Source organism: Proteiniclasticum aestuarii, from assembly GCF_017368455.1.
In the GTDB taxonomy this organism is placed as follows: domain Bacteria; phylum Bacillota; class Clostridia; order Clostridiales; family Clostridiaceae; genus Proteiniclasticum; species Proteiniclasticum aestuarii.
Genome location: NZ_JAFNJU010000005.1, coordinates 57,672 through 112,726, shown reverse-complemented (window position 1 = coordinate 112,726; position 55,055 = coordinate 57,672). Strand labels below are relative to the sequence as shown.

Annotated in this window: 62 protein-coding genes, 1 pseudogene and 1 other annotated feature (1 of these 64 only partly in view); of the genes and pseudogenes, 20 read left to right on the top strand and 43 right to left on the bottom strand. The window is 46.9% G+C overall.

Annotated elements, in window-relative coordinates; all coding sequences use genetic code 11:
* The 3 genes in view from J3A84_RS07850 to J3A84_RS07840 are tightly spaced (at most 28 nt apart) and all read right to left on the bottom strand, a layout consistent with a single transcriptional unit that may run on beyond the window.
* A protein-coding gene (locus J3A84_RS07850) for an N-acetylmuramoyl-L-alanine amidase (RefSeq protein WP_207599463.1) crosses the window boundary here: on the bottom strand, positions 1-875 show its 5' portion. Its footprint begins 313 nt before the window's first position; 875 of the gene's 1,188 nt are visible here — the first part of the coding sequence; its start codon is at positions 873-875; the stop codon falls past the left edge of the window.
* 26 nt (positions 876-901) lie between these two features.
* On the bottom strand, positions 902-1,762 hold the full coding sequence (gene rapZ, locus J3A84_RS07845; protein WP_207599462.1) for an RNase adapter RapZ: 861 nt from the start codon (positions 1,760-1,762) through the stop codon (positions 902-904).
* A 28-nt stretch (positions 1,763-1,790) separates the two neighbouring features.
* Entirely contained in the window at positions 1,791-2,090 is a 300-nt protein-coding gene (locus tag J3A84_RS07840) for an ATP cone domain-containing protein (RefSeq protein ID WP_207599461.1), read from the bottom strand.
* Between the two features lie 257 nt (positions 2,091-2,347).
* Here J3A84_RS07840 and J3A84_RS07835 point away from each other — a divergent pair, with 257 nt between their 5' ends.
* From J3A84_RS07835 to J3A84_RS07820, 4 genes are all read left to right on the top strand, one after another.
* Positions 2,348-2,971 (top strand): 50S ribosomal protein L25, encoded by a 624-nt coding sequence (locus J3A84_RS07835; RefSeq protein WP_207599460.1) that lies wholly within the window; start codon positions 2,348-2,350, stop codon positions 2,969-2,971.
* Between the two features lie 243 nt (positions 2,972-3,214).
* The gene (locus tag J3A84_RS07830) at positions 3,215-4,354 is read left to right on the top strand and encodes a baeRF3 domain-containing protein (RefSeq protein ID WP_207599459.1); all 1,140 of its coding nucleotides are present in this window, start codon (positions 3,215-3,217) and stop codon (positions 4,352-4,354) included.
* A gap of 126 nt (positions 4,355-4,480) precedes the next feature.
* Positions 4,481-5,347 (top strand): Cof-type HAD-IIB family hydrolase, encoded by an 867-nt coding sequence (locus tag J3A84_RS07825; protein WP_207599458.1) that lies wholly within the window; start codon positions 4,481-4,483, stop codon positions 5,345-5,347.
* A 165-nt stretch (positions 5,348-5,512) separates the two neighbouring features.
* Complete coding sequence (locus J3A84_RS07820) at positions 5,513-6,325, top strand: alpha/beta fold hydrolase (RefSeq protein WP_207599457.1); 813 nt, start codon at positions 5,513-5,515, stop codon at positions 6,323-6,325.
* 98 nt (positions 6,326-6,423) lie between these two features.
* Here J3A84_RS07820 and J3A84_RS07815 read toward each other — a convergent pair whose 3' ends face one another.
* The 5 genes from J3A84_RS07815 to J3A84_RS07795 form a co-directional block, all read right to left on the bottom strand.
* Positions 6,424-8,193, bottom strand: coding sequence for a M3 family oligoendopeptidase (locus tag J3A84_RS07815; protein ID WP_207599456.1), 1,770 nt, complete (start codon positions 8,191-8,193; stop codon positions 6,424-6,426).
* A 104-nt stretch (positions 8,194-8,297) separates the two neighbouring features.
* Positions 8,298-9,032, bottom strand: coding sequence for an ABC transporter permease (locus J3A84_RS07810; protein WP_207599455.1), 735 nt, complete (start codon positions 9,030-9,032; stop codon positions 8,298-8,300).
* Positions 9,029-9,949, bottom strand: a complete 921-nt coding sequence (locus J3A84_RS07805; RefSeq protein ID WP_207599454.1) for an ABC transporter ATP-binding protein — start codon at positions 9,947-9,949, stop codon at positions 9,029-9,031. Before J3A84_RS07805 ends, J3A84_RS07810 begins: the two co-directional genes overlap by 4 nt.
* Complete coding sequence (locus J3A84_RS07800) at positions 9,946-11,094, bottom strand: ABC transporter permease (protein WP_207599453.1); 1,149 nt, start codon at positions 11,092-11,094, stop codon at positions 9,946-9,948. The genes J3A84_RS07805 and J3A84_RS07800 overlap by 4 nt, the downstream gene beginning before the upstream one ends.
* Before the next feature lie 26 nt (positions 11,095-11,120).
* Positions 11,121-12,068, bottom strand: coding sequence for a glycine betaine ABC transporter substrate-binding protein (locus J3A84_RS07795; protein WP_207599452.1), 948 nt, complete (start codon positions 12,066-12,068; stop codon positions 11,121-11,123).
* Positions 12,069-12,746: 678 nt separating this feature from the next.
* On the opposite strand from J3A84_RS07795, the gene J3A84_RS07790 reads away from it, so the two are divergent.
* Positions 12,747-13,199 (top strand): GNAT family N-acetyltransferase, encoded by a 453-nt coding sequence (locus J3A84_RS07790; RefSeq protein ID WP_207599451.1) that lies wholly within the window; start codon positions 12,747-12,749, stop codon positions 13,197-13,199.
* A 132-nt stretch (positions 13,200-13,331) separates the two neighbouring features.
* On the opposite strand, the gene J3A84_RS07785 is transcribed toward J3A84_RS07790, so the two are convergent.
* The 8 genes from J3A84_RS07785 to J3A84_RS07750 form a co-directional block, all read right to left on the bottom strand.
* A complete protein-coding gene (locus J3A84_RS07785; protein ID WP_207599450.1) occupies positions 13,332-13,859 on the bottom strand; it encodes a hypothetical protein in 528 nt (175 codons plus the stop codon).
* A complete protein-coding gene (locus tag J3A84_RS07780) occupies positions 13,856-14,560 on the bottom strand; it encodes a permease prefix domain 1-containing protein (protein WP_207599449.1) in 705 nt (234 codons plus the stop codon). Before J3A84_RS07780 ends, J3A84_RS07785 begins: the two co-directional genes overlap by 4 nt.
* Positions 14,544-14,891, bottom strand: a complete 348-nt coding sequence (locus J3A84_RS07775; RefSeq protein ID WP_207599448.1) for a PadR family transcriptional regulator — start codon at positions 14,889-14,891, stop codon at positions 14,544-14,546. Before J3A84_RS07775 ends, J3A84_RS07780 begins: the two co-directional genes overlap by 17 nt.
* A gap of 280 nt (positions 14,892-15,171) precedes the next feature.
* On the bottom strand, positions 15,172-15,423 hold the full coding sequence (locus J3A84_RS07770) for a hypothetical protein (protein WP_207599447.1): 252 nt from the start codon (positions 15,421-15,423) through the stop codon (positions 15,172-15,174).
* Between the two features lie 97 nt (positions 15,424-15,520).
* A complete protein-coding gene (locus J3A84_RS07765; RefSeq protein WP_207599446.1) occupies positions 15,521-16,210 on the bottom strand; it encodes a helix-turn-helix domain-containing protein in 690 nt (229 codons plus the stop codon).
* 4 nt (positions 16,211-16,214) lie between these two features.
* Entirely contained in the window at positions 16,215-16,610 is a 396-nt protein-coding gene (locus tag J3A84_RS07760; protein ID WP_207599445.1) for a DUF3783 domain-containing protein, read from the bottom strand.
* A gap of 41 nt (positions 16,611-16,651) precedes the next feature.
* A complete protein-coding gene (locus tag J3A84_RS07755) occupies positions 16,652-17,164 on the bottom strand; it encodes a peptidylprolyl isomerase (protein ID WP_207599444.1) in 513 nt (170 codons plus the stop codon).
* 324 nt (positions 17,165-17,488) lie between these two features.
* Positions 17,489-17,761 (bottom strand): hypothetical protein, encoded by a 273-nt coding sequence (locus tag J3A84_RS07750; RefSeq protein ID WP_207599443.1) that lies wholly within the window; start codon positions 17,759-17,761, stop codon positions 17,489-17,491.
* Positions 17,762-18,052: 291 nt separating this feature from the next.
* Here J3A84_RS07750 and J3A84_RS07745 point away from each other — a divergent pair, with 291 nt between their 5' ends.
* The 3 genes from J3A84_RS07745 to murI all read left to right on the top strand — a co-directional run bounded on the left by J3A84_RS07745 (position 18,053) and on the right by murI (position 20,894).
* On the top strand, positions 18,053-18,475 hold the full coding sequence (locus tag J3A84_RS07745; RefSeq protein ID WP_207599442.1) for a hypothetical protein: 423 nt from the start codon (positions 18,053-18,055) through the stop codon (positions 18,473-18,475).
* Positions 18,476-18,527: 52 nt separating this feature from the next.
* Positions 18,528-18,779: a binding site (T-box leader), on the top strand.
* 57 nt (positions 18,780-18,836) lie between these two features.
* Entirely contained in the window at positions 18,837-20,027 is a 1,191-nt protein-coding gene (tyrS, locus tag J3A84_RS07740; protein WP_207599441.1) for a tyrosine--tRNA ligase, read from the top strand.
* A gap of 78 nt (positions 20,028-20,105) precedes the next feature.
* Entirely contained in the window at positions 20,106-20,894 is a 789-nt protein-coding gene (murI, locus tag J3A84_RS07735) for a glutamate racemase (RefSeq protein ID WP_242694077.1), read from the top strand.
* A gap of 48 nt (positions 20,895-20,942) precedes the next feature.
* Here murI and J3A84_RS07730 read toward each other — a convergent pair whose 3' ends face one another.
* Complete coding sequence (locus tag J3A84_RS07730; RefSeq protein WP_207599440.1) at positions 20,943-21,548, bottom strand: class I SAM-dependent methyltransferase; 606 nt, start codon at positions 21,546-21,548, stop codon at positions 20,943-20,945.
* A 424-nt stretch (positions 21,549-21,972) separates the two neighbouring features.
* Here J3A84_RS07730 and J3A84_RS07725 point away from each other — a divergent pair, with 424 nt between their 5' ends.
* The 3 genes from J3A84_RS07725 to J3A84_RS07715 are packed head-to-tail and all read left to right on the top strand — an operon-like array spanning position 21,973 to position 23,653.
* Positions 21,973-22,338, top strand: coding sequence for an ArsR/SmtB family transcription factor (locus J3A84_RS07725; protein ID WP_207599439.1), 366 nt, complete (start codon positions 21,973-21,975; stop codon positions 22,336-22,338).
* A 35-nt stretch (positions 22,339-22,373) separates the two neighbouring features.
* Positions 22,374-23,378: a permease gene (locus J3A84_RS07720; protein WP_207599438.1), complete on the top strand. Its 1,005-nt coding sequence runs from the start codon at positions 22,374-22,376 to the stop codon at positions 23,376-23,378.
* 38 nt (positions 23,379-23,416) lie between these two features.
* Positions 23,417-23,653: a thioredoxin family protein gene (locus tag J3A84_RS07715; protein ID WP_207599437.1), complete on the top strand. Its 237-nt coding sequence runs from the start codon at positions 23,417-23,419 to the stop codon at positions 23,651-23,653.
* A gap of 4 nt (positions 23,654-23,657) precedes the next feature.
* On the opposite strand, the gene J3A84_RS07710 is transcribed toward J3A84_RS07715, so the two are convergent.
* From J3A84_RS07710 to J3A84_RS07680, 7 genes are all read right to left on the bottom strand, one after another.
* Positions 23,658-23,852 carry a hypothetical protein gene (locus J3A84_RS07710; protein ID WP_207599436.1) on the bottom strand — a complete coding sequence of 65 codons (195 nt, stop codon included), beginning with the start codon at positions 23,850-23,852 and terminating at the stop codon, positions 23,658-23,660.
* A 111-nt stretch (positions 23,853-23,963) separates the two neighbouring features.
* Positions 23,964-25,709, bottom strand: coding sequence for an arsenical pump-driving ATPase (arsA, locus tag J3A84_RS07705; protein WP_207599435.1), 1,746 nt, complete (start codon positions 25,707-25,709; stop codon positions 23,964-23,966).
* Between the two features lie 39 nt (positions 25,710-25,748).
* On the bottom strand, positions 25,749-26,078 hold the full coding sequence (locus J3A84_RS07700; RefSeq protein ID WP_207599434.1) for a hypothetical protein: 330 nt from the start codon (positions 26,076-26,078) through the stop codon (positions 25,749-25,751).
* Positions 26,079-26,095: 17 nt separating this feature from the next.
* The gene (gene arsD, locus J3A84_RS07695; protein ID WP_207599433.1) at positions 26,096-26,413 is read right to left on the bottom strand and encodes an arsenite efflux transporter metallochaperone ArsD; all 318 of its coding nucleotides are present in this window, start codon (positions 26,411-26,413) and stop codon (positions 26,096-26,098) included.
* 12 nt (positions 26,414-26,425) lie between these two features.
* On the bottom strand, positions 26,426-26,776 hold the full coding sequence (locus tag J3A84_RS07690) for an ArsR/SmtB family transcription factor (RefSeq protein WP_207599432.1): 351 nt from the start codon (positions 26,774-26,776) through the stop codon (positions 26,426-26,428).
* A 187-nt stretch (positions 26,777-26,963) separates the two neighbouring features.
* Entirely contained in the window at positions 26,964-27,776 is an 813-nt protein-coding gene (locus tag J3A84_RS07685; protein WP_207599431.1) for a DUF308 domain-containing protein, read from the bottom strand.
* 27 nt (positions 27,777-27,803) lie between these two features.
* Positions 27,804-28,706 carry an aldo/keto reductase gene (locus tag J3A84_RS07680; RefSeq protein WP_207599430.1) on the bottom strand — a complete coding sequence of 301 codons (903 nt, stop codon included), beginning with the start codon at positions 28,704-28,706 and terminating at the stop codon, positions 27,804-27,806.
* Positions 28,707-28,962: 256 nt separating this feature from the next.
* Here J3A84_RS07680 and J3A84_RS07675 point away from each other — a divergent pair, with 256 nt between their 5' ends.
* Positions 28,963-29,205, top strand: a complete 243-nt coding sequence (locus J3A84_RS07675; protein ID WP_207599429.1) for a hypothetical protein — start codon at positions 28,963-28,965, stop codon at positions 29,203-29,205.
* A 91-nt stretch (positions 29,206-29,296) separates the two neighbouring features.
* Here the strand turns inward: J3A84_RS07675 and J3A84_RS07670 are convergent, their stop codons facing one another.
* Positions 29,297-31,042, bottom strand: a complete 1,746-nt coding sequence (locus J3A84_RS07670; protein WP_207599428.1) for a phosphoenolpyruvate carboxykinase (ATP) — start codon at positions 31,040-31,042, stop codon at positions 29,297-29,299.
* A gap of 214 nt (positions 31,043-31,256) precedes the next feature.
* Between J3A84_RS07670 and J3A84_RS07665 the strand changes: the two genes are divergently transcribed.
* Complete coding sequence (locus tag J3A84_RS07665) at positions 31,257-31,457, top strand: PspC domain-containing protein (RefSeq protein ID WP_207599427.1); 201 nt, start codon at positions 31,257-31,259, stop codon at positions 31,455-31,457.
* 127 nt (positions 31,458-31,584) lie between these two features.
* Here J3A84_RS07665 and J3A84_RS07660 read toward each other — a convergent pair whose 3' ends face one another.
* The 3 genes from J3A84_RS07660 to mgsA form a co-directional block, all read right to left on the bottom strand.
* Positions 31,585-33,240, bottom strand: coding sequence for a cobalamin-dependent protein (locus tag J3A84_RS07660; RefSeq protein WP_207599426.1), 1,656 nt, complete (start codon positions 33,238-33,240; stop codon positions 31,585-31,587).
* Between the two features lie 4 nt (positions 33,241-33,244).
* On the bottom strand, positions 33,245-34,342 hold the full coding sequence (locus tag J3A84_RS07655; RefSeq protein ID WP_207599425.1) for an NAD/NADP-dependent octopine/nopaline dehydrogenase family protein: 1,098 nt from the start codon (positions 34,340-34,342) through the stop codon (positions 33,245-33,247).
* Between the two features lie 320 nt (positions 34,343-34,662).
* Complete coding sequence (gene mgsA, locus J3A84_RS07650) at positions 34,663-35,061, bottom strand: methylglyoxal synthase (protein WP_207599424.1); 399 nt, start codon at positions 35,059-35,061, stop codon at positions 34,663-34,665.
* A gap of 183 nt (positions 35,062-35,244) precedes the next feature.
* On the opposite strand from mgsA, the gene J3A84_RS07645 reads away from it, so the two are divergent.
* Together J3A84_RS07645 and J3A84_RS07640 are read left to right on the top strand one after the other, a co-directional pair.
* The gene (locus J3A84_RS07645) at positions 35,245-36,081 is read left to right on the top strand and encodes an aldo/keto reductase (protein WP_207599423.1); all 837 of its coding nucleotides are present in this window, start codon (positions 35,245-35,247) and stop codon (positions 36,079-36,081) included.
* Between the two features lie 134 nt (positions 36,082-36,215).
* Positions 36,216-36,791: a GNAT family N-acetyltransferase gene (locus J3A84_RS07640; protein ID WP_207599422.1), complete on the top strand. Its 576-nt coding sequence runs from the start codon at positions 36,216-36,218 to the stop codon at positions 36,789-36,791.
* A 68-nt stretch (positions 36,792-36,859) separates the two neighbouring features.
* Here the strand turns inward: J3A84_RS07640 and J3A84_RS07635 are convergent, their stop codons facing one another.
* Together J3A84_RS07635 and J3A84_RS07630 are read right to left on the bottom strand one after the other, a co-directional pair.
* Entirely contained in the window at positions 36,860-37,249 is a 390-nt protein-coding gene (locus J3A84_RS07635) for an arsenate-mycothiol transferase ArsC (protein WP_207599421.1), read from the bottom strand.
* 73 nt (positions 37,250-37,322) lie between these two features.
* A complete protein-coding gene (locus J3A84_RS07630; protein ID WP_207599420.1) occupies positions 37,323-38,216 on the bottom strand; it encodes a tRNA 2-thiocytidine biosynthesis TtcA family protein in 894 nt (297 codons plus the stop codon).
* Positions 38,217-38,450: 234 nt separating this feature from the next.
* Between J3A84_RS07630 and J3A84_RS07625 the strand changes: the two genes are divergently transcribed.
* Positions 38,451-38,771, top strand: a complete 321-nt coding sequence (locus J3A84_RS07625) for a heavy metal-binding domain-containing protein (RefSeq protein WP_207599419.1) — start codon at positions 38,451-38,453, stop codon at positions 38,769-38,771.
* A gap of 51 nt (positions 38,772-38,822) precedes the next feature.
* Here J3A84_RS07625 and J3A84_RS07620 read toward each other — a convergent pair whose 3' ends face one another.
* The 3 genes from J3A84_RS07620 to J3A84_RS07610 form a co-directional block, all read right to left on the bottom strand.
* On the bottom strand, positions 38,823-39,809 hold the full coding sequence (locus J3A84_RS07620) for a ring-cleaving dioxygenase (RefSeq protein WP_207599418.1): 987 nt from the start codon (positions 39,807-39,809) through the stop codon (positions 38,823-38,825).
* Positions 39,810-39,913: 104 nt separating this feature from the next.
* The gene (locus J3A84_RS07615; protein WP_207599417.1) at positions 39,914-40,522 is read right to left on the bottom strand and encodes a flavin reductase family protein; all 609 of its coding nucleotides are present in this window, start codon (positions 40,520-40,522) and stop codon (positions 39,914-39,916) included.
* 73 nt (positions 40,523-40,595) lie between these two features.
* Complete coding sequence (locus J3A84_RS07610; RefSeq protein ID WP_207599416.1) at positions 40,596-41,051, bottom strand: MarR family winged helix-turn-helix transcriptional regulator; 456 nt, start codon at positions 41,049-41,051, stop codon at positions 40,596-40,598.
* A gap of 262 nt (positions 41,052-41,313) precedes the next feature.
* On the opposite strand from J3A84_RS07610, the gene J3A84_RS07605 reads away from it, so the two are divergent.
* Complete coding sequence (locus J3A84_RS07605) at positions 41,314-41,574, top strand: hypothetical protein (RefSeq protein WP_207599415.1); 261 nt, start codon at positions 41,314-41,316, stop codon at positions 41,572-41,574.
* 110 nt (positions 41,575-41,684) lie between these two features.
* Here J3A84_RS07605 and J3A84_RS07600 read toward each other — a convergent pair whose 3' ends face one another.
* Positions 41,685-42,632 (bottom strand): D-2-hydroxyacid dehydrogenase, encoded by a 948-nt coding sequence (locus J3A84_RS07600; protein ID WP_207599414.1) that lies wholly within the window; start codon positions 42,630-42,632, stop codon positions 41,685-41,687.
* 155 nt (positions 42,633-42,787) lie between these two features.
* Here J3A84_RS07600 and J3A84_RS07595 point away from each other — a divergent pair, with 155 nt between their 5' ends.
* Positions 42,788-43,711, top strand: a complete 924-nt coding sequence (locus tag J3A84_RS07595; RefSeq protein WP_207599413.1) for a DMT family transporter — start codon at positions 42,788-42,790, stop codon at positions 43,709-43,711.
* Positions 43,712-43,791: 80 nt separating this feature from the next.
* Here the strand turns inward: J3A84_RS07595 and dhaL are convergent, their stop codons facing one another.
* The 6 genes and pseudogenes from dhaL to J3A84_RS07565 all read right to left on the bottom strand — a co-directional run bounded on the left by dhaL (position 43,792) and on the right by J3A84_RS07565 (position 49,436).
* Positions 43,792-44,415 carry a dihydroxyacetone kinase subunit DhaL gene (gene dhaL / locus J3A84_RS07590; protein ID WP_207599412.1) on the bottom strand — a complete coding sequence of 208 codons (624 nt, stop codon included), beginning with the start codon at positions 44,413-44,415 and terminating at the stop codon, positions 43,792-43,794.
* Between the two features lie 24 nt (positions 44,416-44,439).
* Positions 44,440-45,435 carry a dihydroxyacetone kinase subunit DhaK gene (dhaK, locus tag J3A84_RS07585; RefSeq protein WP_207599411.1) on the bottom strand — a complete coding sequence of 332 codons (996 nt, stop codon included), beginning with the start codon at positions 45,433-45,435 and terminating at the stop codon, positions 44,440-44,442.
* Between the two features lie 320 nt (positions 45,436-45,755).
* Positions 45,756-47,330 (bottom strand): DEAD/DEAH box helicase, encoded by a 1,575-nt coding sequence (locus tag J3A84_RS07580; protein WP_207599581.1) that lies wholly within the window; start codon positions 47,328-47,330, stop codon positions 45,756-45,758.
* Between the two features lie 270 nt (positions 47,331-47,600).
* Positions 47,601-47,852 (bottom strand): annotated as a pseudogene (locus J3A84_RS15300) (type II toxin-antitoxin system RelE/ParE family toxin); the annotation flags it as partial.
* 91 nt (positions 47,853-47,943) lie between these two features.
* Positions 47,944-48,192 (bottom strand): type II toxin-antitoxin system prevent-host-death family antitoxin, encoded by a 249-nt coding sequence (locus J3A84_RS07570; protein WP_207599410.1) that lies wholly within the window; start codon positions 48,190-48,192, stop codon positions 47,944-47,946.
* A gap of 221 nt (positions 48,193-48,413) precedes the next feature.
* On the bottom strand, positions 48,414-49,436 hold the full coding sequence (locus tag J3A84_RS07565) for a polysaccharide deacetylase family protein (RefSeq protein ID WP_207599409.1): 1,023 nt from the start codon (positions 49,434-49,436) through the stop codon (positions 48,414-48,416).
* Positions 49,437-49,693: 257 nt separating this feature from the next.
* Between J3A84_RS07565 and J3A84_RS07560 the strand changes: the two genes are divergently transcribed.
* Positions 49,694-50,701 carry a lactonase family protein gene (locus tag J3A84_RS07560; RefSeq protein WP_207599408.1) on the top strand — a complete coding sequence of 336 codons (1,008 nt, stop codon included), beginning with the start codon at positions 49,694-49,696 and terminating at the stop codon, positions 50,699-50,701.
* 113 nt (positions 50,702-50,814) lie between these two features.
* Here J3A84_RS07560 and J3A84_RS07555 read toward each other — a convergent pair whose 3' ends face one another.
* From J3A84_RS07555 to J3A84_RS07545, 3 genes are all read right to left on the bottom strand, one after another.
* Positions 50,815-52,209, bottom strand: a complete 1,395-nt coding sequence (locus J3A84_RS07555) for an NCS2 family permease (protein ID WP_207599407.1) — start codon at positions 52,207-52,209, stop codon at positions 50,815-50,817.
* 407 nt (positions 52,210-52,616) lie between these two features.
* On the bottom strand, positions 52,617-54,065 hold the full coding sequence (gnd, locus tag J3A84_RS07550) for a decarboxylating NADP(+)-dependent phosphogluconate dehydrogenase (RefSeq protein WP_207599406.1): 1,449 nt from the start codon (positions 54,063-54,065) through the stop codon (positions 52,617-52,619).
* Positions 54,066-54,249: 184 nt separating this feature from the next.
* On the bottom strand, positions 54,250-54,453 hold the full coding sequence (locus J3A84_RS07545) for a helix-turn-helix domain-containing protein (RefSeq protein WP_207599405.1): 204 nt from the start codon (positions 54,451-54,453) through the stop codon (positions 54,250-54,252).
* 156 nt (positions 54,454-54,609) lie between these two features.
* On the opposite strand from J3A84_RS07545, the gene J3A84_RS07540 reads away from it, so the two are divergent.
* The gene (locus tag J3A84_RS07540; RefSeq protein WP_207599404.1) at positions 54,610-54,954 is read left to right on the top strand and encodes a helix-turn-helix domain-containing protein; all 345 of its coding nucleotides are present in this window, start codon (positions 54,610-54,612) and stop codon (positions 54,952-54,954) included.
* Positions 54,955-55,055: the final 101 nt, after the last annotated feature.

The following is a 55,055-nucleotide window of genomic DNA, read 5'->3' as shown; positions in this document are numbered from 1 at the left end:
TTGTCCCTGTTTTCACTTCCATTGGCATGGATTCTGATGAAGACATCGGCCCCCGCCTCATTGGCCATCTCCGCCCTCTCTTTGTTGCTGATGGAGACATCATGGGCGGTCCTTGTCAGGAGCACTTCAAACCCTTCCTCAAGAAGCCTGTCTCTGAGCTTCAGGGAAAAAAGAAGATTCAGTTCATACTCATAGACCCCCGTCGCCACCCCTCTGGTTCCTGAGGAGACTCTATTTTTCAGGATCTCTGAGCCTGGTCCCAGGGGCTCTTTCTCCTTATCCTGCACCGCCTGATGACCTGGGTCCAGCACAACAATCTTTTTCACCGGTTCCGGCTTCTCCGGGTTTTCCCACGCTATGAGATCGGCGAGAAGAGAACTTCTCAGCACTTCAAGCTCCTCCTGGCTGCCCACCATGTCCTGGTACTCATCCAGAACGCTGAGCGCTTCCTCGTACTTCTTCTCCTCACTGAGCTTCTGTACGTTGGAAAGATAGCTGTCCCGAATCTCTTTCTCCAGATCCTCTCTTCTCTCTTGTCCGCCCAGATCTTCCGGATGAATTTCCTTGAGCTGCTCATAGGCACTTCTGAATGCCTCCGTCTTCATGAGTCTTTCCGCCTCCTGAAGATTTTCTCTGGACTTTACCATGTTAATTGAGAACTCATGCTTCTCCATCACGGTGAGGCTGTCCCGGTTCGCATCAAAAAGTTCAGCGAAGTAGGCGGAAGCCTCCTCGAATCTTTCCTCCGCCAGAAGCAGTTCCCCTTCAGCGATCTTTTTGTTGAGCAGTTCTCTGTTATCTGATTTGCAGCCACTCAGCGCCAGGATTCCGGCAAACAGAAGCAGGATCGCAGTCACTTTTCTCATTCCATTCATTGAATTCGTACTTCCTTCATCCTTCTTTATTTACGCTCGATGTCTCTGTGCTGCGTGGCCACATTATATCCCTTTTCACTGAGATGTTCTGCTGTTCTTCTGGCGAAGGATACAGAGCGGTGCTTGCCGCCTGTACATCCGTAGGCGATGACCAGCTGGCTCTTGCCTTCCTCCATATAAAGCGGAACAAGATACAGGATGAGATCGATGAGTTTATCAAACAGCGTTTTGGCCAGGTCCGTCTTCATGACGTAATTGAACACATCATCACTGATGCCGGTCTTATCCCTCAGCTCCGCCACATAGTAGGGATTGGGAAGATATCTCAGATCGAAAACCAGATCCGCATCATTGGGAATGCCGTATTTGTATCCGAAGGAGACGGTCTTGATCTGCATGGTGTGAAAATCTCCCACCGAGAACAGACTGGTCACTTCCTTCTTCAGATTGGCACTGCTGAGATACGTGGTATCGATGATGAAATCGGATTTGCTGCGGATGGTCTCATAAGAGATCCTTTCTATGTCGATGGCCTCTTCCAGCGAAGTGACCTTGCTCCCCATGAGGGGATGCTTTCTTCTGGTTTCCTTGTACCTGTTCAGAAGTGTTTCATCAGAAGCATCCAGAAACAGAATTTTATATCTGAAGCTGTTCTCATCCAGCATGCGGATCTCATCCTGCAGACCTGTGAAAATATCCTTGCTTCTGGCGTCCACCACCAGTGCCAGCTTCTCTTCTCTTCCCTTCGTGCCGATACTGAGCTTGGCAAAGGGCAGTATGAACTGAGGTGGCAGATTGTCCACACAGTAGTATCCCAGGTCTTCCAGAGCATTGATTGCAACGGACTTCCCTGATCCGGACATTCCTGTTACTATTACCAGTTCCATTTAAAACACCTCCATCGTCTATGTCTGTCTAGTCTTTCTTGCCAGGCTCCCGTACCACCTTGGAGTGATTGTAAAAATCCTTGGCGATATTCCGGTAGCCCATGTCTTTCAGCGCACGCACCACCGCACCTCTGATTTCATAGGTGGACGTGATTCCAGTCTCTCCGCGAACCTTCGATATGGTCTTCTCCACCGATCCGGCAATGAGTTTCAGCTCTTTTTCCGTGATCTGGATTTCAGAGTCTCTGGCACTGTTGGCCACAGATGTCTTGATTCGATCCGGATCAAAGTCCACAATTCTTCCATCTCTTTTCACTACTTTCAGCATTGACTTATCCCACCTTTACTTTGATTTCTTTCTATCATTATACTATATCCGCCTGATTTTTACGTCCAATCCCCGGAATTAACCCTGTAAACTTTCAGGAAAGAATTCAAATAAGAAATCATTGTAAACTTTTCGAACCTGTTGTTAACCTGAGAACAATAAGCTTTGAATTTTTGCAAAATTACATCAAATCCCATTTTCTATGCGGTACAATGGAGAAGTCAGATAAATGATATAAAGTATGAGGAGTGATTTTTATGAGTAATACAGTATATCAAATTGCAAGACGTAGAGAGGGTGTCAAAGCCAGGAAGCTGAGACGGGAAGGATTCGTTCCTGCTGTCATCTACGGGAAGGAACACAGAGATTCCGTGCCCGTTGAGCTGACCCTGCAGGAAGCCAACAGGCTTCTTAAGGAAAACACCCAATCATCCATCATCAAGCTGGATGGACTGGACAAGACGACCAGTGTGATTGTGAAGGAAGTTCAGAGAAACGGAGCGACGTTCCTGCCGGAACACATCGATTTCCAATCCATTTCCCTGCGTGAGATCATTCACGTTTCCATTCCGCTGCATATCTTAGGTGAAGATCAGCTGCAGAGAGACCATCTGCTGTTCCAGCCGAATATCACGGAAATCGAGCTGAAGGGACCCGCAGAAGATATTCCGGAGAGACTGGAATTCGACGTCAGCGAGCTGAAGTTCGAGGACAAGGTCTTCCTGAATGAAATCAAGGTGCCAGAAGGAATCGAAGTACTCGGAGAAGATGATGACCTCATCGGTATCGTGCTATCCGCACAGCTGTCCGAAGAGGAACCTGAAGAAACAGAAGTAGACGAAGATGCTGCTGAAGTGCCTCTGGTGGACGAAGAAGAATAATAAGAAGAAAACTGAAAAGATGCAGATTCAAATCAACATTCATATATCTGATAGCCGGCCTTTCGGGGCCGGTTTTAAATTGCTGTGGATTGTGAAGAAATATACCACTCCATTATGTCCTTTGTGTTAATTGTATATTTAAACTCTGTTCAATAATTTATTGTATAATTATTTCACTTACAGAATATGGAAACCCTTATTTTTTAAGTTCAGAAAATTCAAATAATCTAGGAGGTACGTTATATGACTTACATTGTTGCAGAAAGATTTCCACATCCAATCATTGAAAAAGGAGAAGCCCCATTGGTTTCCATCTATCTGCCCACCAGTAGATTAACTACCGAATCAAAAAACAATGAGATTCGTTTCAAGAATCTATTGAAGAAAGTGGAAAGCAGGCTTTCCGACTATCGGGGAAAGCAGGAAGATAAGATCCTGAGCGACCTGAAGAAACTGGAAGAGGACACGAAGTTCTGGGCAAACCAGCTCGATGGACTCGGTGTTCTGGCCACCTCGGAAGACATTGTGGTCTACAAACTGCAGAGAGAGGTCATGGAATATGTGGAGGTATCTGATACTTTCTACATCAAACCCCTTCTGAACGCCTATCAGACGGATGACAGTTTTCAGATTCTCGCTTTAAATAAAAATGACTTCACCCTTTATGAGGGAAACCGGTACGCTCTGAGAAAAGTGGACCTTCCCGAAGAGGAACAGAAGTCTCTGAAAGACGTGGTAGGCTATTTCACTGAGAACAACCACATGCAAGGATCTTCCGTGGGCCTTACAGGCAGTGCAAGATTCGGGTATGGCGGGTCTGCAAGAGATGAAGAAGAAATCGATGTGGAGAAATATTTCAGATGGGTGGACCGTTACATTTACGAGAACCATTCTAAAAGAACGGAAGTCCCCCTGATTCTGGCCACGCTTCCTGAAAATCATACGGAATTCGCCAAGGTCAGCCACAATGACTATCTGACCAAGGAAGGCATCAGAAAAGATCCGCAGTCCCTGGATCAGACGGAACTGAGAAAAATGGCCTGGGATGTGCTGGAACCCGATTTCAACAGCCGCCTTGAAAAACTCAATGATCAGTATGAACTGTCAAAATCAAGAGAACTGGCATCCGAAGACATCAGCGAAATCGCACGGGCCGCCATGGAAGGCAGAGTGGAGAGTCTTATTGTGAATCTCAACAAAACCATCCCCGGCAGAATCGCCCCCGGAAAGGACCCTCTCCTTGTAGAAACGGAGTCCGGCGACATGCTCAATGATCTGACGCTACTTGCACTGAAGCAGAGCGCCAAGGTCTATGTGGTGACCGATGAGAAGCTGTCCCTGGATACCGGTGTGAAAGCCATCTACAGATATCAGAAAGCATAAAAACATAACCGTCAGAGACAGCTGCAGAAAATATTTTGCAGCTGTCTTCAATCCGTTGACCTTGAAAACGATGTCGTGTGATATACTCTGAGTAATAAGAGTAATCACGTTTTGGAGGATTTTTTTATGAAACTATTTGTAACAGATTTGGACGGTACCCTTCTGAACTCGGAGCACAAACTGTCCGAGTTCAGCATGAATGCCATCAAGACTGCCATGGACAAAGGAATTCCCGTCTGCATCGCCACAGGAAGATCCTATAATGACATTCTGGAAATCATCAGCGAACTGGACGTGAAGCCCTACATCATCTCCAGCAACGGGGCCAGTGTATACAACACGGACGGAGAGAAGATGTATTCCATCTCCATCCCCAAAGACCAGGTCAGGGAGATCATCACCTATCTGAAGGCCCAGAATCTGGAATTCGAAGTGGCCGATGATGAGTATACCTACATCACTCAGAAAGGCCTGGATATTCTTCATCAGGAACTGGAAGATGTGGGATCCGTGGACACGAAGAAGAGAGAAGAACTGGAACAGGATGTCTTGGGCCTTGTCCTTTCCCAGGGCAATCTCAAAGTCGTGCCCGACATGGAGGTGCTTCTGGATTCCATCGAAAGCGCCAACAGCGTCTCCTCCATCAGTGCCTACCTCAACAAGATCCATAAAGCCATGGAGCGTTTCACCATGGATAAAAGAATTCTCACCTTCAGCTCCTGGAAATACAACTTCGAGATGACCAGCAGCGACACCTCCAAAGGCATCGCCCTGAAGCATCTTTGTGAGCACCTGGGCATCGGCCTTTCCGATGTGGCCGTCATCGGAGACAACTATAACGATCTCTCCATGATCAAGATTGCCGGCATCAAAGGGGCCATGGGCAATGCCGTGGAAAACATCAAATCCATGGCGGATTTTCAGGCACCCACCAACGATGAAGATGGTGCCGCGAAGTTTCTCTATAAGCTCATGGAAGACATGGGACTTTAGAAAAGAATCGATAAGAACATCATGAAGTATCAGAGTCCGCTATTTAAAGCGGACTCTTTTTCATGCCTTTTCAGCTCCTGACGGATTGACTTTGCAAACGCTTTCAGATACTCTGAATATGAGTGTTGCATCATGTTTTATAGTACTGATTGAAGGAGGATCATAATGTCATTTTTTAAGGTCAACGGAGTCCGTCTTTTTTATGAAATCCGAGGAAAAGAGGATGCGGAAGAAAACATCGTCTTTCTCAACGGGGTCATGGCCAGCACAAACAGCTGGTATGTTCTCTCCAAACCTTTCGAGGACATGGGTTACCGGGTGATTCTGCACGATTTCAAAGGTCAGCTGAAATCCGATAAGCCTGAAGGCCCCTATTCCTTTGAAGAGCATGCAGAGGAGCTGGATGCTCTCCTTGCGTATCTTGGCATCTCATCCGCTCATTTTGTGGGCACTTCCTACGGGGGTGAAGTGGCCATGAAATACGCCACCCTCCATGGGGATCGGATGAAATCCATGGTGATCATCGATTCCACTTCGGAGCTGGACCCGGTGATGAAAGCCTTCATCTCCTCCTGGAAGGTTCCTGCCAGAGAAGGAGACGGAGAATCCTTTTTCAATCTCCTTATGCCCACCATCTACGGAACAAAGTTCATGAGGGAGAACGAGGAATTTCTCAGCGCCCGGGCAAAGGCCACAAAGAACATCGGGGAAGATTACCTGAAGGGCCAGATCACCCTCTACGACACCTTCCTCAGAGACGTGACCATGGTCGACCGCCTGAAGGAAATCCAGGTGAAGACCCTCATCATCTGCGGAGAAGAGGATATTCTGAAGAAGCCCCACCATTCCCTTCGGATCCATCATGAAATCAAGGGATCTGAATATGTGCTTCTCCCTGAGTGCGGACATGTGGCCATCTTCGAAAAGCCTGATGAGATCATCACCCTGCTTCTGGGCTTCATCCTGAAAAACAGATGACGAGAATCCGACTCATAGGAATCCACACTTAGAACCCAATGAAAAGTCCCAGCAGAAGAGCCATTGCGCTTCTGCTGGGACTTATTATATTGATCTACCTATTTCTTCGTTAGGCTCAGGAACTTTTCAATGTCCTTTTCCACGATCTTCAGAGAATCTCTGAAGAAGTCAGGCTTTGTCACATCGATGTTCATCATTTCGGCCACTTCTATGATATCCTTCTTTCCGGTGACAGAGAGAAGCGCATCATATTCGGGAACGAACTCTTCTCCTCTTTTCAGGTATACCGCATAGAGACCCTTGGAGAACAGCAGTCCGAAGGCATAGGGGAAGTTGTAGAAATTCCTTCCTGCGGAGTAGTAGTGGGTCTTGTTGAGCCACATGTAGGGATGCAGCACATCCTCATCCAGCCCTTCTCCATAGGCTTCCTTCTGGGCTTCCACCATATAGCTTTTCAGTTCCTTCACAGAAAGAGGATGATCTTTTCTGGTTTCAAACAGCTTCGTTTCAAAGAGATATCTGGAGTAGATGTCCACGATGACCTGTGTGGCATCGGAGATGGACTGTTCCAGAATGGTCACCGCTTCCCGATCGTCCATTTCCTTCAGCGCCGCATTGACCACGATGGTCTCGCAGAAGATGGATGCGGTTTCCGCGATAGGCATGGGATAGCTGCTGTTTAAGATGGTTTCATCCTTCAGGTTATATCCATGGTATCCATGACCCAGTTCATGGGCCAGGGTCGTCATGTTGCTGAAGCTTCCGTCAAAGTTCGCCATGACTCTGGATTCTCCGATGGCATGGAGGTTGGAGCAGAATGCGCCGCCTCTTTTGCCGTCTCTGGGCTCCACATCCATCCAGTTCTTCTCATAGGCATTTCTGGCATAATCCCCCAGTCTAGTGCTAAAGGTGTTGAAATTCTTCACGATGTAGTCCATGGCTTCCTCGTAGGTGAAATGCAGCTGGCTTTCTCCCATGGGCGCAAAGAGATCGTAGAAGGGAAGTCCCTTCTCATGGCCTAGAAGCGCAGCTTTTCTTTTCAGATACTTTCTGAACATGGGCAGGGATTCCTTGATGGCCGTGAACATGGCATCGAGGGTCTCCTTCTCCATTCTGGACTGAAGCAGCGTCTCCTCCAGAGGATGCGAGAATCCGCGAAGCTCAGATACAGTGAGCACTTCTCCCTTGATTCCATTGAGGGCCGCAGCGGAGGATTCCTCCACCTTCTCATAGGCGGAAAGCTCCGCTTCAAAGGCTTTCTTTCTCACATCCGGATCCTTGTCATAGGCAAGGTTTCTTATGGCAGGCAGAGGCAGCTTCTTCTTCTCTCCCTCCAGCTCGATGTCCACCAGTAGTGTGGAGGTGAGGATATTCTGAAGGTTCGTCCAGGCCTTGGACCCGGTGTTGCTCATCTTGGAAATGAGCATCTCCTCTTCATTGCTCAGGAGATATCTGGCATTCTTTCTGATTTCCTTCAGCATGAACTCATGCTCTTTCAGATAATCACTGGAGTCCATGACTTCCTGCAGATTCTCGATGGCTGCGATGAATCTTGTAAAGAGCACTTCCGCCTTGGTGAGCTCTGACAGGCTCATAGCGATTCTCGCATAGTTCTCCTTGGCCACTTCGTTTCTAGCATCCACTGCCATGGTGAGGCTTGCATAGCTAAGAACCTTTGAAATCAGTTTGGTCAGGGTCTCATCGTAGCGGAGATACTTCTCCGCTTTTTCCTTCGCCCCTTCTGTACTGGTCAGCTCTTTCTCCGCGAAGGTGTTCACCTCGCTGATCATCTCCAGAATTCTCCTGGAATCCGTAGTATATGCTTCTGATTCGAATGAATCATACAGCTCGTTCAAGCTCCATCTCATCTTTTGTTATCCACCTTTCATCATTTTTCTCTATTCTAACATGGGCAGACCTTTCTGTACGGAAGGCGCCTGACCTTCTGTATGAGTGTCTCCCATATCTGTTTTCATTGTGCGTATACTCTTCTTTTCTGCACTTCCTCCAGAATCAGCTCCACAATCACCGCCAGAAGGGTCACCGGGATGGATCCCATGAGGATCAGCACCATGTCGAAGGTCTTCACTCCATTGACCACAAGAACGCCAAGTCCTCCTGCTCCGGCCGCCGCCGCCAGGGTCGCGGCACTGATGTTGATCACTGTGGAGGTTCGGATGCCCCCTAAAATGGCATTCATGGCCAAGGGAATCTTCACCTTACGATAGGTCTCCCATTCACTCATGCCCATGCCTCGGGCCGCCTCCACCACATCTTCAGGCACTTCTTCAATACCCACCACCACATTATAGACAATGGGCATCAGGGCGTAGAGAAACAGGGCAATGAGGGCTCCTTTGATGCCGTAGCCCACGATGGGCACCACCAGCGCGAGAAGCGCGGCGGAGGGAAAGGTCTGTCCCAGATTCACAAGCTTCAGCAGCGATTCCTTGAACTCTGCCCCGGTCTTTGTGGTGAGAAAAACACCCAGAACAAATCCGAAGGCGATGGCCATGGCGCTGGAGATCACAACCATCTCCAGATGCTCCAGAAACAGCACCGGCAGGGGTGTTCTGGAGCCCTGGGTGAACTTCGATGTGAACAGGCCGGCAAGAAGCGTCTCGAACTGCTCTGGAAACAGGAGCATGGCCCCAAGGAGCAGGGCAAGCAGCAGGATAATGAAATACGTCACCCTGATCTTCTTCATTTATGCTCCCTCCTTATGACTTCCATGATGCCCTGAAGGGACAGACTGCCTTTTTCAAGGGGCACCCGATCCACGCCTCTCAAGATCATTTCGGAAAGAGCCTCCTTCAGTGATGCATCATCAGAAAGGGGTTCTCCTTCCGCCTTCTCCGTCTCCTTATACTCTCGGGCTTTGAATCTTGTGAGAAGGCTCAGAGCACCCTCTTTGCCGAAGAAGTCCTGCACAAAGGCATCTTCAGGCTTCAGAATCACCTCTTCCGGCGTGCCCTCCTGAACGATTTCCCCGTCTCTCATGATGCAGATCTTGTCCCCGAGCAGCAGAGCTTCTTCCACATCATGGGTGACGAAGATCACCGTTTTCTTCAGTTTTCTCTGTATTTCCTTGAACTCGTTCTGAAGCCGCAGTCTGCTGATGGGATCCACTGCACCGAAGGGTTCATCCATGAGGAGAATATGGGGATCCGATGCAAGGGCTCTTGCCACGCCTACCCTCTGGGCCTCCCCTCCGGAAAGCTCCTTGGGCAGCTTCTTTCCATAGATCTTGGGATCCAGTCCCACCAGTTCCAGCATTTCTCTGCCTCTTTTTTTTATTCTTTCCGCATCCCACTTCAGAAGAAGGGGGACCGTGGCAATATTGTCTTCCACATTCATATGGGGAAAAAGCCCCGTGCTCTGGATGACATACCCCATTTTCTTTCGCAGGGTCTCCACCTGGAAGCTGTCCACATGCTCTCCCTCCACATAGATGTCCCCGGAGGTTCTGTCCACCATTCTGTTGATGAGTCTCAAGGTGGTGGATTTGCCGCAGCCTGATGGACCCAGCAGCACATAAAGCTCTCCTTCGTTTACATGGAAGGAAATACCTTTCACCGCTTCATATCCTTCGTAATTCTTCACTACATCTACAAGCCTTATCATCTTTTCCTCCTCCTGATTCTCTCTATGAGCAGTTTCAGCACTTTATCCATGGTCAGAGTCAGCAGCACAATGGGTATGACCCCGAGAAGAACCAGGTCCGGTGAAGCTTCCGCCAGCCCCAGGAACACGAAGGTCCCAAGACCTCCGCCACCCACCAGGCCTGCAAGAACCGCACCACCGATGGTCTGGACCAGAGCGATTCGAACACCTGTGATGATGATGGGCAGCGCCAGAGGAAACTCGATCTTTCTGAAGATCTGCTTCCTGCTCATGCCCATCCCCTGAGCTGCCTCAATGACATCTCTACCCACAGTGGAGAAGCCCACCAGGGTGTTTCTTCCGATGGGCAGCAGCGTGTAGAGAGAAAGCGCCACAAAAGCCGGTGCCCATCCGATGCCGCTGATGCCAAGAGCACGGAAGAAATCAATGCGCCCAAGACTTGCCAGAGGCACCAGAAGAATCCCGAAGAGGGAAAGACTTGGTATGGTCTCCACAATGCTTAGGGGTACCATCACAGCGCTTTCCAGGTTCTTCTTCCTGTAGGCCAGATACCCCAGGGGAATGGCCACCAGGCTTCCAAAGGTCACGGATCCCAGGGAGAGGAACAGATGGGTGATGAAGCTGTCCACGAACTGGTTCTTCTTGATCTGATACTCCTTGAGTATGGAAAATTCATCAAAGATTCCCCTATATACCAGCAACGCCAGGGTGAAGAAGATCAGAAGCGACAATGCCTTCTCCAGATTCAGATACGGGTCTTTCCTTGCCATGACATGCCCGAAAAGAAGATAGACCATGACAAGGAGGATATAGAATCCCATGGAAAGGGTCACCCGAATGGAGCTGCTGCCTGTGGCCGCCTCCTGACCGGCTTCTCCCATGAAATAGAGCAAGGCGGTTAAGAGTGCCGCACCTAAAAGGACTGTCATCGGTCCTTTCCATTTACTGGTGGTGATGGATAAAAGCGCAATGAGAAGAAAGCCTGCTCCTATAACAAGGACAGGCCAACCTATGAACTCATATGCGGTGAATCTATCACCACTGGCGATTCGATTGGGCTTTACCTCCACAAGTTTCATGGAGACCAGCGCAAGAAATGCGATGATGCTGTAGACCAGTTGTGGTTTGTCGATGTTCTTTCCCAAAATATTCCTTCTTTCAATACGCAGTATTACTCCAGAATCCCGTTGTCCTTAAGAAAAGTCTCTGCCACGTCTCTTGGTGCCAGTCCATCCACAATGACTTCTTTGTTCATCTGCTGCAGATTCTCCTTATCCAGAAGAGAAAATACATTCTCCACGATTTCCTGAATCTCAGGATATTTGTCCAGAACCTCCGCTCTGATGATGGCTGATGGTTCGTAGACGGGTGGTATGGACAAGGTATCTTCCAGAAGCACAAGGTCCAGATCCGCCAGGGAGCCATCGGTGCCATAGGCCAGGGCCACATTGACGCCATCTGTACCATTGGCCAGAGCTTTCAGGGTTTCTGCGGTATTTCCGTGAGGAAGCAGGATCATCTGGTCGGATTCCAGTTCAAATCCGTAGCCGGCTTCCATCCCCAGAAGTCCGGATTCCTTTTCGGCAAAAAGCTGGGAGGTGATGAGCTTCACCTCTCCGCCGCCGTTGACATACTCGGCGAAGTCCTCCATGGTGGATAGACCGTTGGCTTCCGCAAATTCTCTCTTCACCGCAAGAGCCTCTGTGTTGTTCGCATTGGCTGGCTTCATCCAGATGAGATCGTTGTTCTCCTCATCATAGGCTCTGATGGCTTCATAGCCCGCATCCTTATCTCTCCAGACATCTTCTTCGATGCCTTCGGTGTAGAACTGCCCGTTTCCGGTATAGTCGATGCCCAGGTCCAGTTCTCCCTGAAGAAGCGCATTTCTGTGAACATCCGGTGTCCCGAACTGCACTTTATCCTCGATGAGATATCCCTCGTCTTCCAGTGCCAGGAGAATCATGTTGCCAAGGATTCCTCCTTCGGTATCCACAAAGGATCCCAGTGTGATGGCATCATCGGGATTCTTCACTTCTCCTTCTGTTTCATTTGCTCCACAGGAAGCAAGTATGCTCATTGTAAAAACAGCGATGACTGCTGCGATAATCTTCTTTTTCATTTCATTCATTCCTTTCTCTTCAGATTTTGCAGTCTTCTATACAGAAGATGCTTCATACTACTCATTATATAGCATAGGCCGTTTGCAAATAGAATAATCCATTAAGAAACCACAAATTTTAAGTGAACAATTCACAATGTGGTATATGGAGCCTCCGTCTGCAGGAAAGGAACCCATAGTACATCGCTTTTTTCAGAGCAGCCTGTGTATAAGTTTTCAACTGACAATAGTTATCCATAGAAACGGATAAGTTATCCACATTCTGTGGATAACAAGCACCGGAATATTCTGTCTATATTTATTCTTCCTGAACTTCAATCCGTCTGTTATGCAGAAACACTGTGGTTTTATCCACAGCTTTTCAAGGGTATTGTTGATAAGATGGTTCGATAAGATGAGCGTCTATGGATTTTCGTGGCATCGTCCCTTCTTTTACAGGATGCTCTGATCCTGGTAACCTTCGATCTTCGCATCATACCTGAAGTTATGATTCTGTTGGAAAGAAGCTGAAGATGGATATTTCATAGCGAGTAGGATATACTAAGGCTATATGAAATGCAGCAGAGTCAGTCGTTCTATGCTGTCAGTCCAGGAAATCCGGCTGTATCATAGGATCCGGGTTTTTCTGGTATTGAGGCGTTATTATAGGAATAGTAATTTGATGAGGGAGATTGTCCTATGTATACAATTGTCAGTGCATCGCCTAAGGATGCAGATCTGCTGGCTGCCCTGGAAGTGAGATCGGAATCTTACTGGGGCTACAGCTCCGAATTCATGGAAAAATTCAAACAAATATACCTGATCACAGAAGAATTCATAGCCGATCATCCAACTTATATGTTGAAGGACAATGAGACAATCATCGGTTTTTACGGGATACTTCAAGGTGACCGTGAAAACTCCCTGGAGTATCTGTTTATCGAACCTGCATATATCGGAAAAGGATATGGCAGAATCCTATGGAATCATGCTCTGTCAGAATGCCGAAAGCTTGGCATCAACGAATTCACCATCATAACCAGTCCCGATGCAAGAGGATTCTATTTCCGATTGGGCGCAACGATCTTCACGGAAGTCGATTCTCAAATCGCAGACGGAAAGAAAACACCTAAGCTCATTTACAGGCTATAGTCCTTTCCCTTTGACACTTCAGAATGACGCACTTCGCAATTCTGTTTATAAAACGGCGTAAAAGGAACCTCCTGCGAGGTTCCTTTACTTATATGACTATAACAACAGTATGAATGCACATAACCTTTATGATCAGTAATGTAGTCTCTCTTCCTGAAAAACCATCTTTCCGGCATCGTCATAGGCGATGATCTTCATGAACTCGGATGCGCTCTCCCAGGTGAGCAGGAACAGGTCCTCATGAAACTTTTCCTGAGCGATGACCGTTCCATCCAGGAGATGCACTTCCACCTTTGTGATGCTTTCATCATGACGGATGCCATAGGCTCTGGCATTAGGCTGTCCATACTGGGCTTCATAGTAAATGGGATGGTCATACCTGATTTCTGTTCCAGTGACATAGCTCCCAGCACTCCAGAAGATGCCCATGGATTTCTGCATGATATTGCAGGAAATCCAGCGGTCGTATTTTCCCAGAAAGTATTTCCCGCCGGGAAAATCTTCCACATGAACCACTTCCGAGGGACCATAATGGATACTTCTCTCAGCTCCCCTGTACGCCGCCACCGGGTCTATATAGAACATTCCGGACAGCAAAGCAAAAGAGATGAAAATGGCAATGAAAATAATGTTTCTCAGAATCTTTCTCTTTCTATTCATAGGCCACCTTCTTTCAACGGAATCTCCACTTTATAGTACCTGTTGTAGAAGTCATACTCGATGATGAGTTTTTCCGCATCTTCCGGGAATCCATGGACGGTATGTCGTCCTCTGGAGAGGATGCCGCCGATGGAACCTGACCCCGAGCTGAAGAAATAATCCTGCCCCGTTTCATCCAGGATGGTGCCGATGTTTCCGAAGCTGTAGCCAGAGGTTCCGAAGTCCCTCGTCAGAAGGGTATTGTAGAGGATACTCAGATCCCCGTTTTTCTCCACGATGACTTCATCGAAATAGATGATTCTGTTGTCCATTCTCACTTTTTCATTCACATCAATCCTGTAGAGAACGTCTTCACGCGGAACATCTCCTGATCCGCTGTCAAGGATGGCAAAAATCAGAGTTAGTAGGGCCAGGAGCAGAACGCCCATCGCTATGCCCGCCAGGATACTGGAGAAGAAATGGAGCCAGCCAAGAAGGGGACGATGCTCTCTGTTCAGCGCTTTTCCGATTTCCACAGGATTGCCGAAATTCTCCAGAGCCCTTTCCTCGGCTTCCTTTTTCTCGTATCCTTCAGATAGATAGCCCTCCACCCGCTCTTCCAGATGACCCGTCAGTTCCTGATAGATGGGCTCGTGATCATAGGAGAACTTCACCTGGGACAGCACTTCCCTCAGATACGCTTCTTTACCTTGCCAGCTCATACTGTCCACCAAACACAACCTTCTCCACAGATTCCGTAAAGACCTCCCACTGCTCTTTCTCAAGAGCCAGCTGCTTTTTTCCTTTCACTGTGATCTGGTAGTATTTCCTTGCTCTGCCTGCATCCCCTTTGGACTGGTAGGATTTCAGCCACCCCATGTTCTCCATCTTGTGAAGGACGGGATACAGGGTCCCTTCCTTGAACTGGAAAGAACTGTCGGAGCGAAGCTCCAGTTCTTTGATGATCTCGTAGCCATACATATCCTTACCTGAGAGAAGAGATAACAGCAGCATTCCTGTGGTTCCTCCCAGCAGATTCTTGTCAAAATTCATGGTACAACCTCCCTTTCGTCTATACATAGACCTTCTAGGCTTACAATACATCGAAGCTCTATGTATGTCAAGAAGAAAAAACAGAGGCTTTCCACTCTAAACTGCAGACCCTGTCTCTATTGAGAATTCCTGCCACAACAAAAGACTTCAAGATGAAGTCCCGTCTGTAGATACATTTGAAGTGAAAAAAAGAAAAGCAGCCAAAGTCTTCACTTTAGCCACTTTCTCTACAGTCAGACAGGAGCCTGCATTATGCGGAGCCCTGTCTGTGTTCTATTTTTCATTTCGGTCCCAATACGTTCTGTCCACTTCTTGTACGAAGGACTTCTCTGTCAATGGTAACCTGAGGATCTTCTTCAACCGGCTTATCGTAGGAAATCTTCCTTTTACGATTCATTTTCCTTTCAGGTTTCTTCCCGGAAACCTGATCTATAAAGTCTTTTTTTCTGATCACATCCGCAATGAACGCTCCTGCAGCAATTACAGCGATTAACCCGATCACAAGAAGGTATAACAATGTATCACTGTTCATTTCTTTTCCTCCCACTTCTGTTAAATTGATGCTCCAACTACTGTCACGAACGCATTTTCACGGATAGGTACAGCTTATTTTCTTTTTTGTCTGATGCCTATAACCGGATCTCCACTTTGTAGAGTTTCAGTAGAATCGTCACTTCCTTCAGCGGCACGATCTCCGATCTCTGGGTCTCGTTAAAGGTCAGAAGCTCCACATTTCCATTGTTCAGGTTTCTGATCTTTCTCAGAAGATTCTTCCCTTTATAGGATAAGAGCATCATCTGTGTACCCTGGATCTCTTTGGCTTCCACCCCAGACACCAGGTCTCCTTTCTGAATGCGATATCCTTTGAGATCATCATTTTCCACCTTCAGCATCACAACCTTATCCATGGGATACCCATCAATCTTCTTCTTTTCCACCACATGGCTCTGGTGCCCCAGGGGATTTTTCATATCATACCCGAATATGGGCACATTCTTGATATTTTCACCAAAGGCCTGATTCCAGAGTTCATTCACTGGCGTCTTAGGTGCCACATAGACTTCCTTCTTGATGGTTTCCTTGGTTCTTTCAAAGGATTCCGACTGTGCAGACTCCTCCAGCGATCCCAGCCCCATGGTTCCAACCTTCTTGTTGAAGACTTTGGAAAATCTCTTGATGAGATCCTCATTGACGATTCTTCTGCCCAGCTCCACTTCATTGACGAAGCTTTCGGAAACTCCCAGCTTCTTTGCCACCTGCTTCATGGACATGTTCGCTTCCAGTCTCGATTTTTTCAGTTCTTCACCGACTCTTGCCATTTTCTCACCCCAGATTTTCTGCTAATTTCGCACGTCGTTCCATTTCAATCTGCTTGTTCTCTTCCCGCTCTTCCAGAAGATGCTCGATCATATAGTCGAACTTCCACTTCAGATTGGTTCTTGTGATCACGGCCATGATGGAACCGAAGACATGCTCTTTTCTGATTTTCGAAATGAGGTCCTTCAGCTCATCATTGGTCTCATATCCGCAGAAGATCATGATCTTCACGATGCCAAGGGGGGCTCCCTCATGGGGAATCTCCTTGTTTTCAATGAGCTCTTCCAGTGTTCCACCTGCATTGCCGTTATGAATCTGATGCAGATTCAGTCCTTCGCCCATAAGGCGTTCTTTTTCTTTTTCACTCAGTCCGTAGACGAGTATCTTTCTTTCCTTAGTCATATTTTACTCCTGATTCAAGTATTTAACACACACAGGAATCTTTACAGTACTTCAGGTTCCCCTATGTTTTCCGCATGTTCCACTGTGACCTTTTCCATGACCTGGTCCACCCTTGGCATGTCTCTGTAGTCACGGTCCACCCTGACGATTTCCAGCGCATTGTCGAGGCCTTCTGTGATTTTACCAAAGGCTGCATACTGACCGTCCAGATGTGGAGAGTCCGCCACCATGAGGAAGAACTGACTTCCTGCGGAGTCGTTGTGCTGGCTTCTTGCCATGGAAATGACGCCCTTCTCATGCTTCAGCTCATTTCTGAATCCGTTGCCGGAGAATTCCCCCTTGATCTTGTATCCAGGTCCGCCGATGCCGATGCCTTCCGGGCATCCGCCCTGGATCATGAATCCTGGAATGACGCGATGGAATTTCAGTCCGTCATAGAATCCCTTTTTCACCAGAGATACGAAATTCTTCACCGTATTGGGGGCGATTTCCGGATATAGTTCTACTTTAATTTCTTTTCCTGTTTCCATTTTTATCGTTACAACTGGGTTCATTATATTACTCTCCTTCTCAATTAGAATTTTCTTCTTCATTATACCAATAGTTCCAGATAAAGAAAAATAAATAAATCGTTGACTAGAACGAACGTTTGTATTATACTGAAATCAGAACAAAAGTTCGTAGTGCATCATCACACTATGGGAGTGGAGATTATCTTCCCATAATCAGCCACCCCTGGGCCTATGAGAATCTGCGCGGATTCTTAAAAGCCTTCTATCATATTTCATAACCCCACTTAAGGGGTTTCTTTTTTTTGCCCATTTTCTGTGCTTTCTCATTCCAAGCACTCAAAAAGGAGTCCTTTCGAACTCCCTGTTTCATACTTGAAACATATACGTTTGAACCAGTCTGTAGATACTGAGGAGTATCACCGACACCGAAAGAAAAACAATGCCTTTTGAAACCTTCACTTTCTTTGACTTGTGCTTTTCATATTCCTTCACCAGGCTATGGGACATGAAGCCTATGGCAATAAGGGATCCACTGCTGAGGGTATAGGCCGGATCCAGCAGTCCTATGAGAAAATCCATTAGCACGGATACCACGGTCAGTCTTACAATGACTTTCTTCATCTTCTCTGATTTCTCCACATCATCACTCCATCCGATCTATCCATCTATATATTATGATTATTATAGTGTACTATTATAAAACAATCAATATGAATCCGTACCATCCCCTTCTCCTTGTACTGATTCATAGAATTGCACTTTCTGCAGTGTCATCTGCTTTCTTTCCAGATTAATTTCCCAAATTTCAGCAAAAAATATTTCTATACGGTATAATATGAATAAAATGATTATATCTCACAAATAAGAATCAGAACTGAAAAAGGGGGGAATTTGCGTCATCTTCTCATGGGAGAAGCAGGCGCTTTACGTATGAACAGACAATTCACATCACTACTGAAATACATAGGACTTATGCTGCTGGCCATAGCCGGCGAGCTGATCATGGGCTTAACTTCCGAAAACAGCGCAGACTATTACAGCCTGGGCAGCCTCATTGCGACCATTCTCGTATTCACCCTGTTCGGAGCTGTACTGGGTGGAAGCGATCTTAGTCAGTATCTTTTCTCAAGACTTCGGGTCAGAACCAGTTTCTTCAAACTGTCTCTTGGCCTGGCAGGTCTTACCATCTTTCTCACAGTGGGCATTCTTGCACTCTTTGAACCCGGAAACAATTTCGCCCCCAATGGTGTATTTGAGTTCTTCCTGAAGAGCCCTGTGTTTACACCGCTGTATCTCATTACCTGCGGATACTTCCTCGCCTGGTCCGTGGAAAAATATGACGGCATGTTCTGATCTTGCTGTTGACTTTTCCTCGGCAAGAAGGTAATATAACTCTTAATCAATAAGAAAAGCGTTGATGGGAACGAGTACTCAAAAGTCATGTCTTAAGAGAGTTTCTGGGTGGTGTGAAGAAACAGACAGCTTCTGACGAATACATCTCTGAGCTAAGCACCCAACGGTTTAAAACCAAGTAGGCTGCTTCGGGAAACTGCACCCGTTACAGTGCTAGGGTATGAATGTACCCGATAAGTTTTTCTGCGGTGACGCAGAAGATAAATCAAGGTGGTACCATGGAGCATCAGTCTTCATCCTTTTTACAGGATGAGGGCTTTTTTTATTGAAAAATAGAAGGAAACAGAAGGGATGGTATTTTATGGATATCGAAAAAACAATGGACATCGTAAGGAAAGGAACAGTGGAAATCATCGGAGAAGAAGAGCTCAAAGAGAAGATGCTTTCGGGAAGAGTGCTGAAAATCAAGCTGGGACTGGACCCCAGCGCACCGGACATCCATCTGGGGCATACGGTGGTTTTAAGAAAGCTGAAGGCTTTTCAGGACCTGGGTCATGAAGTCCACATCATCATCGGCGATTTCACCGGCATGATCGGAGACCCCACAGGGAAATCCGCTTCCAGGGTGCAGCTCACAAGGGAGCAGGTCATCGAAAACGCCAAAACCTACACCAGCCAGATCTTTGAAATCCTGGATGAGGAAAAGACCATGGTCCATTTCAACAGCAGCTGGCTCAGGAAACTGACGCTTCAGAATATCCTGGAGCTCACAAAAACCACCACGGTGGCAAGGATGCTGGAAAGGGAGGACTTCAGAAAAAGATACGAATCCCACACCCCCATCGGCATCCATGAATTTCTCTACCCTCTGATGCAGGCCTATGACTCTCTTGCCATAGAAGCGGATGTGGAACTGGGTGGAACCGATCAGACCTTTAATCTCCTCATGGGGAGAACCGTTCAGAAGGCGGAAGACGTATCGCCTCAGACCGTGATCCTCCTGCCTCTTCTGGAAGGCCTGGACGGCGTGCAGAAGATGAGTAAGAGCCTTGGCAATTATGTGGGCATCCATGAAGACCCGGATACCATGTTCAGTAAAGTCATGACGCTGCCGGATGATCTGATTCTCAGATACTTCACCCTGGTGACGGATCGTCTGCCTGAGGAGATTCTTGCACTTGAAAAGCGACTTGAGACGGAAAACCCCCGCGACATCAAAATGCTTCTGGCTGAGGAAATCACCGCCATGTATCATGACACGGAAAAGGCGGAGGCTGCCAGAGAGAAGTTCATAAGAGTCTTCACAAAGGAAGAGATTCCTGAAGATGTGAAGGAAATCAGCATATCAGAAGATGGATTCTCCTTAGGCCATGTGCTGAAGGAAGAGGGTCTGGTTGCAAGCTTCAATGAATACAGAAGACTTCTTTCTCAGAATGGAATCTCCATAAACGGCGATAAGATCTCATCGGAAGAGTCTCTTCCCGCTTCCGGTTCCCTTCTCGTCAAGGTGGGCAAAAGAAAATTCATCCGGATTCATAGAGAAGCGCAGTAGGGAAATTGTATTACGCGGGTCCATTTGCTAAAATAGAATGAAGACAATCAAAATGGATGGGATGCGGAGGCAATGATAATGGCAAACAATCAGCCCATTGGTTTTTTCGACTCAGGTGTCGGCGGAATCAGTGTATTAAAAAAGGCGATGGAACTTCTTCCTCACGAGGATTTCATATATTTCGGCGATTCAGTGAACGCCCCCTACGGGGACAAGGACCTGGAAACCATCAAGGAGCTTTCCTTTCAAGCTGTGGACTTTCTTCTGTCCTTTCAGTGCAAAAGCATCGTAGTGGCCTGCAATACGGCAACCAGCGCCGCCATTGCAGACATCCGGGCGAAGTATCCTGACCTGCCTGTCATCGGCATCGAGCCGGCTCTGAAAGTGGCCATTGACCATACAGCCGATGGCAAGATCCTGGTGCTTGCCACCAACAGGACCCTCCACGAAGAAAAGTTCAGGAAACTGTCGGATCAGTTTTCCCAGTCCAGAAACATTGTGAGTCTGCCTCTGCCCGGTCTTGTGGAAATCATCGAGAACGGAGAGGACTTTCAGGAAAAGAGCTATGCGTATCTAAGGAAAGCGCTGGAGGATGTGGACAGGGATCTCAGCTCCGTGGTGCTCGGCTGCACCCACTATCCCTTCATCAAGCCTTCCTTGAGACGAATCTTCAGTGAAGAGATCCTCATCGTGGACGGTAGTGAAGGTACCGCAAGGAGACTGAAGGAAGTGCTGACCGAAGAGGATCTCCTACATGAGGAGAATCACGAGGGCACCCTGCGCGTGTTCAATTCCTCGGACAGCACGAAGCTCATTGACCTGACGTACAGATTACTCCAGGAAGACAGCGACAAGGACATCTTGTAATCAAATAGGCACGAAGCTATAGAGTTACAGCTTCGTGCTTTTTCATGTTTACAGTATTCTCTTCCCTGAAAGGATGAAGTACTCCTCATCATCTCGTACACACTGGAGGCTTAAATTCTCATCGAGAAAAGCCTCTTTCAGCACAGACATCTCCGGCAGACGATCATTTTCCACCACATCCCCTGCTATGCGATGCAGCCGATTGATAGCCGCCCGGCTTTGCGTATGGCAGATGCAGAGTTTTCCACCAGTCCTAAGCAGCTGACTCAGCACCTTTATGGCTTTCATCTTTTGCTCCTTGAAGTGCGGAAACATACTGTAGCACATGATCAGGTCAAACTTTTCCTCAAAGGGCATCTGAAGTACATCCCCATGCAGGTAGGTGATGTTTCCGCCCTTGTATTTTCGCTGGGCCACTTCAAGCATTTTTTCTGAAACGTCCACCGCTGTAATATGGCCATCATCAAGATGCTCCATAAGATGCGGAATCAGCACACCGGTGCCCGTGCCCACATCCAGAATCCGGTCGGAAGAACCGATTCCCATTAAATTTACAATATGTGCGACCTTATCCTGATCATGGACACAGGTCTGATCCCAGTTGAAGGCTCTGGCATTGAAATAGTCTCTATCAGATGAAGCTGTGTTTTTCATTGTTTTTACTCCTGTCGCGAGAATATATTCTGATCTGATTCTGCATCCAACAGAAAACTGGAACCAGATCTGTCTATCAGTATCGGTTTCTTGGGCCTGTCACATCTTCTGGCAGGCACTCATACAGTGTACAGTTGTCGGTGACACCTTTCAACCTCAGGGACAGAACTTGTTCGATTCATGGGCAGATTCATGATTTCAGTCTGAAATATATACTCTCCGCCCTGTTTTTTCTCAAGATGAGTCCCTACATCTTATGCTGATTTTCTTCGGAATCTCCAGACGGAAATTAAGTCTGTATTTGCCCTGTTTCCTCCTGGATCGTTATTTTCTATCAATGGTTGACATCCCGAATCGCTGGGAGTAATATTATCATATTCCCATATAAGAATATGTGCATGTAAATAAAAAGGAATGTGATGAAATGAACGACTTACTGAATATCTTTAAAACCCTTTCTGATGAAACCAGACTGAGAATTGTGATGCTGCTGCACCATGATGAGCTCTGCGTCTGTGAAATGAGCGGAATTCTTGATGTGTCCCAGCCTACCATTTCCAAGGGCCTCTCTAAGCTGAGGGATCTCAATCTGGTGGTGGATACTAGGAAAGAGAAATACGTGTATTACAGGCTAAGAGAAGATCACGCCATGCTTCAGAATATCATAAAGGACATTGCCGATCACATGGACCAGTACCCGAGACTGAAGGAAGATATAGGAAACATCTCCACAAAGTGGAAATATTCCAACACCCCTACCCCCATTGATGCAAATGTCTTTGCAGAATAAATCAGCATAAGAAAATAAATTATTAGGAGACAGAAATGTTTATATTCGAATGGATCAACAATCAGCTGCTCAAGATGGAGTGGCTCTATAACTTAGTGGAATCTCTGGTGGTCAATGTCTTCGGCCTCAACATGACGGATCGTCTGGGCGCAAGCATTCACTTCTTCATTTATGATGTGGTGAAGATCTTCATCCTGCTGTCAGCACTTATATTTATGATTTCCTACATCCAGAGCTTCTTCCCGCCCGAAAGGACCAAAAGAATCCTTGGAAACTTCAGCGGAATCACAGCCAACATACTGGCTGCGCTCCTTGGCACCATCACTCCCTTCTGTTCCTGCTCCTCCATTCCGCTGTTTATCGGATTTACGAGCGCAGGGCTTCCCATCGGAACCACCTTTTCCTTCCTGATTTCATCGCCCCTGGTGGATCTGGCATCCGTCATCCTCCTGGCAGGAATCTTCAACTGGAAGATAGCCATCGCCTATGTCATCGTAGGACTGGTCCTGGCCGTCATCGGTGGAACCGTCATCGGAAAGCTGAAGCTGGAATCCCATGTGGAATCCTTTGTCTTCAGCAACAACATGGAGATGGGTGAAGAGGATGTGATGACGAAAAGAGAACGAGTAGAATTCGCCAGAGATCAGGTTCTTGATATCGTGAAAAAGGTGTGGATCTATATCCTCATCGGCGTCGGTATCGGTGCCGCCATCCATAACTACATCCCTGAGAACTTCATCACAGCGGTTCTTGGTGCGGATAAGTGGTGGTCCGTTCTTGTGGCTACGGTAGTCGGAATTCCCATGTATGCTGATATATTCGGCACACTGCCCATCGCTGAAGCACTCATCGTCAAAGGCGTAGGCCTTGGTACCGCACTGGCATTCATGATGGGTGTCACGGCACTGTCCCTGCCATCCCTTGTGATGCTGTCAAAGGTCGTGAAGCCAAAGCTCCTTGCCATCTTCTTCGCAGTCGTGGCAGCGGGCATCGTCATCATCGGCTACACCTTCAATGCCTTCAGCTACCTGTTTATTTAGTAACCAATAAAATATATATATTTAAGGAGAGCATATTTATGAAAATCAAAATTTTAGGATCCGGATGCAAGAACTGCGTCACACTGGCAAAGAATGCGGAGGAAGCACTGAAGGACTTAGGCATGGAAGCTGAAATCATAAAAGTCACAGATTTCAAGGACATCGCTTCCTACGGAATCATGTCCACACCAGGACTTGTCATCGATGAAGAAGTCGTTTCCTACGGAAAAGTGCTGAAACCAGCTGCCATCAAGGAAATCCTGGAAAAGAAGTAATCTTTCAGATGCCTGCGGATCTTATGATCTGCAGGCATCTTTTTTCACGTTTCCACCGCTTCCATTCCTGCTTTCCAGCTGCATCATCTTTCATGCAAAGCACCCGTTCCCCTGGCACTTCCGACACCGAAACATTCCAGTCTCTTTCACTGATCCTCTCCTTTGAAGCTCTGGAGAGGATGGGCTCCATCCCCCGCATAGAGTCTTCTCTTTATAAGTCGTCCGTACCCTATCGTTTTAACATAAACTACGCCCCTTCTTAGAATCAGAGGAAACCCTGACTTTCAGAAGGGGCATTCATTTCATGTGTTTATGAAATGAAATCCTTGAGCTTGTCGCCTTCGATTTCATCCGGACTCCATGCCATCAGGGCAAAGATACCATTTGAACGTTCATCAATCTTGTTGATCCACTCGATTTCATTGCTTGCCTTGGCGGCCAGCATCTTGTTTGTTGTTCCTGCTCGATACATGGAAGAATTGATCACCCACCATTTGGTGGCGATGTCTGCTCTGATCAGGTCATCTTCCAGTCTCATGGCTTCATATACAGGTGTTGCTTCTGGAAGAGTGATGATAAGCACTTCCGTTTCCTTCTTGTTTCTCAGTCTTGGAAGAAGCTTTCTGGCTGATTCTGGAATATTTCCAGAGGATCTCTTGATTTCACTGTTGTAGCTCTGTGTGGAGTCAAGGAGCAGCAGAGTATGTCCTGTTGGGGCTGTATCAATGACCACCACTTCGTTATCCGCTTTGTCCACAATTTCAGCAAAGGCTCTGAATACAGCAATCTCCTGAGTACAGGGAGATCTCAGATCCTCCTCGATATAGTCGATGTCTTCTTCAGACAGATTGTTCCTCTTCGCATTACCGATGATTTCCTCGCGATACTTCGCCAGTTCCTTCTCTTCGTCGATTCTGCTCATGGTGATGCCCTCATGGGCGCGAACGATGTATTCCAGATGCGCTGCAGGGTCTGTGGTGGTCAGATGAACCTTCTTTCCCTTCGCTGCGAGTCCCATGGCAATGGCTGCTGCGATGGTGGTTTTTCCGACACCGCCTTTGCCCATGGTGAAAATCACTTTCTTGTCACTGACATAGAGATCTTCTATGACCTCCTTCAGTCCATCGATGGATTCGTTTCTCACTGTTTCCGTGCTCAATGTCACCTTATCAGAAGTCAGAAGGGCCCTCACATTATCCATACCCGTTATGTTGTAGGCTCTGAGCGGGATACGATAGGCGCTGATGTTCTTCAGGATTTCCGGCATTTCTTTCATGGCCTTCTCCTGTTTGTGGAAGAGGCTTTCTGAAATCATATCATCATGGCTTTCCATGAGACCATTGACGATGAGTGCCTGGTTCAGAACCCCGATATCCGCCAGCTCTCTGGATGCTCTTGCCGCTTCCTTCAGTGGTGTTCTTTCAGGTCTTGTGACCAGAATGAGGGTAGTCAGCTCCTTGCTGGCAAGGGTGGCCACTGCCTTCTTGTATACTTCCTTCTGGTCTTCCAGTCCAGAAAGCTGTCCAAGACAGGATGCTCCATGGGTGCTCTCACTGATGAAGCTGTCCCAGGCAGAGGGAAGCTGAAGCATTCGTAAGGTATGCCCCGTTGGTGCTGTATCAAAGACGATATGATCATAGGACTCATTGATATGCGTATCCGTGATGAACTTTGAAAACTCATTGAACGCCGCAATTTCCACCGTGCAGGAGCCTGAAAGCTGCTCCTCCATGTTCTGAAGCACATCTTCCGGCATGAGGCCTCTATATGGAGCGATGACGCTTTCCTTATACTCATTGGCTGCTTCGATGGGATCCAGATTGGCAACGGTAAGATTCGGCACGCCCTCAATCTCCACTCCTTTGTTGTTCAGCGTGGTGCTGAACACATCCTGAAGATTGGATGCCGGGTCTGTACTGATGAGAAGCACCTTGGATCCCCCATCCGCCAATGTCACTGCTGTGGCACAGGCACTGGATGTCTTTCCTACTCCACCTTTACCGGTGAAGAAAAGATATTTTGTCAGTTCCATGTTCTTGGGATTGAAAATTTTCATGTCATATTCCTTTCGTCAGACTACTTCAGTATGGCTCTATTATGCAGGCTGCTGAAGAAGCTCCATCACCATGGTCCCTGAAATCCCACCGAAGAATCTCAGCTCCCCGTTCACTGATGTCAGTGGCAGTCCGAATCCTTTGTTCATGGCATCGATGATGTATTTATACTCATCGAGATCATCATAGAACACATCGATGAAGCGCACTTCCACCTGATCCTTCAAGTCGGAATTCTTCATGAAGCTTTCAAATTCCTCATACATCTCGCCCATGGTTACTGTGGGTCCACAGCCACCGCTGCAGCTGCATCCGCCACCTGCCGCCTGATTTCTTACACCAAATACTTCGATCTTTGTTTTGCTGCTCATTATTTCTCCCCTTTTCTCTATATGATATTTTCTGATAAGTCTAAAAGTGTTATGAATTCTTCATTGGATGGATATCTTCCTGAGAGTACAATCTCATCATCCACCAAGGTGATGGGAAATACATCCAGTCCTTTTTCCCTGATGTGTCCATTGACAACAGGATTCGTGATGAATGCCTGAGGTGAACTGGACAGATTGTATCTCTCCACCACCACATCATTCTTTTTCAGCGTGGATAAAACGGTGGAGATTCTCAAAAGATCCTCATCCACTCCAACTCCGCATACTCCTGTGGAGCAGCACATTGCCGGTTCGTAGATTGCCATTTTCTTCATGTCTTTTCCTCCTTAGCTTCTTTTTTCCTGAGTGCTTTCCATTCTTATGTTGCCTGGTTCACACACACTTTGTATGTCATATTCCTTCTCTCTTGTGATTTCTGCGAGAAAGTCCATGACCTCATTCATGCGCTCCTGATTCAGGGCATATCTTACCCAGGAACCTTCCTTTTCGCCTCTTACCAGTCCGCTGTCGGACAGGATCTTCATATGGTAGCTCAGTGTGGACTGGGATATGCTGAACTGTTCCAGAAGATCGCATGCGCAGAGCTTCTGGCTTGATAATAAGTCTATGATTCTGAGCCTTGTCTCATCGGAGATGGCTTTGAATACTGGTACATATTCACTGAATGACATTTTCATGAATTTACTCCCCTTCATCAAATCGATACTTATCGATATCCACCCCTAATGCTACACATCATATCGATGATTGTCAATATGCCTGTTTCAAAGTGGAGATGGAAACTGCACTGCATTTGTTGGAAAAACGCTGAAAAAGCCCTGCATATCACATTGCTGAATGCAGGGCTTTTCACACTTGAATTGATTATTCTTCGAAATTGAACAGCTTCAGCGCCTCATCTCTGGTGTACATGCCAAGTTTCACCATTTCATCCACTGCGCTGCTGTTGATGTTGTTTCTGACGGAGTTGCTGATTCTGGAATCAATGCTCTTCACGTCATCCATATTCCTGTCCGTGATCTTCACATCATAGCTTCGGGTCTTTCCTGACCCGCTCTTCTGGAGATTGAAGTTGTAGAACAGGCTGTTCCCTTCCCCTTCCGCCTCCACATAGGCATTGACCTCCACCACTTCCAGATAGGTGTAGGAAGTGTTCGTCAGCATGGTCCGGTCCACGATGGTGTTCCCACGGAAATCCACGAATCGGAAGAAGGTGCTGATTCCTATGACCACCAGTACAATTCCGATCAGAACCGAAATCCATTTCTGCTGTTTGGACAGTTTGCCCTGTCGATTGAAAAGCGAAATGAATGCGATGATGGTCAGAATCACTCCGATGGAAATGAGAATGACCCCCACCGGCGGTATGAATAGACCGCCTTTGGGCAAAAACAGCAGTGAGTCCTCCGCTCTGAAGATCATTTCTCTGATGGCTTCCGCGAATATGGTGATGACCGCCACGATGGCTGCCAGAATCCCGAAGAACTTCATTCTTCCAGGTTTTTTGATTTTTTTCTCTTTGCCCTCGTCCGCAACAAGAACCTCATCCACTTCGATGATTTCATTCTCCTCGTGTTTCACTGGCTTTTCTTCCTGGACTTCTGGCAAGGATTCAAAGGTTTCCTCTCCCAGTGTCACTTTCTCTTTTTCATGATTTGGATCATTGGTGTTTTTCATGATGCACCCCCCGACTATTTTTGTTCATTATGGCAGATTCTTCCCGATGGATGCCTTATATACAGACAGCCACTCTTCCTGTGTGAACTGGATTTTCAGTGCGTCCATGGCATTCTTTATGCGATCGATCTTTCCTGATCCCACGATGGGCAGAATCTTACCCGGATGACTGGTGAGAAACGCAAAGGCCAGGGTATCAAGCCTTGTCTCACCATACTTCTCTCCTATGGAAAGCAGTGTGCTTCTCACATTCTTCACCCGCTGGGAATCTCCTGTGAAGAGTTCTCCTCCTGCCATAGGAGACCATGCCATGGGATAGAGTCCTCTTGTCATGAGATGGTCCATGGTGCCGTCCTGAAACACATCCAGATGCAGTGGTGAAATCTCCACCTGATTGGTCACCAGGGGATATTCAGTATAAGAGCTCAGCATCTCGAATTTGGTGCTCTCGTAATTGGATACACCGAAGTTTCTCACTTTTCCGGAATCATAGAGCTGTCTGAATGCTTCACTGACTTCAGCAGGATCCATGAAAGGGGACGGTCTGTGAATCAGAAGAAGGTCCAGATAATCTGTTCCGAAATTCTTCAGTGACCTTTCTGCTGACTGGATGATATGCTTTCTGGAATTGTCATAGTGATGGGTCTCATACTGCGGTCTGTTTTCACAGGGAAACACAATGCCGCATTTGGTCACGATGGTCAGTTTCTCCCGGAGTCCCTTCTTCAGCTTCAGCGCATCTCCGAAGGCTTCCTCACAGGAAAACCCGCCGTATATGTCTGCCGTGTCCACTGTGGTGATGCCCAGATCCATGACTTCTTCCGTGAAATGAAGCAGTTCCTCTCTGGTCATTTTCCAGTCCATGAGTCTCCAGTGGCCATGTATGATCCGATCCATGATCAGGGTATCGGATAATCTTACTTTTTCCATTTCCTTCCTCCTTTTTCTTATCCTCTGAATTACTGTTATGTACATTATATCCTTTTTTCAGTGCACTTATCAATTTTTACCATGGATCCGTCTGCTGTTTCCATTCCCTTTCCATGGAATCCATCCTGGAGCCTATAAAAAAGGAATCAGATAAATTGACAATAATCCGTTAATCTTCCGAAAAACCCATAGGCAAGGAATCCATCTCTGTTGTATGATAGAAATGTAAAGGATTACTTATTAGGAGATGATGAAAATGAATGAAAAAGAGAAATTCAGGCAGGAGAAGATCGATGAAGCCGAATCTCATTTCGAAGCAGAGAACATGAACAAGTATGATGAGCTGGAGCTGAAGGAAAAGAATCTTAAAATCAATGAATTCGAGACCGAGTATGTGGACCCGACGGACGAAGAAGTGAAGGACATCAAGGATCATCCCTGTGTGGACCAGGAAGAAGTCGAGAAAAGAAATCCGGATGAGTTCTCAAAAAAGATCTAGCAGAAACATCATAAAAATGAGGTATTTCCAGAACGAACTGGAGATACCTCATTTCATTATTCATTATTCATTATTCTTGATTCTTGCTCTGCTACAGACTGGTGATTTCCTTGAAGAGCTCCATGGCCGCATCTCTTGGACCACTCTTCTCCTTGTCTGGAACTCCAAGCTGGGTGTAGATTTCGCCCACCTTGATCTTGTTCTTGAACAGTGCAGTAAAGAAGATGTCCAGAAGTTTGTCGGTGTCCTCGCTTTTCTGCAGCGGTCCGAACGGATTGGCGAAGTAGGACTCCACGAGACCATTTTCCGTTGTGGTTCCCTTGGCCATTCTCTTGCCGGAACGGAAGATCTCCTTGGCTTCGTTCTGATCCTTGAAGTATCTTACGCCTGGTTCTCCTTCTGCCAGCACCTTGTAGTTGTTGGCATAAAGGAACAGGTCCACAGGATAGCCCTTGACGACTTCCTTGTAGGTGGCTACAGGCATGACCAGTCTTGCATTGGTCTTATCCGGATTCATGAAGATGGATCGGTCGATCTCCTTGAAGGCATAGCCCTGATCCAGATCATCCAGTCTGACGAAGGCACCGATTTCGGTTCCGTATCCCATGACTTTTCCGTTCTCCAGAGTGAAGAAGCCCATGTCATCAAAGATGATGGTCATATCACTGATATGGTCTTCGGAAAGACTTCTCAGCGCTTCGAGAGATTCGGACTTTCCTGCACCGGAGTCTCCCATGATGACCACATTGGCGGACTTGCCGTTCTTCATGTTGATGTTCACCATGGCTCCATGGATTGGAAGATGTCCTCTCTTGATCATGATGAGATTATGAAGGGTAAGACTCATCTTCTTCATGTATCCGAAGTAGTCGATTTCGTCGCTGTATGGCACAAAACCAAGCATGATGTCGTTTTTCGTATCATCGTAGAACACATTGCCCAGCTCTTCATTGGAGTTTCTTCCACCGAACACATAGACGATATCAGGTTTTCTGCCCACGTATTCTTCTTCTCTGGCCATCTCGAAGAGATTGGACAGGCTGATTCCATGAGCCATCAGGTCTCTGTGGAAATAAAGAAATGCGGTGAGCTTACCGATCTTCGCTGGATAGCAGAAGAAGTGGTCTCTGTTCAGGTAGGCTTCATCCATAGGATTCACAAAAGTCTCCTGGAAGATGCCGTCTCTCTTGTTCTTCTTCGGATAGGAAATGAAAGGGGAATCCATGACGATGGCACTGATGAACGGAATATCGCTCAGGATCTCGTATCCCTTGGGGATGGGCCATAGGGTCTCCTGCAGGATCACACCGGCATTGACGCCCGCTGGAACCTGTCTGAAGACATTGGGTTCATAACCCAGCACATTTCTTCCGATCTTTCGATACAGCTCCAGAATGAGGTTCGTGAACTTATGATTGGCATCGATGAAGCTGGTCTGCGCCAGTCCATCGGTATTCCTTCTGTTCTGAATGACGGAGTATCTTTCCAGTCTTCTCCAGAAGGCATAGAAATCCTCCAGCAGCGCCGAGAACCAGTCCGGGTCGGAGAGAAGCGGCTCATAGTCACATCGGATCTTGATCACTTCTTCTCTGTGGAATAAGGTCAGAAGCTTCAGCACTTCCACCATCTTGTCCGTGAGTTCACTGATGGTGTCTCCCTCATAGATGGAGACCAGTCTCTTGTAGTTCTGGGTATTTCTCTTCGCAATGGATTCAAGATAGGTCACGGTCACTCTGCGGAAAGAATCTGATTCCAGAATCTTTTCAATGGTATCGCAGTACTTGGCCGAAAAATTGATCATGGCTTTACCCTTACTCAGGGAAAATTCTTTTTTCATGGGACACCTCTCAATTGTAATTATTCTGAACCTAATGTGGTAATTAAGTCTATGTTATATAGTATACAGCAATTTCGATAAAGATATGTGTTTTTTTCTGACAGAATCTCATAATTAACAGTTATTTTTCATCTTCCTTTCATTGCCTTTTCATCATTTTTTAATTTAGCACCCTTACAATGGACACAAATAGTAAGAAAAAGAGGTGCAGACATTGAATCAGAATAAAAAGCTAACCAAGTCATCCACCAACAAGTGGCTCTTCGGGGTCCTTGGAGGATTCGCGGAGTATTTTGGCATTGATGCCAATCTCCTTCGAATCGGATTCATCATCTTCTCCCTGCTGCCCGGACCTTCCATCATCATCTATCTCATCTGCGCAGTCATCATGCCGAATGAAGAAGGCAGCTACTGATTCCATGGGCTGTCTTATCTCTGAAGCCGATTTCCGTCCTTTACAAGAAGATCCTTCCATCCTGCAGATCAGGTGGAAGGATCTTTTTTGCTCTATTTCACTTTTTCACCTGATGGCTGAGTACATTCTACAGGGCACCCTGCTTCTTCCTGTTGATTTCCCGCACTCTTTCGATACGGGTTTCCTCATCCAGGATGGTTCCATCCTCGTCCATGGTCACATGATATCCTTCATGGATTTCCGTTCTGAAATTCCCCTGGGCCACACTGAACCCTTTCAGGCCAGGCGCATCCAGGAGCCCTTCCTTGATGGCCAGGTGGATGACTTCAGGGTCCACCAGAGGATCCTCCACGTCTTTGATCTTACTGATCTCACGGAGCAGGTATCTCACTTCGGATTTCAGATATTCCAGTCTTTCCTTGAACGTCGGATCCTCATGAAGGTTCTCCAGAAGACCACGCTCGGCGATTTCCATGGACTTGTTCACAATACGGATGCTCTCCAGGATCTCCTTGCTGGTGGCTCTCTTCACCGCTTCCGAATAGGACACCACATGAACGATATCCGGTTTCAGGAAGGATCCGTAGAACATGGTGGATGCGATGAGCCCCTTGGCCTTGTCCATGTCTGCAGGATAAGCCAGCAGTCCTGTTCGCACCATGCGGATGATGTGGAAGGTATCATCCTCCAGCTCGCCCATGAGATCGATCTTCGCCTGCATTTTCGCCAGGTCCATCATGGGGGAAATGGAAGGCGGATTGGCCAGCATGTACTGCATGACCATATCCTTCACGCCCAGGTGTTTCGCCACCTTGGCCGTGATGTAGCTGATGGCCACTTCAATGACATCCGAGCAGTACCGGAGTGCCCACTGGTGAGACTCATTCATCTCCACAGGCACGCCCATTTCCGCATTGTAGGCGATGGCTTCCATGTTTTCCCTGATGGCGGTGAGAAGCTCTCTGTCGCTTCTTCTGTCCAGCTGGCTGTACCAGGTCAGTGGAATGGCAGCCCAGGCATTGTGCACGGTCTCTTTCAGAATCTTCGAGAAGGGATAGATGTCTCTGGTGCCGGAATAGCATCTCATCATGGGGTAGTTTCCGCGCCTGGTGGCTTCATACATCATCCTCAGATGCTCTTCGTTTCGTATGGGCACGCCCCCTGCACCATCTTCCCCCTTGGGCATCTCTTCCTGATGGAAGTAGAATTCCTGACAGTTCTGGTCCGGCGCCAGGGAGATCACATCCAGCAGCCTGCTCTCGGCCAGCACCTTGATGTCTTCATAGGTGGCCTCGATGGTTTCCAGCCCGATGTGATGACGGATGATGGGAAATGGCTTTTTCCATTCTATTCTCTCTCTCAGGCTCTGAGGAGGCATTCCGTCCTCCACCACGCCTTTTTCGATGTTTCTCAGGTAGATGATGCTTTCCGCCTGTTCCTCGCTGCCATCAAAAACCTTGCTGATATAGTCTAATTTTCTTGCCGCTTTGGCGGTTTCCACTGTTCCACCGAAGATGAACACGATGTCAGAAAATCCCTGCTCCTTGATGATGCCCTCCAGCTCCTTCAGTAGATAATAGGCCCCTTCTTCCGAAAGTCTGTAGCTTAAGGCCACCACATGGGGCTCATACTCAATGATGCCCCCCACCAGTTCCTTCAGGGGAACCGCCGAGCCCATATACTCCACGTCGTAGCCTTCTTTTCTCGCCAGTACACTGAAATTGTATATTCCCGCAGCATGCACACAGTTTCCTATGGATGCCACAATCATCTTTTTATTCAAAAAATCAGCTCCTTTTTGTGTTTTCCGCTTCCAGTTCGTCTATGGTCACACCCTTCATCAGCTGCTTGTAATCAAAATGAAGTTTCCCTGCCGTTCTTCCGATTTCCCGGAAGTCCTTCTGAAGAAGCGCATTGGCCAGGTTGATGACCATTTCCGTATGGGTCATGGGGAGTCCCAGATCTTTGCCCATGCTTTCCAGAGGAACCAGTCCGTAGGGAATGTCCTCATAGATGTATCGGTAGGAAAGGCTTTGAGGCGCAGAGATCTCTTCATAGGATGGATTGTTCTGGATGCAGTCATAGAGCGTTTCGCAATCGATGTTGTAGGAATGGCGCATCCACTCCTTGGCCGATATGACAGGGTGATTCAGAAGCTTTGCCACCTCCTGCCTCTCTTCGTCGATTTTTTCGATGAAGGAGGCGATGGTTCTGCTGATGCCTTCCCTGTAGTACTTGAAGCTCTGATCGGATTCCACCCATCCAGTGTTCAGAAGCATCGGTGCGCAGTGAAGAATCATGCCCACATTCCCGATGGAGGTTTCCACCATGCTGTCCGCCTTTTTATAGAACTTATTCAGTTCATCCGGAATCCTTCTCAGAAGCTCATCCAGGTCCACTCCGCTGAAACTGGAAATGAGAATGTCCCTTTTCAGCGCGATGATGTTGACGCTGGTCTGGGAGAGTTTTCTGCAGGTGTAGATGATGGTCTGGGTTTCCAGAATCTGGACATTGCTGAAATTGCCCGACTTAAAAAGCTCATCTTTGAAATCCACCGCCCCGAAGGTTCTGCCTGGATTGAGGATCACGATATGCTCATCCGTAAGATAGGGCGCCATGATTCTTGCCAGTCCCTGATGGGATGTGGCAGGCGTTGTCACCAGAACAACCTTCGCGCAGGACAGCACCTCTTCTACATCCGTGGTCACCATTTCCAGCTCGAATTCGCCCACAAGCACGCCTGTGGTTTCCACTCTCCTGGTTCTCATGAGATCCGAGATGTTGTCTTCACTTCTATTCCATAGGTATACCTTGTTCTCCGTAAAGCTCATATGGGCCGCCATGGCAAGCCCGGAATTTCCTGCTCCGATGATTGCTACTCTCATTCATTCATACCTCCTTTTCCTTCTGATGCAGTAGTCTGTATGTCTCTTTCCATTACTGGATGAAATACTTTTTTCTCTTCTATATTTTAGTGATTTCCCAATGTAATCGGTGTAGTATTATTATACTTGATTTAAGCTTACTACTTCCTTAATATTTCATCAGTTTACAGAATATTATAGATTTGCTCAGATTATTTACAGGAGAACGATTGAAAAGCGCCCTTTTCTTCCGGCATTGGAAGATAAGAACGCTTTTGCTGCCTCTTCTACAAATTGCAGGATAGGCTCTTTCATTTCTGTAAAACATAAAATCTGATATTCTAGTAAACCGCCTTGTAGTCCTCATCGCCCATGAGTCTGTTCAGATAGTGGATGATGATTTCTGCACTTGTGATATTGGTGGCGATGGGGATCTTATGAACGTCGCAGAGCCGCAGCAGCGCCTGCACATCCGGTTCATGGGGCTGTGCGGTGAGGGGGTCTCTGAAGAAGATCACGAACATGATCTTTCCTTCTGCAATGAGTGCACCGATCTGCTGATCGCCTCCGATGGGGCCGGACTGGAGTCTGTGAATATCAAGTCCTGCATCCTCAATGAGCCTCTTCCCTGTGGTTCCTGTTGCATAGAGATTGAATTTTTCAAGAATCTTCTTGTGTTTTCTGGCAAAAAGCACCAGATCATCCTTCATATTGTCATGGGCAATCATTGCTCCGTTCATTTCATTCCCTCCGTTTTGCTTTCATTTCTTCACTCCGATTATATCATGAAAGACGCCAGGCAGGGCGTTCTACAGGGCCATTGACTCAAAGTCCATAGAGATTTAACACTTCCTTCACGAACTGGGAGAGATTTGGTTTATAATGAATATATGAGTATTTTAACGAATCAAGGAGGATCCAATATGTCAAATGTGCCAATATGGAAACTAAACAATGGACTGGAAATCCCAAGCGTCGGCTTTGGTGTATTCAAAGTCAAAGAAGGGGACGAGGTGTACCTGGCTGTGCTGGAAGCACTGAAGGCAGGATACAGACTCATCGATACCGCAGCCATCTACGGAAATGAGGAAGGCGTAGGAAGGGCCATCAAAGACAGTGGTATTCCAAGAGAGGAAATCTTTCTGACCACCAAGCTCTGGAATACAGACCAGGGGTATAACAATGCCTTTACGGCATTTGAGACCAGCCTTAAAAAACTGGATACGGATTACGTGGATCTGTACCTTGTGCACTGGCCCGGCAAGGACAAGTATGTGGAATCCTACAAAGCACTGGAGAAGCTCTACAAGGACAAACGCGTAAGAGCCATCGGTGTATGCAACTTCCACATCCATCATCTGGAGAAGCTCCTGGCTGAAACCGAAGTGGTTCCTGTGATGAACCAGATCGAGCTGCATCCTTTGATGAACCAGAAGGAGATCCGAGACTACTGCAAGGAAAAGGGTATTCAGGTGGAAGCCTGGGGACCACTGATGCAGGGAAAAGAAGACCTGGATGCACCGGTCTTTGTGGAACTGGGCAGAAAGCATGAAAAATCTCCCGCTCAGATCATTCTGAGATGGCATTTCCAGAATGATGTGCTGGCCATTCCGAAGTCCGTTACACCATCGAGAATCAGAGAGAACATCGACATCTTCGATTTCGAGCTTTCTGAGGAAGACATGGGAAAAATCAATGCGCACAATCAGAACAAGAGATTAAGCGCCGACCCTGACACCATGATGAACGGGTTCGACTAGAAATCCAGAAAATCAGTCATGAAATTACAGCCCTGCCTTAGAGCCCCTCATCCCAGTGAATACTAATAGGATGAAGGGCAGCAGCAGGGCTGTCTTCACGAGTAGAAGCGAAAAAACATTACGAGGAGAAGTCTATGGATCAAATCGAAACTAAAAGACTACTATTAAGGAAGCTCCTTGCCTCCGATGCAAAGAGAATCGAGAAACTGGCCGGAGACTATGATGTGGCAAAAACAACCCTGAACATCCCGCATCCCTATCCGGAAGGTTCCGCCAGTGAATTCATCGAGAAATGCCATCAATCGGAAGAGATGAAAAGTATTGCGGCCTTCGCCATGGTGGAAAAGGAATCCCAGCTCTTCATCGGTCTCATCAATCTGAATCTGTCTGCACCGCACCGGAGAGGAGAACTGGCTTACTGGATCGGCAAGGACTACTGGGGAAAGGGCTATGGTACGGAAGCGGTAAAGGCGCTCCTGGCCTATGGCTTTCAGGAGCTTCAACTCCACAGGATCTATGCCGCCGCCTTCACCAGCAATCCAGGTTCCTGGAGGGTCATGGAGAAAGCGGGACTATCCTATGAAGGAACGCTCAGGCAGCATGTGGCAAGACTGGGTGAGTTTCATGACCTGGTCTATTATGGCCTCCTGAAAGAGGAGTATGAAAAAGGCTTCGACCAGAAAGAAGCCTTGGATGATCTTTCTTCGTAAGTAAGGATTGAACATCAGCAATCAAAAAGAAGGTGTAACTCTTAAAAAAGAGCTGCACCTTCTTTATCTTATGCGAAGTTTTCCATATAGAATTTCTTGATTTCTTCCTTCAGCTGATCTTTCGCTTTTCTGTAGGCTGCTTCGTCCTGGCCTTTGGGGTTTTCGATGAAGTCCCACTCGATGACTTTGTCTGCAAATACCAGAGGACATCCTCCTTCATCGCATCCCACCACGATGGCGTAGTTCATGTCGAAGTCCATTTCAAAAAGATTGGTCAGTTTCAGTCCTTCTGTACTGATTCCATCCTCTTCCAGAATCTTCATGGCGGTTTCATCCGCCTCTTCACCTTCAATGCTTCCTACGGCCACAATCTCCGCATCCTTGAAATATTCTCCTGCAATGGATGCTGCAAGCTGGGCTCTGGTGCTGCTTCCATTACATACATAAGCCATTTTCATATCGCTCTCTCCTTCAGAATCTGATTTTCATTTTGACTTGATTTTACCACAGATGAGGCGTCATCTCCATAGACTACAGCTCATCTGTGTCAAATATCATGTCCTCATCATCATAGAACTCCAGATAGGTATGCTTCTCCCCGTTCTTGTCTCTCCAGCCCACCACGGAGTCCATCTGGATGTTCTCCTGGGAACGGAAGATGCATTTGTCCACATCCTTGTTCTGTGCTTTGAGATTTTTAATCATTTCACGGACCTCATAACGCTTGTTTCCGATCTTCTTGGCGGCCACCATGCAGGCACAGTTCATGGGCCAGATGCCGGAATTCTGGATCCAGTTCTTGATGTTGTCCTCTTCCACCAGGTAGAGGGGTCTGATGATTTCCATATTCTCGAAGTTCTGAGCCTTGAGCTTGGGCAGCATGGACTTGAAGGTCCCTCCGTAGATGACATTCAGCATGACCGTTTCAATGACATCGTTGAAGTGATGCCCCAGAGCAAGTTTGTTGCAGCCCAGGTTCTGGGCGAATTCGTAGAGGGACCCTCTTCTCATTCTCGCACACATATAGCAGGGGTAATCCTTGGCGATCTTGTCGATGACATTGAAGATGCCTGACTCATAGATCTTCACCGGGATATCCAGATATGCGCAGTTCTCTTCCAGAAGTTTTCGGATCTCCTTGTGATACCCGGGGTCCATGGCAATGAACTCCACTTCGAAATCCACTTTCTTATGTTTTTTCAGCTCCTGGAAAAGCTTCGCCAGAATCAGGCTGTCCTTTCCTCCGGAGATGGCCACGGCAATCTTGTCCCCTTCCTGAATGAGCTGATAATCGTTGATGGCTTTTATGAATTTTCCCCACACATTCTTCTTATAGGTGGTGGTCAGGCTTCTTTCGATTTCCTGTAGTGTTTTTCGTTCACTGAACGGAACGAGGATTTCACACCCTTCTCCTGCAATACTCATCTATCTGTACACCTCTTTATTTTACTGATAACTGTTTTCAATGATTTGATTTACAATGATAGATTATATCATAAAAAAGTTATGGGATACACCTTCCGCGCAAAAAACATTGAAACTCATGAGGAGTCGCGAAAATCATTTGCGAATTCCGGGTTAAATTTCAATTAAAAATGATAAAAAGAAAACAAGTTGTCTTATAATGAAAGCAGATAGTAAAGTAGGAGGGATTTGATTATGGTCATTACAACAACCAATGCAGTGGAAGGTAAAAGAGTCATTGCCTATAAAGGGATTGTTTTCGGAGAAGTCATCACAGGAATCAACTTCATCAAGGACTTCACCGCAGGCATCTCCGATTTCTTCGGTGGCAGAAGCAAGACCTATGAAAGTGAAATGATTGAAGCAAGAATCAACGCTTTGAGAGAACTGGAAGAAAGAGCCTACAGCTTAGGCGCCAACGCCGTCATCGGTGTGAAAATCGACTATGAGACACTGGGACAGAATAACGGCATGCTCATGGTCACCGCAGCGGGAACCGCTGTGGTCGTGGAATAGGAAAGACATTGTAAAGGAGAGGAATCCATCTGCGGGTTCCTCTCCTTTATTCTAGTCTTCGTATTCTTTTTCAAAGACCCTGGTGCTTCTGACCGTATCAATGGGTCGCACCAGCTTTTCGATTTCCTCTCTCTGGTCCTCGAAGTAGGGTGGAAGCGAAAGCTTCTCGCCCAGGGTTTCATAAGGTTCATCTCCCATGAATCCGGGGCCGTCCGTCGCCAGCTCGAAGAGTATGCCGCGGGACACCTTGGCGTAAAGGGATTTGAAATAGTATCTTTCCACAAAGCCGGAGTTCCTGAGTCCGAAGGATGCATACCTGTCAATCCACGCATCCAGCTCCTTCTTGTCTTCCACTCGGAAAGCCACATGGTGCACTGTGCCGTAGCCCTGCCTTCCTGCAGGCAGATCCTTGTTCTCTTCCAGGATGACGCTTCCACCGTTGCCGCCATCTCCCATTTCAAAAAGATGAACGTCTCCTTCCGATGCGGTCTCTTTCATGAGATAGACCTTCTCCAGGATCTCCTTGAGCCCTTTATAGTCCGGTACGGTGAGCTTGATGGGACCAAGACCCGTGATGGCATATTCCAGAGGAATAGGGCCCTTCTGCCATGGAATTCCGGAAGGAACACCCTTATTCTTTTCGTCGGAGATCATCTGATATCTCTGGTCATCAAAGTCCACAAAGGAAAGGACTTTTTTTCCGAACAGCTCACTGATGCCTTCATGCTTCACCTTCAGTCTGTCGAATCTCTTCACCCAGTAGGTGAGGGCTTCATCGCTCGGTACACGGAAGGATGTCTTCGTGATTTCGTCTGTTCCATGGGTACCCTTTGCTATCCCAGGAAAATCGAAGAAGGTCATGTCCGTTCCGGGTCCGCCCACATCATCCGCAAAAAACAGATGATAGGTCTGGATGTCGTCCTGGTTCACCGTCTTCTTCACCAGTCTTAATCCCAGTACATAGGTGAAGAACTCATAGTTCTTTTCTGCGCTGCTTGTGATGGCGGTTACATGGTGTATTCCTTTTAATTCATTCATTGCTGTTTTCCTCCTGTTCATGAAGCTTTCCGCTCCATGACTTCTATTATTGTTTAATTCTTTTATATCGATCTTTCTTGCATTTGCTGTGATCTTTTGCGGTTTCATTCGGGTCTCTCCATGGAGATGATTTCTCCGATCCTCGCATAGCTGATTCCTGCAAGCCTGCTCATGGGCGAAAGGGCATGGGGATCGATTCTTCCTTTTTCATAGACCTTCTCATCGATATGAAATCTCACAATTCGTCCGATGAAAAGATCTGCACCGATTTCATCCCCGTCTCCGAGGGGCATGTGCTGGACCAGTCTGCACTCCATGCGCACCTTGGATTCCTGGATGCCTGGCACTTTCACCAGGTCGCTTTCAAGAAGTGTAAGCTTCGTCAGTTTCAGTTCACTCTCCCAGGATGGCAGCGAGGCTGCGGTCTCATTGACTTCATCCACATTCTCCTCGTCCACCCCATGGACGACAAATTCCTTCTCCCTAAGAATATTCCTTGCGGTATCCTTCAGCTCTCCCTTCCTTCTCTGTATGGAAAGGGAAATCAGAGGGGGACTGGAGGAGACCACATTGAAGTAGCTGAAAGGGGCTGCGTTGACCACTCCCCCTTCACCAAGGGTTGTCACAAAGGCGATGGGTCTTGGAATGATCGTTCCGATGAGGAGCTTATAGTTTTCTCTTTCGCTGTTTTTACCGGGATCGATGGATATCATATGGCTCTTCCTTTCTCTTCACACTTCCTACGAATTAGGATATTCCTGATTCGAGATATATTCGTAAAATTTTTTATCTGTTTTTTGCCTGTATACCCAGTTTCTTCAGCTGAGTAATCATTTCTTCCTTCTCCCAGGTATCCAGCCCTTCCAGAATTCTCTGAACAGCCTTCACATGGCCCGGAAAAATGTCATCCATCATGGCTTTTCCTTCCTCCGTGATAGACACCTGCGTGATTCTCCGATCCTCCGGATTGGGGGTTCTCAGAATGAGCTTCTTCTTCTCCAGCTTGTCCACCACATAGGTGATGCTGCTGCTGGCGATGAGCACCTTCTCTCCGATCTTCTGAACGGTCTGTTCGCCTCTATTGTATAGCAGTTCCAGCACGGCAAATTCTGTGGGATTGAGTCCATAGCTCCTGATTTCCTTCTCTATGCTTTTTCTGACGGAGTCCAAAGCTCTTGTGAGCACCACAAACAGCTTCAGGGACAACTTTTCATCCAACTGATTCCTCTCTTCTTCTTTCATCTGCATCATCCTCTACAAATATTATTTCGAATACGAGATAATTATACCGCGCTTGTTATTTCTTGTCAACCTTAATTGTATGAAATCTATTTAGCATGCTCGACAGGAGCGAACACTTAGGAAAAAAGCCAAAAAAAGTTTCCTGTTCAGGAGAATTTAAGATGACAGTATTGGATTATCCTGTATACTGAAGATATAGAAACGATTCTGAATACATGTTATGTTTTAGGAATTCGAATTTTTTGAGGATAGGAGAAAGGATATGGAACTGTTCATGGAGATCGTCATGGATATACTGTTTGAAGGCACCGCAGAGATTGTAAAGTCAAAGAAGTCCCCGAAGGCCCTTCGGTACTTCATTATTGGTCTGATCATCGGAATCATGGGCCTCTTCTTTTTTCTGTCCTATGTGCAGAGAGAAAATGAAACACTCATGTGGACATTCACTGTGCTGGGCAGCATCATAGCTGTCTTTCTTCTAAGTCTCTTCTACCGATTCGCTAAAGCGAGAATCCCTGAGTAGCCTCTATCCACTAAGAACTGAAACGGCCATGAGCTTAAAACTCATGACCGTTTTTCATTTGCATCTGATCTACATTCAGCTTTCTATAGCATCATCTCTTCTGCCTGCTTCTAGTATCCCAGTTCCAGATCCACCACGTTCTTCAGCTTTTCGCCGGCATAGAATCTTCTGATGTTCTCTGCGATGAGCGCAATGGAACGTTCATTGGACACATCACTGAACCCGCCCAGATGAGGCGTCAGAATGATGTTGTCCAGGTCCCACAGGGGACTGTCTTCCGGAAGAGGCTCTCTGGAGAACACATCCAGACCCGCTCCGCGAATCTTCTTCTCCTTCAGCACTTCTATCAGCTCTGCTTCATCCACTAGAGGTCCACGGGCCAGGTTTATGAGCACCGCATCTTCCTTCATGAGGGCAAGCTCCTCTTTGCCGATGAGGCCTCTGGTCTCTTTGGTCAGCGGTGCCAGGATCACCACATAATCCGCTGTTCTCATGGATTCGGAAAGCTTCTCCAGTTCTCGCACCTCATCGAAATGCGGAAGCTTCTCCACGGTTCTTTTCAGGCCGATGACCCTCATGTCGAAGGTCTTGGCTTTCTTGGCCAGCAGCTGTCCGATGCTGCCCGCACCGACGATGAGCATCTCCTTTCTGGTCAGCTCCGTCAGAGGATAATCCACCTTCCAGTTCTTCTCCTTCTGATGTCTGATGCTGGGCAGAAGAGCTCTTGCAAAGGATAAGACCATCCCCATGATATGGTCTGTCATCTGAGGTCCATGGACCCCACTGGAGTTTGTAAGAAGAATGCCTCTCTCTTTGATTTCCTTCAGGGGCAGGGTGTTCACCCCCGCACTGAAGGTCTGAATCCACTTGAGATTCTTAAAGAGCGCCAGGTCCTCCGCCTTGAATCTCCAGGGCGGAATGATGGCTTCCACTTCATCCAATCTATCCACATGGTCGCGGAAGTTCTCCACATCCAGTATGTCTTTTCCTGTTAATGCTCTGAGTTTGTCTGCCTCTTCTTTCGTCATGATGTAGTCCGGCATGCAGTTCATGATCATACGCTTCACCTCTGTCTTGTTCTTTTGTACTATTTTAACACACTTGGCAGCTGAAGCCTGATGGAATGGGGAAGATTCTCCATTTCTTCATAATGTTAACAAATACCATAGGTATTTGATATAATTAATATAAGAACATTCTGAAGGAGGATACCATGGAGAAGAAATCCACCGCTTATCTTGCCGCTCTGTCCATGTCCGTGATCATCGGCTTCTCTTTTCTCACCAATAAGATCAGCCTCGATACCGCTTCTCCATGGGCCATCCTTGCCCACAGATTCACCTTTGCCTTCCTCGCACTGCTTGCGCTGAAGGTTCTTGGATTCATGAAGTTCAGGCTGACGAGGAAGGAGGTCTTCGCCATCCTTCCTCTCTCTCTGTTTTATCCGCTGCTCTTCTTCTCCCTGCAGCTGCTGGGTCTTCAGAAAGTCTACTCTTCTGAAGCAGGCATCATTCAGGCGATGACGCCGCTTCTTACGATGATTCTGGCCACGCTGATTCTGAAGGAAAAGACGAAAAGAATGCAGAAACTCTTCATGCTGGTCTCGCTGTCGGGGGTGGTCTATATCTCTCTCGTGAAAGGAGCTGAGGTTTCGGTGGAGAGCCTGACAGGGTATCTTCTCCTTCTACTTTCCAGCTTTTCTTCCGCCATGAATCTGGTCCTCATCCGAAAGCTTGTGAAAGACCACAGCTTCATGAAGCTCACGTCTGTGGCCATCACCACGGGATTCATCCTTTGTAATCTCATAAACCTTACCCTTCATCTCATGGAAGGTCACCTCGAAAGCTACTTCTCCCCTCTGGGAACGCCATCCTTCCTTCTTGGCGTACTCTTTCTCGGTGTACTTTCCACTTTAGGCACCTCCCTTCTGTCGAACTTTGCCCTGTCCAGGCTGGAAGCCTCCAGAATGAGCATCTTCAATCACCTCGGGACTGTGATCTCCATCTTCGCAGGCGTCCTTCTCCTTCGTGAACACCTGCGCTATTATCAGGTCATCGGAGCGCTTCTCATCATCACCGGCGTCATCGGAACCAATTATTTTGCAGCGGACAAGAGAGAAAACAGGCAGAAAGCATGATGGGTTCCGGAAAGCACTGGACGTGGAAAAGAGCTGAAACACTCCGTTTCAGCTCTTTTCTCTATGTCTTAAGGTAAGGTCTAGAATTTTTCGGCGATGGTTTTCAGGATCACATAGGATGACATGGCACCCGGATCGATGTGACCGATACTTCTTTCGCCCAAGTAGGAAGCTCTACCCTTCTGTGCGATGATGGTCTTGGTGTAGTTCACTCCCTCTTCTGCTGCGGCTACGGATTTATCCATAGCTTCTCTTGTGGAGGATCCTTCTGCAATGGCTTTCTTCAGCGCTTCCAGTGCCGGCTCGATGGCATCCACCATGGTTTTTTCTCCTACTGTTGCTTTTCCTCTGATCTTGACTCCATCAAGGGCCGCTTCCAGCATCACCTGATAGTCGTTAAGATCCAGTTCCGTCTTTCCTGCTACGGATTTCGACGCATTCAAGAATGCTGTTCCGTATAAAGGACCTGCTGCTCCGCCCACTTTGGATATGAGCGCCATACCCACCGCCTTCAGAATATCTGAAGGGGTTTCAGGATTGGTGCTTTCCAGTTTTTCCTTTGCGGCACCGAAACCTTTGGCCATGTTAAGGCCATGGTCGCCATCACCGATGGCGGCATCCAGTTGGGTCAGATACAGTTTCTTCTCTTCGATGATCTCACTGATGGCCAGGATCACCTCTTTAACCTTTTGTGCATCAGCCATATGCGTTGCCCTCCTTCTATGCTGCTATAGTGATTTCAGTGCTGGTGTATCTGCTGGAGCATCAAAGAGCTCTTTCAGTTCATCATCCAGTTTCAGAAGTGTAACGGAGAAACCGGCCATTTCAAGAGATGTCATGTATTCTCCTACCATGGATTTGTATACCTTTATTCCTTTTTCCTTCAGGATTTCATGGACTCTCTTGTTTGCGATATAGAGTTCCATAAGGGGTGTGGACGCAAGTCCGTTCACCATGACAACCACTTCACTGCCGCTGTAGTCGATGTCTGCCAGGATCTTTCCTACCAGGTGGTCAACCAGTTCATCTGCAGGTTTCAGGGTTTCTCTGTGTGTACCTGGTTCTCCATGGATACCCATACCCACTTCGATCTCATTTTCTGCCAGCGTGAAGTTTGGCTCTCCAGCAGCAGGTACGATACATGGTGTCAGGGCCAGTCCCATGGATCTGACATTGGCGATGACCTTTTCCGCAACTCTCTTGACTTCGTCAAGCTCTGCTCCGGTTTCTGCCTTGGCGCCTGTGATCTTATGAACAAGAACGGTCCCAGCGATACCTCTTCTTCCTGTGGTCCAAGTGGAATTTTCCACAGCCACGTCATCGTTGACCACAACATAGTCAACTTTAAGATCTTCTGCTTCAGCCATTTCCTTGGCCATTTCAAAGTTCATGATATCTCCGGTGTAGTTCTTCACGATGAGCAGTGCACCCTTTGGTCCTGCTGTAGCCTTGATGGCTTCAAAAACCTGGTCTGGTGTTGGGGATGTGAATACAGCACCTGCTACAGCACCATCCAGCATACCCTTTCCTACAAATCCTCCATGAGATGGTTCATGTCCTGAACCACCACCACTGACAAGGGCTACCTTGTTTTCCACTGGGGAATTCTTTCTCACAAGAACCTCAAATCCATCCAGCTTTCTTACATGGTCGGGATGAGCATAAACCATACCCATCAGCAGTTCGTCGACGACATTGTTTGGATTGTTGATAACTTTTTTCATGTTAACCTCCTTGGATTTTGTTGTAAACCTTTACTTTGGTCAGCAAATAAAAACCAGACCATGTTTCCATGCATCCAGTATTCAGCTTTCTCATTAATTGTCCAACTAAAACAAAGCAATGTCAATCAACTTTAGGTAAATAATTAATTAATATTCAAAATACTTAACATCTTATCAATAAATATTACAGTTTGTCATTATATCACTATTCTTTGTCGACCACTCTGAACCCGCATGATAAACTATATCCAAACGCAAAGAATCAGCAGGATCCATGCGCATCCTGCTGATTCTTCTACTTCTCATTTATTCTCTTTGGACTACTTTCTTCTTCTTCTCGCAGCCACTTCGAACTTCGCTTTTCTTCCGGAAAGCTTCTTTCCGTTGAGCTTATTCACGATCTCATCCTCTGTACCAGCGACGACATCCACAAAGCTGAACTTGGTCAGAACGTCGATGGTTCCGATGCTGTCCGGCTTCAGATTCGTACCTGAAACGATGAAGTCGATCATCTTTCTTGGTGTAAGCTTATCCATGGACCCTACGGTCACAAAGAGTCTTACGAACTTCTTAGGCGTTTCCAGCATGTTCACTTTATAGTCAAAGCTCAGCTCTTCCTTATAAAGCATCTGCATGAGGGCAGCTGCCACATCTTCCACATTGAAGGTTTCCTTCATCTCTTCGATGACAGGGTAGAACTTCTTGTAGTTGTTTGTGGAAAGCTCGGTGACGATCTTGTTCTTGAAGGTTTCATTCTTGGTCTTGAAGATGTCTTCAAGGGTCGGAATCTCACGCTTCTCGATCTTGCCCTTTGTGACCTTTTCGATCTGCTTCAGGAACCCGAACTCTCTTGAGTTTACAAGGGAGTAGGCGATACCCTCACGCTGTGCACGTCCGGTTCTGCCGATTCTGTGCACATAGGACTCGATGTCCTGTGGCAGGTCGTAGTTCACCACGTGGGACAGATTGTCGATGTCGATTCCTCTTGCCGCAACGTCCGTTGCCACCAGGAACTTCAGCTTTCTGTCCTTGAACTTTCGAAGGGTTGCAATACGTACATTCTGGCTCATATCTCCGTGCATACCGGCTGCATTGTAGCCTTTATCCACCAGATTGGAGACCAGATCGTCCACATTTCTCTTGGTTCTGCAGAATACCAGTACGGATTCCATATCTTCAGAATCCATGATTCTGCATAGGGTCTCAAAACGATACTGTTCTCTCACCTCGAAGAAAGCCTGCTTGACGGTGGATACCGTCATGGACTTGTCTTTGACTTTGATGTGCACTCTGTCTTCTCTCATGTACTTCTTTGAGAGTCTCTTATATTCATCAGGCATGGTCGCTGAGAAAAGCATGGTCTGCTTATCGGCACTGGTTCCCGCCATAATGGTTTCGATATCTTCAACGAATCCCATGTTGAGCATTTCATCCGCTTCATCCAGGACCAGAAAGTCCACTTCATCAAGCTTCAGTACTTTTCTCTTCATAAGGTCGATGACTCTACCTGGTGTTCCAACTACAATATCCACGCCTCTTCTCAGTGTTCTGATCTGCGTATCGATACTGGAACCACCATAAACCGCGAGCAGTTTTACGCCGGTAAACTTTGCGATTCTCTCCACTTCTTCACTGACCTGAATGGCTAGTTCTCTTGTAGGTGCTAAAATGATCGCACTTACGGAGCCCTTCTTTTCGAGCATACTCAGCATAGGTGCTGAGAAAGCCAGTGTTTTACCTGTTCCGGTCTGCGCCTGTCCAATGACATCCTTGCCTTCCAGTATGACGGGAATGACTTCTCCCTGAATATCTGAAGGTGTTTCATAACCCATGGCACCGATACCTTTAAGTACACTTTCGCTTAGCCCTAGGTCAATAAATCTCTTGTCTTCCATATTTACCTCTTTCTTTCTATTTTTCATGATTGAGAATTCTCCATAAAAAAACCTCGCAGTCGTGCTGCAAGGTGTTGATAAATATCATCTATCATAAATTATGTACTATCCTAAACCACTGATGTATTATATCACTAAAGCAGACAAAGCGCAAACATTTCCTGAAATCTTTTCATTCTCTGATTTCTAAAGGTTTTCAGCCTTTTCATCCGTTTCTGTTTCTCAATTACCGCTCATGCTGAAATAATGTTCCTTCTTAAATCTCTTCTTTTACAAATCCTCATAATCCACGGAAACTTCATTGGAAAACAGAACCTTTATGTAATCTCTGCCTGCGTATAAAATGCGATATATATAGACATACTCATGATCTACTCGATAAAAGATGATATAGTTTCCAGCCACAAGATATCTGAAATCAGTCTGAACGCTGATTTTAGAACATAAGTCGACCCCAAGTAGTGGAAACATTTTTAACTGTTCGTAACGTTCAATAATCTTCCGCACCACATTCAATGCAGCTGCGGGATTTTGAAGTTCTTCTTATATGTAATCCCTGATTTCAATCAGATCTTCTGTTGCTTTTGGATTTACACGGATTTTATACATGTCATCAAACCCCCAGCTTTTCTTTCACCTGATCTTCTGACATCCAATCTTCATCACTGTTGATGTGTTTTTCAGCTTCCATTAGCTTAGACAACAATTTTATGGTTGCCTGTGTCTTTTCATACTCTTCGATATCTACAATGGCAAACTTACCCCTACCATTCTTTGTTAAAAACACAGGAGATCCGACCACAATATCTTTTAATACTTCGTTGTAATTTCTTAAATCAGAAACCGGCTTTATATTTGGCATACGATCAACTCCTTTTCTATATTAGATTTTATTTTACTTAAAATTCAACTTAATTTTTTACATCAATTTAGTTGAAGCACCATCCGGATTCATAAGACTCCCATTCTGAACATACTCTATGCCCATGAAAAACCCCTGATTCTGTCTCCAATCGAGCATTGAACCAGGGGTTGCATATACGATTTTACGCATTATTTTTTCTGATCTCTTTGAGAACCCTGCTATTCCAGTATGCCGAAGGTGTATCCTGCAGATTCGAACTGGTCGATGACCTGGTCCAGATACTCCGCTGTAATATCCTTGGTATCGTGCATCAGCACCACGGCGATGTCCTGCATCCAGTGCTCGCTAAGGGTGAACATCACATGCTCCGCCATGGCCTGGGGTCCTTCCGGCCTTCTGCTCTTGGGCTCTCCATCTCCTGATATGGCGTTCCAGTCCATATCATAGACGCCGATCTCCGCCAGAGCGCTTCTTGCCTCGTCGATTCCCTTCCAGCTCATGGAGCCTCCTGGAAACCGGAAGACTCTGGTGTCGAATTCATCCCCCAAGGATTTCCTCATGAGATCCCGAGTCTGTATGAACTCTTCCACAATCTTCTCCTTATCCGCCAATTTACCGGGATAGAGGGTATCGTAGACATGACTGTAGCTGTGCACAGCGATGGCATGTCCTTCCTCTATATAGCGATGAAGCACCTGCTCATCTGGATGCTCCGCCAGCACATACCCCGGGATGAAAAAGGTAGCAGGCACGCCTCTTCTCTTGAGAACCTCCAGCACCGCTTCGCTTTTCTTCACTGGACCATCATCAAAGGTTAAAAAGGCAATCTTTTCTCCCTCATAGGACACCCCGCCCCAGATCCAGTTCCGAACCATTTCCGTGCTGTAGGCATAGGCGGAGGCCCCTACTGAATGGTTGGTACCCACTTTCAGCGTGGTGAGATCGATCATGTCAGGAACGCTTTTTTCGCGATCCAGTGGCTTTTCCTCATGACTCTCTACAAACTCCTCCACTTCCACCTCTTTCGGCTCCATCTCTTCTTCCCCATTCTCCTCTTCCAGGTTCTGGTCCTCTATGCCATCAGCCACTTCCACAGGCTTCTTTTCATCTGCGAACCAATCCTTGAATACATACCCGGCTGTACCAAGGAGCACAATAAGAAGCAGAACGCCCAGAAGTTTTCTTCTGGTTTTCCTGCTGTGCATCTTTTTTCTATCATCTATTTCTTTTCTTCTTTTCATTTCCTCATATCCGTTCATTTCTCTTCAAGTCCCTTCTTCTTCGTCTCTTGATGACGCATACCCACTTCACTGTGACCGTTCTTGTTCATCCACATGATCGGAGGGTGAACGCTCTCTCACTTCTAAGGGTATAGGAAGTATACCGTCTAAACCTTACTAGAAGGTTAACAAAGGTTAACAATTCGGTTACTTTACGCTTCTCTTTTTTTGGTATGATAAACATAAATGAAACTACGGATAAAGGAGAATAGAGTCTCATGAAAGATTACAACGGATTCATCGGTTCCTATACAAGAAAAAAAAGCAAAGGCATACGAAAATTCCGATTCAACGCGGAAGAATTTGAAATAGAAAACTTCTATCAGGTGGATGACCCCACCTATCTGGCGTTGAGCGAGGATGGAACCATTTTATATTCCTCCATGCGGGACAAGGAGGACCATGGCGTGCTCTCCATCAATCTAAAAACCGATATCGTGGATAAGGTGCTATACGAAAAGGAGAATACCCCTTGCCATGTTTCCGTTTTTGAGGGGCATCTTCTGGCCTCCAATTACCATGACGGGAATCTGGATCTCTACCCTCTGGAAGAGCAGATGGTGAGAAGAAGAATCGCCTCCATCAAACATGATGGGAAAGGTCCCATAGAGAAAAGGCAGGACTCTTCCCATCTTCACTTCGCCATGAAGAATCCCCACAATGAGGATATCCTGGCCTGCGATCTGGGCACGGATAAAGTCTACCTCTACCAGTTATCTGATGAAGGCCTGGAAAAGAAAGGAGAACTCCTTCTTCCGCCAGGAAGCGGTCCCAGGCATCTGACCTTCCATAGGAAGGCAAGGTTTCTCTACGTGTTCTCCGAGCTTTCCTCTGAGATCTTCGTCTATGATTTCAGAAGTGGAGACTATATATTGAAGCAGGTCATGAAGACCCTTCCTGAGAACTTCCACGGGGAAAACACCGGTGCCGCCGTAAGGCTCACACCGGACAATCGTTTCCTCTATGTATCCAACAGAGGTCATGACAGCCTTTCCGGCTTCAGAGTGAAGGAGAATCATCTGCTGGAGAGGATCGAGACCGTCTCCACCGAAGGAGACCACCCAAGGGATTTCAACATCTCCCCTGATGGAGAATTCCTCCTGGCAGCCAATATGATCTCCCATAACCTGACCCTCTTCAAGATCGACAGAGATACCGGAAAGCTTCTATTACTCAAGAAGGATATTACTACCCCTGAACCCGTATCCATCGTATTCCAGAAATAGATGAAATCCATAGCGTCATGAGACGCAAAAGATGCACCCGGAAAAATTCCGGATGCATCTTTTTTCTTAACTATCTATACGCTGCTTCCTTGAAGTATGGGGACACTTCTAATTTATGCAACTGCAGTTAATATGAAGGATAGGATGAAGAGGACGGTGATGACGTAGAGGATCGGGTGAACCTCCTTGGCCTTCTTGTCCACAATCTTCGCGATGGCATAGAACAGGAATCCGAATGCGATACCATTGGTGATGGATGCGGAGAATCCCATGAATGCCAGTACCATGAATGCAGGTACTGCGATGGTCAGGTCCTGCCAGTCGATGTTCTGAAGCCCTTCCGCCATCATGATTCCCACCACGATGAGTGCAGGTGCTGTGGCTGCTCCTGGCACCATCAGTGCGATGGGTGCAAGGAAGAGGGATACGATGAACAGGACGCCTGTTGTTACAGAAGCAAGACCTGTCTTGGCTCCCTGCGCAATACCCGCTGCACTTTCCACATAGGTGGTGGTATTGGATGTACCAAGAAGCGCTCCGATGGAGGTTGCTGTTGCATCAGCAAACAGCGCCTTTTCCATCTTGGTGCTCATGCCCTTGGAATCTTCCACCGCATTGGCATCTTCCTCTGTGAAGATGCCTGACTTTCTGCCTGCACCCAGGAAGGTTCCGATGGTGTCGAAGGTGTCTGTCAGGGAGAAGGCGAAGATGGTTGTCAGGGTGATGAAGAGCTTATCCACGGCGAATAGGCCGTTGAAATCAAGCTGGAACAGTGTTGGTGCAAGGCTTGGCACTCTGAACATGTCCATGGACAGTTCAGGAACCTGTGTCACACCAAAGAAGATTCCGATGAAGGTGGTTGCAACGATGCCCACAAGAATCGCACTCTTCACTTTCAGAAGAAGAAGAACGATGGTGATGAGAAGGCCAATGAGCGCAACCTGCGCTGTGGGGTTTGTAAAATCAGTCAGTGCAGGCACGATGTCCGCAAACATACCGCTTCCATCTCCATTGTCAGTGATTCTGTTTACTGTCTCAGCTGTGAAGGTCAGAAAACCTGCCTGCTTGATGCCAAGGTAGGCGATGAAGAGTCCAATACCGCCGCTGATGGCGTACTGGAGAGATTCTGGAATGGCCTTCACGATCATCTTTCTGATCTTGGTCACCGTGATGAACACATTGATGAGTCCGCATAAAAATACCAGCGCTAGAGCCTGCTGCCAGCTGTATCCCAGAATGAATACGACAGTGAAGGTAAAGAACGCATTGAGTCCCATTCCTGGCGCTACCGCAAAAGGCACATTGGCCACAAAAGCCATGATGAATGTTCCGATGACTGCTGCCAGAATGGTTGCAGTGAAGACTGCTCCCTGGTCCATACCTGTGAGTCCCAGAATCTGAGGATTAACAAATATGATATAAGCCATTGTAAGGAAAGTCGTTGTTCCACCAAGAATCTCGGTCTTGACGTCGGTACCGTGTTCCTTGAGCTTGAATAATTTTTCCATTTTCCACCTCGTATGATTTATTAATAAGTACTCATTCATTTTATACGAATGATATCATTAACGCAAGTTATTTTGTTCGGTATCCACCCTTCTTTATTCATTTCATGACTGTAAACGGTAATCAAGCCTGTTTTTAGTCGAAAATCCTTGTTTCCATCTCATTATTCGCACTTAATCCATTAATAATCATTATTCCTTACCCCATCATTCGTATAATCTGCACTGAATCTCCGAACATTATTCTGATTCGAAGAAGGATAGCATCCCCTTATAATTCCATATATTTCGTGTTCATATCTTCCGATCATTCGCGGACTTCACAAAAGAAAAAAGAAAGAAAAAGAAGCAGCGGGATTGGCCCCTTTCGGGTCCTCCGCTGCTTCCATGCATTCTGTTTCGATTCCGTTTTATACCTTGTAGACTGTGGATGCGGTATTGCCACCCTGTCCGCTCCAGTCGTGATGGAAAAATTCTCCACGCGCTGTATCAATACGCTCAAACATATGCGCACCGAAATAATCTCTCTGCGCCTGCAGAAGATTCGCAGGCAGATTCTCCGTGTGATATCCGTCATAGTAGGCCAGGGCTGAGCTCATGGCAGGCATGGCGATGCCGTTTCTTACACCAGTGACCATGATTTCACGAAGCCCTGATACGGCCTTTTCCAGTTCCTTCTGGAAAAAGTCATCCACCATGAGATTCATAAGCTTCGGATTTTTGTCATAGGCCTTTCTGATGTCATCCAGGAAGGCAGAACGGATGATGCATCCACCTCTCCAGATGGAGGCGATCTCGCCAAGATTCAGTCCCCATTCGAACCGATCCGACGCCGCTTTGAGCAGGGAGAATCCTTGAGCATAGGATACCATCTTGGAAGCATAAAGGGCCATTTCAAGATTCTTTATGGTCTCTTCCTTGTCCACTTCACTGACAGGTCTCTTCACAAGCTTCGCCGCTTCCACTCTCTCATCCTTCATGGAGGAGAGGATTCTGGCATAAACAGCCTCTGTGATGAGAGACACTGGCTGTCCTTCTTCCAGAGCAGAGATGACAGTCCATTTTCCGGTTCCCTTCTGCATGGCCTTGTCCAGAATGGAGTTCACCAAGTACTCACCCTTTTCATCCTTTTCGCCCAGGATGTCTGCGGTGATTTCCACCAGGTAGCTTTCTAGAACACCCTTGTTCCATCTGGTGAAGACCTCAGCCATCTCCTCATTGGAAAGTCCCAGCACATCTCTCATCACCGCATAGGTTTCCGAGATCAGCTGCATGTCCCCATACTCGATGCCATTATGGATGGTCTTCACGTAGTGACCGGAGCCGCCGGCACCGATCCATGTGGTACAGGGCTCATCCCCGTTTTTGCCGGCTTTGGCCGAGATATCCATGAAGATATCCTTGATGCCGTCCCAGGCCTCTTTGGCACCGCCAGGCATGATGGATGGGCCATAGAGCGCCCCCAGCTCTCCGCCGGATACGCCTGAACCCACAAAGTGGATGCCTTTCTTCTCTAGCGCCTTCACTCTTCTTTCCGTGTCCTCGTAATTGGAGTTTCCGCCATCGATGATGGTGTCTCCTTCCTCAAGAAGTGGCAGTATACTGTCTATGGTGGCATCCACCACGCTGCCTGCTTTGATCATGAGCATGATCTTTCTGGGTTTCTTCAAGGAAGAGATGAACTCCTCCATGGAATAGGAGGGAACGAAGTTTCCTTCCTTGCCTTTTCCTTCCATGAAGTCTCTGATCACCGATGATGACCTGTTCCCGATGGATACGGTGTATCCTTTGGACTCGATGTTTCTGGCCAGATTTTCACCCATGACTCTGAATCCGTAAATTCCTATATCTCCTAACATATTTACCTCCTAAACAAACCTGCTGGCCTGTCATTTAATTTGATACGTCTGATTACTTATCATTCTTATTATCATTGTATTTCCATTCTTTTTCAAGGGTATGGAAGGGACTTCATGGTTTCTTAACACAAATGAAAGCAGGATACGCATCCTGCTTCCATTTTTTTATTCTACTGATTTTTATTTACTCCGTGTCTTTCAGAAGCTCTATATAACTGATATCCAGAGCCTTGGCAATCTTCTTCAGGGTTTTGATGGATGGATTCGTTCTACCAGTTTCTATATCAGAAAGATAGGTATTGGAAATGCCTATGGCTTCCCCCAGGTCTTTCTGCGTGAGCTTTCCACTTTTTCGATATTTACGTATATTATCGCCGATACTAACCAAACTAGCACCTCCTATGATACTAATTATACGTTACTATCGAAATAATTCAATTCATTTACGCTGTTATCGAAATATATTGCTTCTGATCTTTCGGATAGTTTTTATTTTCTCCAATCCTTGCTAAACTACTACTATATACGGAATTAAGGAGCGGACATGAATATTGGAGAAAAGCTGAAGAAAGCAAGACAAGAGAAGAATATGAAGCTGAGAGATGTTGCTGATGCTACAAATCTGTCCATTTCCTATATCAGCGATATAGAAAACGGAAACAGCACGCCACCTGTGGATACGCTGACCAGTCTCTGCAGAGCCCTGGATCTTTCCATTTATTCCGTTCTGGCAGAACCGGAGGATATGCGGCTTATGGAGAAGCACATCAGTGCGGAGCTCTATGAGCTGATCAGAGATTTTAACGAGTGGGATGAGAGAGACCAGGATGAGCTCATCACCTACCTGAGGGTGAAGAAGACCGCAAGAGACGAAAGGAATACTTTATAAATTATCGATAGAGATATCAGTTGTATAAAAGACTACTGATATCTCTATCGATTTATGTTATATTATTAATGATATAATCTGAATATTATAGGTAATAATTA

Bases quoted from the DNA above. Each gene is read 5' to 3' on its own strand.
- rapZ (WP_207599462.1), bottom strand. From the start codon at position 1,762: ATGGAACTGGTAATAGTAACAGGAATGTCCGGATCAGGGAAGTCCGTT.
- J3A84_RS07840 (WP_207599461.1), bottom strand. From the start codon at position 2,090: ATGCTGAAAGTAGTGAAAAGAGATGGAAGAATTGTGGACTTTGATCCG.
- J3A84_RS07835 (WP_207599460.1), top strand. From the start codon at position 2,348: ATGAGTAATACAGTATATCAAATTGCAAGACGTAGAGAGGGTGTCAAA.
- J3A84_RS07830 (WP_207599459.1), top strand. From the start codon at position 3,215: ATGACTTACATTGTTGCAGAAAGATTTCCACATCCAATCATTGAAAAA.
- J3A84_RS07825 (WP_207599458.1), top strand. From the start codon at position 4,481: ATGAAACTATTTGTAACAGATTTGGACGGTACCCTTCTGAACTCGGAG.
- J3A84_RS07820 (WP_207599457.1), top strand. From the start codon at position 5,513: ATGTCATTTTTTAAGGTCAACGGAGTCCGTCTTTTTTATGAAATCCGA.
- J3A84_RS07815 (WP_207599456.1), bottom strand. From the start codon at position 8,193: ATGAGATGGAGCTTGAACGAGCTGTATGATTCATTCGAATCAGAAGCA.
- J3A84_RS07810 (WP_207599455.1), bottom strand. From the start codon at position 9,032: ATGAAGAAGATCAGGGTGACGTATTTCATTATCCTGCTGCTTGCCCTG.
- J3A84_RS07805 (WP_207599454.1), bottom strand. From the start codon at position 9,949: ATGATAAGGCTTGTAGATGTAGTGAAGAATTACGAAGGATATGAAGCG.
- J3A84_RS07795 (WP_207599452.1), bottom strand. From the start codon at position 12,068: ATGAAAAAGAAGATTATCGCAGCAGTCATCGCTGTTTTTACAATGAGC.
- J3A84_RS07790 (WP_207599451.1), top strand. From the start codon at position 12,747: ATGTATACAATTGTCAGTGCATCGCCTAAGGATGCAGATCTGCTGGCT.
- J3A84_RS07785 (WP_207599450.1), bottom strand. From the start codon at position 13,859: ATGAATAGAAAGAGAAAGATTCTGAGAAACATTATTTTCATTGCCATT.
- J3A84_RS07780 (WP_207599449.1), bottom strand. From the start codon at position 14,560: ATGAGCTGGCAAGGTAAAGAAGCGTATCTGAGGGAAGTGCTGTCCCAG.
- J3A84_RS07775 (WP_207599448.1), bottom strand. From the start codon at position 14,891: ATGAATTTTGACAAGAATCTGCTGGGAGGAACCACAGGAATGCTGCTG.
- J3A84_RS07770 (WP_207599447.1), bottom strand. From the start codon at position 15,423: ATGAACAGTGATACATTGTTATACCTTCTTGTGATCGGGTTAATCGCT.
- J3A84_RS07765 (WP_207599446.1), bottom strand. From the start codon at position 16,210: ATGGCAAGAGTCGGTGAAGAACTGAAAAAATCGAGACTGGAAGCGAAC.
- J3A84_RS07760 (WP_207599445.1), bottom strand. From the start codon at position 16,610: ATGACTAAGGAAAGAAAGATACTCGTCTACGGACTGAGTGAAAAAGAA.
- J3A84_RS07755 (WP_207599444.1), bottom strand. From the start codon at position 17,164: ATGAACCCAGTTGTAACGATAAAAATGGAAACAGGAAAAGAAATTAAA.
- J3A84_RS07745 (WP_207599442.1), top strand. From the start codon at position 18,053: ATGAACAGACAATTCACATCACTACTGAAATACATAGGACTTATGCTG.
- tyrS (WP_207599441.1), top strand. From the start codon at position 18,837: ATGGATATCGAAAAAACAATGGACATCGTAAGGAAAGGAACAGTGGAA.
- murI (WP_242694077.1), top strand. From the start codon at position 20,106: ATGGCAAACAATCAGCCCATTGGTTTTTTCGACTCAGGTGTCGGCGGA.
- J3A84_RS07730 (WP_207599440.1), bottom strand. From the start codon at position 21,548: ATGAAAAACACAGCTTCATCTGATAGAGACTATTTCAATGCCAGAGCC.
- J3A84_RS07725 (WP_207599439.1), top strand. From the start codon at position 21,973: ATGAACGACTTACTGAATATCTTTAAAACCCTTTCTGATGAAACCAGA.
- J3A84_RS07720 (WP_207599438.1), top strand. From the start codon at position 22,374: ATGTTTATATTCGAATGGATCAACAATCAGCTGCTCAAGATGGAGTGG.
- J3A84_RS07715 (WP_207599437.1), top strand. From the start codon at position 23,417: ATGAAAATCAAAATTTTAGGATCCGGATGCAAGAACTGCGTCACACTG.
- J3A84_RS07710 (WP_207599436.1), bottom strand. From the start codon at position 23,852: ATGCGGGGGATGGAGCCCATCCTCTCCAGAGCTTCAAAGGAGAGGATC.
- arsA (WP_207599435.1), bottom strand. From the start codon at position 25,709: ATGAAAATTTTCAATCCCAAGAACATGGAACTGACAAAATATCTTTTC.
- J3A84_RS07700 (WP_207599434.1), bottom strand. From the start codon at position 26,078: ATGAGCAGCAAAACAAAGATCGAAGTATTTGGTGTAAGAAATCAGGCG.
- arsD (WP_207599433.1), bottom strand. From the start codon at position 26,413: ATGAAGAAAATGGCAATCTACGAACCGGCAATGTGCTGCTCCACAGGA.
- J3A84_RS07690 (WP_207599432.1), bottom strand. From the start codon at position 26,776: ATGAAAATGTCATTCAGTGAATATGTACCAGTATTCAAAGCCATCTCC.
- J3A84_RS07685 (WP_207599431.1), bottom strand. From the start codon at position 27,776: ATGAAAAACACCAATGATCCAAATCATGAAAAAGAGAAAGTGACACTG.
- J3A84_RS07680 (WP_207599430.1), bottom strand. From the start codon at position 28,706: ATGGAAAAAGTAAGATTATCCGATACCCTGATCATGGATCGGATCATA.
- J3A84_RS07675 (WP_207599429.1), top strand. From the start codon at position 28,963: ATGAATGAAAAAGAGAAATTCAGGCAGGAGAAGATCGATGAAGCCGAA.
- J3A84_RS07670 (WP_207599428.1), bottom strand. From the start codon at position 31,042: ATGAAAAAAGAATTTTCCCTGAGTAAGGGTAAAGCCATGATCAATTTT.
- J3A84_RS07655 (WP_207599425.1), bottom strand. From the start codon at position 34,342: ATGAGAGTAGCAATCATCGGAGCAGGAAATTCCGGGCTTGCCATGGCG.
- mgsA (WP_207599424.1), bottom strand. From the start codon at position 35,061: ATGAACGGAGCAATGATTGCCCATGACAATATGAAGGATGATCTGGTG.
- J3A84_RS07645 (WP_207599423.1), top strand. From the start codon at position 35,245: ATGTCAAATGTGCCAATATGGAAACTAAACAATGGACTGGAAATCCCA.
- J3A84_RS07640 (WP_207599422.1), top strand. From the start codon at position 36,216: ATGGATCAAATCGAAACTAAAAGACTACTATTAAGGAAGCTCCTTGCC.
- J3A84_RS07635 (WP_207599421.1), bottom strand. From the start codon at position 37,249: ATGAAAATGGCTTATGTATGTAATGGAAGCAGCACCAGAGCCCAGCTT.
- J3A84_RS07630 (WP_207599420.1), bottom strand. From the start codon at position 38,216: ATGAGTATTGCAGGAGAAGGGTGTGAAATCCTCGTTCCGTTCAGTGAA.
- J3A84_RS07625 (WP_207599419.1), top strand. From the start codon at position 38,451: ATGGTCATTACAACAACCAATGCAGTGGAAGGTAAAAGAGTCATTGCC.
- J3A84_RS07620 (WP_207599418.1), bottom strand. From the start codon at position 39,809: ATGAATGAATTAAAAGGAATACACCATGTAACCGCCATCACAAGCAGC.
- J3A84_RS07615 (WP_207599417.1), bottom strand. From the start codon at position 40,522: ATGATATCCATCGATCCCGGTAAAAACAGCGAAAGAGAAAACTATAAG.
- J3A84_RS07610 (WP_207599416.1), bottom strand. From the start codon at position 41,051: ATGAAAGAAGAAGAGAGGAATCAGTTGGATGAAAAGTTGTCCCTGAAG.
- J3A84_RS07605 (WP_207599415.1), top strand. From the start codon at position 41,314: ATGGAACTGTTCATGGAGATCGTCATGGATATACTGTTTGAAGGCACC.
- J3A84_RS07600 (WP_207599414.1), bottom strand. From the start codon at position 42,632: ATGATCATGAACTGCATGCCGGACTACATCATGACGAAAGAAGAGGCA.
- J3A84_RS07595 (WP_207599413.1), top strand. From the start codon at position 42,788: ATGGAGAAGAAATCCACCGCTTATCTTGCCGCTCTGTCCATGTCCGTG.
- dhaL (WP_207599412.1), bottom strand. From the start codon at position 44,415: ATGGCTGATGCACAAAAGGTTAAAGAGGTGATCCTGGCCATCAGTGAG.
- dhaK (WP_207599411.1), bottom strand. From the start codon at position 45,435: ATGAAAAAAGTTATCAACAATCCAAACAATGTCGTCGACGAACTGCTG.
- J3A84_RS07580 (WP_207599581.1), bottom strand. From the start codon at position 47,330: ATGGAAGACAAGAGATTTATTGACCTAGGGCTAAGCGAAAGTGTACTT.
- J3A84_RS07570 (WP_207599410.1), bottom strand. From the start codon at position 48,192: ATGCCAAATATAAAGCCGGTTTCTGATTTAAGAAATTACAACGAAGTA.
- J3A84_RS07565 (WP_207599409.1), bottom strand. From the start codon at position 49,436: ATGAAAAGAAGAAAAGAAATAGATGATAGAAAAAAGATGCACAGCAGG.
- J3A84_RS07560 (WP_207599408.1), top strand. From the start codon at position 49,694: ATGAAAGATTACAACGGATTCATCGGTTCCTATACAAGAAAAAAAAGC.
- J3A84_RS07555 (WP_207599407.1), bottom strand. From the start codon at position 52,209: ATGGAAAAATTATTCAAGCTCAAGGAACACGGTACCGACGTCAAGACC.
- gnd (WP_207599406.1), bottom strand. From the start codon at position 54,065: ATGTTAGGAGATATAGGAATTTACGGATTCAGAGTCATGGGTGAAAAT.
- J3A84_RS07540 (WP_207599404.1), top strand. From the start codon at position 54,610: ATGAATATTGGAGAAAAGCTGAAGAAAGCAAGACAAGAGAAGAATATG.